At 44.1% G+C, this 57,671-nt stretch carries 38 protein-coding genes (2 of these 38 only partly in view); 17 read left to right on the top strand and 21 right to left on the bottom strand.

The genetic code is table 11. From position 1 onward, the window contains the following. Positions 1–601 carry the 3' end of a hypothetical protein gene (locus FO440_RS02110; protein ID WP_144246573.1) on the top strand. 1,727 nt of this gene lie to the left of the window's left edge, so 601 of the gene's 2,328 nt are visible here — the last part of the coding sequence; its start codon lies beyond the left edge, outside the window; it ends in the stop codon at positions 599–601. Positions 602–620: 19 nt separating this feature from the next. Here FO440_RS02110 and FO440_RS02115 read toward each other — a convergent pair whose 3' ends face one another. From FO440_RS02115 to FO440_RS02200, 19 genes are read right to left on the bottom strand one after another with little or no spacing between them, the layout of a single operon-like run. Continuing rightward, positions 621–1,952: an ATP-binding protein gene (locus tag FO440_RS02115; protein ID WP_186292547.1), complete on the bottom strand. Its 1,332-nt coding sequence runs from the start codon at positions 1,950–1,952 to the stop codon at positions 621–623. Then, positions 1,952–2,872 (bottom strand): eCIS core domain-containing protein, encoded by a 921-nt coding sequence (locus tag FO440_RS02120; protein WP_144246574.1) that lies wholly within the window; start codon positions 2,870–2,872, stop codon positions 1,952–1,954. The genes FO440_RS02115 and FO440_RS02120 overlap by 1 nt, the downstream gene beginning before the upstream one ends. Positions 2,873–2,878: 6 nt before the next feature. Beyond that, positions 2,879–3,868: a tetratricopeptide repeat protein gene (locus FO440_RS02125; protein WP_144246575.1), complete on the bottom strand. Its 990-nt coding sequence runs from the start codon at positions 3,866–3,868 to the stop codon at positions 2,879–2,881. Next, the gene (locus FO440_RS02130) at positions 3,865–7,395 is read right to left on the bottom strand and encodes an eCIS core domain-containing protein (RefSeq protein WP_186292548.1); all 3,531 of its coding nucleotides are present in this window, start codon (positions 7,393–7,395) and stop codon (positions 3,865–3,867) included. The genes FO440_RS02125 and FO440_RS02130 overlap by 4 nt, the downstream gene beginning before the upstream one ends. Beyond that, on the bottom strand, positions 7,392–8,765 hold the full coding sequence (locus FO440_RS02135) for a contractile injection system tape measure protein (protein ID WP_144246577.1): 1,374 nt from the start codon (positions 8,763–8,765) through the stop codon (positions 7,392–7,394). The genes FO440_RS02130 and FO440_RS02135 overlap by 4 nt, the downstream gene beginning before the upstream one ends. A 20-nt stretch (positions 8,766–8,785) precedes the next feature. Continuing rightward, positions 8,786–12,820 (bottom strand): hypothetical protein, encoded by a 4,035-nt coding sequence (locus tag FO440_RS02140; RefSeq protein ID WP_144246578.1) that lies wholly within the window; start codon positions 12,818–12,820, stop codon positions 8,786–8,788. 16 nt (positions 12,821–12,836) lie between these two features. Next, on the bottom strand, positions 12,837–15,563 hold the full coding sequence (locus FO440_RS02145; protein ID WP_144246579.1) for a hypothetical protein: 2,727 nt from the start codon (positions 15,561–15,563) through the stop codon (positions 12,837–12,839). After that, a complete protein-coding gene (locus FO440_RS02150) occupies positions 15,563–18,913 on the bottom strand; it encodes a baseplate J/gp47 family protein (protein WP_144246580.1) in 3,351 nt (1,116 codons plus the stop codon). Before FO440_RS02150 ends, FO440_RS02145 begins: the two co-directional genes overlap by 1 nt. Next, on the bottom strand, positions 18,913–19,335 hold the full coding sequence (locus FO440_RS02155; RefSeq protein WP_144246581.1) for a GPW/gp25 family protein: 423 nt from the start codon (positions 19,333–19,335) through the stop codon (positions 18,913–18,915). Before FO440_RS02155 ends, FO440_RS02150 begins: the two co-directional genes overlap by 1 nt. A 6-nt stretch (positions 19,336–19,341) precedes the next feature. After that, positions 19,342–19,632: a PAAR domain-containing protein gene (locus FO440_RS02160; RefSeq protein WP_144246582.1), complete on the bottom strand. Its 291-nt coding sequence runs from the start codon at positions 19,630–19,632 to the stop codon at positions 19,342–19,344. Further along, complete coding sequence (vgrG, locus tag FO440_RS02165) at positions 19,633–21,384, bottom strand: type VI secretion system tip protein VgrG (RefSeq protein WP_144246583.1); 1,752 nt, start codon at positions 21,382–21,384, stop codon at positions 19,633–19,635. 7 nt (positions 21,385–21,391) lie between these two features. Next, entirely contained in the window at positions 21,392–22,063 is a 672-nt protein-coding gene (locus FO440_RS02170) for a CIS tube protein (protein WP_144246584.1), read from the bottom strand. Next, entirely contained in the window at positions 22,063–22,239 is a 177-nt protein-coding gene (locus tag FO440_RS24285) for a DUF5908 family protein (RefSeq protein WP_186292549.1), read from the bottom strand. The genes FO440_RS02170 and FO440_RS24285 overlap by 1 nt, the downstream gene beginning before the upstream one ends. A gap of 4 nt (positions 22,240–22,243) precedes the next feature. Beyond that, positions 22,244–22,702, bottom strand: coding sequence for a phage tail protein (locus FO440_RS02175; RefSeq protein WP_144246585.1), 459 nt, complete (start codon positions 22,700–22,702; stop codon positions 22,244–22,246). Between the two features lie 5 nt (positions 22,703–22,707). Continuing rightward, entirely contained in the window at positions 22,708–23,139 is a 432-nt protein-coding gene (locus FO440_RS02180; RefSeq protein ID WP_144246586.1) for a phage tail protein, read from the bottom strand. 33 nt (positions 23,140–23,172) lie between these two features. Beyond that, positions 23,173–25,164 carry a phage tail sheath C-terminal domain-containing protein gene (locus FO440_RS24790; RefSeq protein WP_246104155.1) on the bottom strand — a complete coding sequence of 664 codons (1,992 nt, stop codon included), beginning with the start codon at positions 25,162–25,164 and terminating at the stop codon, positions 23,173–23,175. Between the two features lie 11 nt (positions 25,165–25,175). Further along, the gene (locus FO440_RS02190; protein ID WP_144246587.1) at positions 25,176–26,624 is read right to left on the bottom strand and encodes a phage tail sheath family protein; all 1,449 of its coding nucleotides are present in this window, start codon (positions 26,622–26,624) and stop codon (positions 25,176–25,178) included. A gap of 16 nt (positions 26,625–26,640) precedes the next feature. After that, positions 26,641–27,825, bottom strand: coding sequence for a hypothetical protein (locus tag FO440_RS02195; protein ID WP_144246588.1), 1,185 nt, complete (start codon positions 27,823–27,825; stop codon positions 26,641–26,643). A 41-nt stretch (positions 27,826–27,866) separates the two neighbouring features. Further along, positions 27,867–28,451, bottom strand: coding sequence for a DUF4255 domain-containing protein (locus FO440_RS02200; protein WP_144246589.1), 585 nt, complete (start codon positions 28,449–28,451; stop codon positions 27,867–27,869). A gap of 655 nt (positions 28,452–29,106) precedes the next feature. Between FO440_RS02200 and FO440_RS02205 the strand changes: the two genes are divergently transcribed. The 8 genes from FO440_RS02205 (at position 29,107) to FO440_RS02240 (ending at position 38,557) form a co-directional block, all read left to right on the top strand. Continuing rightward, positions 29,107–30,456, top strand: coding sequence for a sigma-54-dependent transcriptional regulator (locus FO440_RS02205; RefSeq protein ID WP_144246590.1), 1,350 nt, complete (start codon positions 29,107–29,109; stop codon positions 30,454–30,456). A gap of 265 nt (positions 30,457–30,721) precedes the next feature. After that, complete coding sequence (locus tag FO440_RS25070; RefSeq protein WP_144248180.1) at positions 30,722–30,799, top strand: potassium-transporting ATPase subunit F; 78 nt, start codon at positions 30,722–30,724, stop codon at positions 30,797–30,799. An 11-nt stretch (positions 30,800–30,810) separates the two neighbouring features. Next, complete coding sequence (gene kdpA, locus FO440_RS02215; protein ID WP_144246591.1) at positions 30,811–32,529, top strand: potassium-transporting ATPase subunit KdpA; 1,719 nt, start codon at positions 30,811–30,813, stop codon at positions 32,527–32,529. 11 nt (positions 32,530–32,540) lie between these two features. Then, positions 32,541–34,571, top strand: coding sequence for a potassium-transporting ATPase subunit KdpB (gene kdpB, locus FO440_RS02220; protein WP_144246592.1), 2,031 nt, complete (start codon positions 32,541–32,543; stop codon positions 34,569–34,571). 73 nt (positions 34,572–34,644) lie between these two features. After that, positions 34,645–35,214 (top strand): K(+)-transporting ATPase subunit C, encoded by a 570-nt coding sequence (locus tag FO440_RS02225; protein ID WP_144246593.1) that lies wholly within the window; start codon positions 34,645–34,647, stop codon positions 35,212–35,214. A gap of 229 nt (positions 35,215–35,443) precedes the next feature. Then, on the top strand, positions 35,444–36,574 hold the full coding sequence (locus FO440_RS02230) for a sensor protein KdpD (RefSeq protein ID WP_144246594.1): 1,131 nt from the start codon (positions 35,444–35,446) through the stop codon (positions 36,572–36,574). Beyond that, complete coding sequence (locus FO440_RS02235) at positions 36,571–38,334, top strand: ATP-binding protein (RefSeq protein WP_144246595.1); 1,764 nt, start codon at positions 36,571–36,573, stop codon at positions 38,332–38,334. Before FO440_RS02230 ends, FO440_RS02235 begins: the two co-directional genes overlap by 4 nt. A 34-nt stretch (positions 38,335–38,368) precedes the next feature. Further along, a complete protein-coding gene (locus tag FO440_RS02240; protein WP_144246596.1) occupies positions 38,369–38,557 on the top strand; it encodes a hypothetical protein in 189 nt (62 codons plus the stop codon). On the opposite strand, the gene FO440_RS02245 is transcribed toward FO440_RS02240, so the two are convergent. Together FO440_RS02245 and FO440_RS02250 are read right to left on the bottom strand one after the other, a co-directional pair. After that, positions 38,554–39,894, bottom strand: coding sequence for a sensor histidine kinase (locus FO440_RS02245; RefSeq protein ID WP_144246597.1), 1,341 nt, complete (start codon positions 39,892–39,894; stop codon positions 38,554–38,556). The genes FO440_RS02240 and FO440_RS02245 overlap by 4 nt on opposite strands. Beyond that, the gene (locus tag FO440_RS02250; RefSeq protein WP_144246598.1) at positions 39,884–41,242 is read right to left on the bottom strand and encodes a sigma-54-dependent transcriptional regulator; all 1,359 of its coding nucleotides are present in this window, start codon (positions 41,240–41,242) and stop codon (positions 39,884–39,886) included. Before FO440_RS02250 ends, FO440_RS02245 begins: the two co-directional genes overlap by 11 nt. A 261-nt stretch (positions 41,243–41,503) precedes the next feature. Here FO440_RS02250 and FO440_RS02255 point away from each other — a divergent pair, with 261 nt between their 5' ends. The 8 genes from FO440_RS02255 to FO440_RS02290 form a co-directional block, all read left to right on the top strand. Continuing rightward, positions 41,504–42,757 carry an efflux RND transporter periplasmic adaptor subunit gene (locus FO440_RS02255; protein WP_144246599.1) on the top strand — a complete coding sequence of 418 codons (1,254 nt, stop codon included), beginning with the start codon at positions 41,504–41,506 and terminating at the stop codon, positions 42,755–42,757. A 40-nt stretch (positions 42,758–42,797) separates the two neighbouring features. Further along, on the top strand, positions 42,798–43,475 hold the full coding sequence (locus tag FO440_RS02260; protein ID WP_144246600.1) for an ABC transporter ATP-binding protein: 678 nt from the start codon (positions 42,798–42,800) through the stop codon (positions 43,473–43,475). Positions 43,476–43,570: 95 nt separating this feature from the next. Beyond that, positions 43,571–45,985, top strand: a complete 2,415-nt coding sequence (locus FO440_RS02265) for an ABC transporter permease (RefSeq protein ID WP_144246601.1) — start codon at positions 43,571–43,573, stop codon at positions 45,983–45,985. Positions 45,986–45,999: 14 nt separating this feature from the next. Next, on the top strand, positions 46,000–48,360 hold the full coding sequence (locus tag FO440_RS02270) for an ABC transporter permease (protein ID WP_144246602.1): 2,361 nt from the start codon (positions 46,000–46,002) through the stop codon (positions 48,358–48,360). A gap of 64 nt (positions 48,361–48,424) precedes the next feature. Beyond that, the gene (locus FO440_RS02275) at positions 48,425–50,818 is read left to right on the top strand and encodes an ABC transporter permease (RefSeq protein WP_144246603.1); all 2,394 of its coding nucleotides are present in this window, start codon (positions 48,425–48,427) and stop codon (positions 50,816–50,818) included. Positions 50,819–50,828: 10 nt separating this feature from the next. Continuing rightward, positions 50,829–53,252, top strand: a complete 2,424-nt coding sequence (locus tag FO440_RS02280; RefSeq protein ID WP_144246604.1) for an ABC transporter permease — start codon at positions 50,829–50,831, stop codon at positions 53,250–53,252. 57 nt (positions 53,253–53,309) lie between these two features. After that, positions 53,310–55,679 (top strand): ABC transporter permease, encoded by a 2,370-nt coding sequence (locus FO440_RS02285; RefSeq protein ID WP_144246605.1) that lies wholly within the window; start codon positions 53,310–53,312, stop codon positions 55,677–55,679. A 12-nt stretch (positions 55,680–55,691) separates the two neighbouring features. After that, positions 55,692–57,671 carry the 5' portion of an ABC transporter permease gene (locus FO440_RS02290; protein WP_144246606.1) on the top strand. The gene runs 450 nt beyond the window's last position, so 1,980 of the gene's 2,430 nt are visible here — the first part of the coding sequence; the start codon lies at positions 55,692–55,694; its stop codon lies off the right edge, out of view.

Raw genomic sequence — 57,671 nt, forward strand, 5'->3', positions numbered from 1 at the left:
TAAAACTTATTTACTTGACTACTATACACGCTTTGCAACAATTGATGAGGTGCTACGCGAGTATATCAGTGAGGTAAATATCAGGCACACAAAAAACGACGCGCATATCATGATCCATATGGGGACGGAATATTTAAGCCCTTATAACCCGATGGTAATGCTGGATGGTGTACCATTTTTTAATATGAAGAAAGTATTTTCTTTTGACCCTTTTAAGATATATAAATTGGAAACCGTGCCCTATACTTACTATTACGGCGCGACAGACGAGGACGGGATATTAAGTTTCAGCACATTTAAAGGCGACTTAGGTGGCACAGAAATAGACCCACATGCTGTTATAGTGGATTATGACGGGCTGGAATTACAGCGCCAGTTTTACTCGCCTCAATATGATACAGAAAAAGCATATAATAGCTTAATGCCCGATTTCAGGAACTTACTTTATTGGTCGCCTGACGTAAAAACAGATGCACAGGGAAAGAATAATATCAGCTTTTACACTTCTGACTTACCAGGCAGATATATTGGCATTATTCAAGGCTTTACTGCAAACGGAGAAACCGGAAGCCAATATTTTATGTTTGATGTCACTAAATAGCTTACTCATCATTAGCTGATTACCATACCCGGTTTTCTTTGTGATACTCGCGCTCGATACCTTCCAATACGATATCATGCGTAACATGTGACGCTTTTCGCGCCAGCATTTGCAGGCAGGCAAATTGCACTACGTTGAGTATCCCCGAACCACTAAGCTCATATTTACGGGCAATCTGTTCAAGGTTAAGGTCGCCGTTTATTTGGGCCTTGGGCGGGAAAGATTTTTTCCAGATGATGTGCCGCTCTTCGGCATTTGGTAATGGGAAATGCACCACCGACTGAAAGCGACGCATAAAAGCATCGTCAATATTGTTTTTAAAGTTTGTAGCCAGTATTACCAGCCCGTCATGCTGTTCAACCCGTTGTAGCAGGTATGATGCTTCCTGGTTGGCGTACTTGTCGTGTGCATCTTTTACATTGGTACGTTTACCAAAAAGCGCGTCGGCTTCATCAAAGAACAAGATCCAGTTTTTGTTCTCGGCTTTCTCAAATAAATGCGAAAGATTCTTCTCCGTATCCCCAATAAACTTAGACACGATCATAGAAAGATCTATCCTGAAAACCGGCTTGTTGGTGTACTTACCCAGCAACGACGCGGTGAGCGTTTTACCCGTACCAGGCGGGCCGTAAAACAGTGCGCGATAGCCGGGTTTAAGCTGGCGCTGCATCCCCCACTCGCCCATTAACTGGTGATGATGGTTCACCCAGCTTTCCAGCTCGGCTATCTGTTTTTTAGTCGAGCTGTTCAACACCAGGTCATCCCAATTAAAAGCAGTTTCTAAATATTGCGCCGGGAAATTCATGCTCAGCTTTGGTGTCGATTGTTTGCCGGTTGTTAACAGCTCAATGTATTCGGCCTCTAAAATAATACGGCCGCATAATGCCGGTTCGCCCTCGGGCACATCTTCAAGATGCAGGATATGGTTAGTGCCAAATATATGGTGATGATGAAAGAGCGCGGTAACTTCAAGGCTCTTTTGCAGATCATTGCCTGTAATAATAAAAGCGGCGGTTTGCCCGGTTGGTAAAAAACTGCGCCCGTTACGGCTGCGCACCCCGCCAACCTGCTGGTAATCGCCAGACTCCTGCATATAAGGCTGAATAACCTGGTCAAAAACATCGAGCTGTAAATGCGGTGCCAAAGCCAGCATCAATACGATGATCTCGCCACTGTTTAAGTTATGTTTTTCAATGAGCTGATCTATGGCGCTGCCGTTAACATCCAACCGCGGTAGTAGGGGCGGCAAATACGTACCCTGCTGGCCAAATACGGTTTGCAGGCGCGCCTCAAGGCACCCCGCCACATATTGTAAGTAGTTTTTTAGCTGTTTGATATTTGTAGCCATCATTATTTACGCGGACCATTTTGTTGTACCACATGTGTTAATTCGTGTGCCAGCAAGGTCATACCCGCTGTACTTTCAGGGTCAAACTTGGCGGCATTGAAGTAAATATCATTACCATGTGTAAACGCCTGCGCTTTCGACAGGTTACACATTTCAATTGCTTCCTGCCCGGTATGGATCCGCACCATTTCAAAATTGGCGTTCATCTGGTGTTCTAACTGCGTACGCACCTTGGCGGGCAGCGGGCTGCCACCGTCTTTGCTTTTGTTAAGCAACCTATCAAATTTATCCTCGTTGCTTTCATGCTTTCCCTCGGTCTTCTCGCCGGCCCCCTCGGGCTTATTTTCCTTTTTTTGAACAGCAGCAGCTTTATCATCCTTTTCATCAGCCTTCTCTTTTTTCTGCGGCTTACCTTCATCTTTTTCGTCCTTCGCTTCTTTCTTTTGTAGCTTGGCATCCTTCTTTTCTTCGTCGTCCCCTTTTTTCTGCGCTTTAGCGTCGTCCTTTTCGTCTTTCTGTTCCTTCTTCTGTGTGCTCTTGGCGTCTTTTTCTTCTTCGGCACCTTTGGGCGCTTCTTTTTTATCTTCTTCCTTTTTTTGTACCGGCTCGTCCTTTTCGTCCTTCTTCTCTTTCTTTTGCGCCTTGGCATCCTTTTCATCGTCGGCACCTTTTTTCTGCACACTCATCTGTCCCATACGCTGTGCCGATTTAACCGGCGCCTGTTGCGCCATAGTTACCTTTTGGGCAACTGAGTCGGCCTCGTTCTCCAAAGCAGTATCCTGGTTACCATCAATTTTTTTCGCCTGGAAAAAAGCATTGTCGCTCTGTTTGTTTTTTTCGCGGTTGCCGCCGAAAAAAGGTTTGTCAGATTTATCACCGGTGCGCTGTGTATGCAGCGGCTGGCGGGTATGGCTTGATTTCATTATCGGTTAATTTAAATTGTTCAGTAAACTCAATTGTTTTTTGGCCGGCGCGGCCCAATCGCCGGTTTTATCCTGCATCAGGTCTTCAAAAACTTGTCGGGCTTCGTCTTTTTTATTGAGCGATACCAGGGCGATCCCTCGATATAGCTTCGCTTTATTTTGACCGGGATCATTTTGCAGCACATGATCAAAATGAGCCAGTGCATCATCCCAACGGTTAAAGCTTAGGCAAAGCACGCCGGTATTAATGCGCACTTCGATGTTTTCAGGGTCAAACTTCAATATCGTTTCATATTCTGCCGCTCCGGCCTGCAGATCGCCACTTTGCAGCAATGCTACAGCAAGATGGTTCCTAACAGCGGTATCACCGGCGATCAACCCTAAATACTGCCTGAAATATTGAATAGCCAGCCCGTAATTTTTCAGCATAAAGTGAGCCAGCCCGGCAGTTTGCAACGCCTTTGTGTTTTGGTGATTTTGCGTTAATACGTACTGCGCCAATTCAAGCGCATCGACAAACTTATTACCCGACAAATAAACCTGTGCCAAACCCAATAATAATTCAGGTTTACCAGGGCCCATGTCTATGGCGCGTTGCCAGCAGCTTTCGGCACTCGTCATATCATTGGCCAGCATGTACAGTTTTGCCAGGCCCTCCCAGGCTTCAAACTGCTGCGGCCTTAGTTTCAGGCTTTGTTTGTACGCGTTGAGTGCTTCTTCGCCGTTGTTAAGTAGTACCAGCGTATTGGCCAGGTTAAGCCAGCCGGTCGCATTATTATCGTCCAACTCAATAACTTTATTAAAAATAGCCTGCGCTTCTTCGAAATTTTGCTGCTGATAAAAAAGCATCCCACGGTTGTTTAACAGCGTTACATTTTGCTCATTGATTGCCGATGCTTTGGTATAATACATTTCTGCAACATCAAAATTACCCTGCATTTGCTGTATAGCCCCCAGGTTGATCAGTTCTGTAAGTTGATTATCGCTACTCATCATATTATCGCATTACTTATTTGATTTGCTAAACCGCTCGCCATTTGCGGTATATCTATATGCGGATAAGTCACCTGGATATCGTCTGTCGAAATATCGAATGGTTCGCCGTCTTTATAATGTACCGGTAACGAAACACCAAGCTGAATATCCGGGCCGTAACTAAATGCCGCCAGGTTATGCCGCCATTCTTTTGAAAGGCTGGTAACACCCAGATCAAGTGATGCGCGTAACAAGGCATTAACATCAAAAGTAAATTGAGGATGCACCTCTATCTGGCCAAGAGCGTTAAACTCAAAGCCCGATGTTGGGGACCATGACAGATCAGCGCTGGCGCTTGCTTCGCCCTCTAAACCTAAACCACCACGTATCTCGATACCGCCTGTAACACTTGCAGCGGCTACGCTTAAACCTATCCCCAAATCGGCATGGAGGGTAATGCCTGCATGTGCCGGGATTACAAACTGCGCACCGCCCGAGATCCGGGTATCTTCAGGATGTGACGGGTTAAATTCTATCTGCCCGAAAACATTACGCAATTGGCCGGGGCCAACACTTGCTTCAAAATCTAAGCCGCCATTGATGGTAGCCACCAAACCAATACTGCGCGGTCCAAGCGGAATGGCAAATAACGGGATCTGGATAGTCGGCGCGGTAAATAGGTTTTTGTTAATCGCCTTCTGCGGAAATACATCAACCGATGACGGTAATTCAAGGCGGCCAACCACCTCAATTTCTCCGGCCGGGGTTACCCGCACAGTGGCCGTAGCCTGCAGCCAGTCGGTCACCCTTAAGGTTAACGAACCTGAACCGTAAGCAGTAAAATGATCACCTGCCGGGCCCGACGGAGTACCGTCTGCACCGATGGCTCGGTTAGTAGCACCTACCGTTACATTACCCGAAACTCTGTCGGCAGTATAAGCGGCGGTACCTTCAAGCGTAAGCGCACCGTCATCATAATTAATAGATAGCGAAGTATTGATGTGCGGGATCCTGGGCACTGCTGTACCGCTTGCAGTTACATGGTATATGCCATCGGCCCCTCGCGTTAACTGCGCTGTGCCATTACCGCTTTGGATGCCGGGTATATTTTCATCAAGTACAAAACTACCGCCTATCACCAGTTGGTTATTACCAAATGATACGTTAAGTTCAGCACTTCTTATACCTTTAATATCTGGTTCGGCTGTACCGGTTGCTGTAAGCACATCGTTTTCATAACTAAAGTGAAGGCTGGCGCTTTTTATTCCCCTTATCTTTCCGGCTCCTATGCGGGCATTTCCCTCAACTGTAAACTGATTATTGGCGTAGGCAACAGTTATGTTTGAATCAAAATAGCGCGGATCTAACTCAAAAGTTCCCCTAACGGCAAAACCTTGCCCTGTTGAGGCCGAAGCAGTTACGCTACCCCTGCCAACATTGCTTATTTCAAACTGCAGGTTACCTTCAGCACCCAAACCGGCTGCCGAATCAACAAATACCTGCAAACTGGTGTTTGTCACAGAAAACGGTGGTGGCAGCCTAATTTCGCTGCCATTAAATATTTTCCGCAAACGGACACTTGAGCCGTTGATAACAATATCTACATCAGCGCCTTCAAACAGTCTGATAGTGGGCAGCACTTTACCAACACCGCTGATGCCATTTTCATCAAACGAGGCTTGCTGCAACGTTATAGGGCTCATGCCCCTTAATCTAAGAATGCTTGCCACCTGCTGTTGAACGCTGGCCTCAGATACATATCCACCATAATTAACATTTCTGCTTTTAATTACCTGAAATGTTAATGATGCGGGATCAACCAGCGCGGGTCCTTCAGGATCACGAAAAGCTATACCAGTAATAGAGCCGCCGCCCTCACCACTAATATCATAGTTTACATTGGTTACATGAAAGTTTTGCCCGAACCGGAAGCTTACCTCCTTCGAAGTATCCCCATCATTCCATGGAATGCGCTGAAGGCTGCCCCCTGTACTTTTAGACATGATGGTAAGCTGCGTAACGGTGCCGCCCGTGCTTCGTCCACGCAAACCGGCAGCCTCTATCTGTGCGGCTGTTAAAAGGTTTAAACCATCAAGCGGTAAACCACTGGTTACCTCTGACGCCTGCCAAACGTTTTCGGGGTTACCGGTAAAAGGCAGGTTGTAAGTAAACTGGTTTATTTTTATTTCAAACCCCTGCTTTGCAGCTGGCAGATCGGACGGTAAATTGCTTTCATTAATATTGGCCCGTGCGGCGGTCTTGAGTGCCCCGAAAGCACGTACAAACTCACCATTAATGTTTCTGCCCGAGCTTTGATTCGCATCTGAATCAAAGAGCCAAAAATTTTCAAAAGCATTAAGGCCGCCTAATTGCAGTTCTCTTTTGTGATCGACATCATAACTTACCTCGCTGCCGCTTATATTCCACGAAGGCACCATGGCGGCATTCCTGATATCTGCGCGCGAGCCTATAGCATAATTATTGGCACGTTTTAGCTTCATATAATACAACGGCGTACCGCTTGTGCTTCTGATGGCAGGCGGGTTTTCCCGTTGAATTTTTGCATCAAGCCTGGAATTAAATTCGGCTTCGCTTCTAATTCCGGCTCTCCAAACCGACACCTGGTTATTGGGTCTGTCCTCGCCTGTTGCGTTGCGGGGTATAATTAGGCCGGGCTGATGGTACATACGTTTAAAGGCGGGCACTTTTAACGTTGCCAGTTCAATTTTTCTGGCATCGATATCAATAGATCCAATCGCGGGGTCTGAAAAAACTCTATCAGACGCGGCCGGTGCAGTGGCGGGCGCAGCGCCTGTTGTGGCAGCTTCGTCACGTTGTATGGAAGGCATTTCCTTACGTTTTATAGCACCAGCCTGCTGCACTGTATGGGTCAGTTCATGCGCCAGCAAATGCCGGCCCGACTGGCTTTGGGTATCATATTTACCCTCCCCAAAATAAATATCGTTGCCATGCGTGAAAGCCTGCGCCTGTAGTTGATTGCTCAGATCGGCAGCTTCATTGCCATGATGTACCCGTACCGCGCTAAGGTCAGTGCCCATGGCGCCTTCCATCTCTTCGCGGGTATTGGCAGGTAGCGGTTCTCCACCGCCTTTACTGCTTTCTATGCGGTGTTGGGTTTGCGGCGAAACATCAGGCGCGGCAGATTGACTGCTGCGCTTTAAATTATCGCCTTCGTTAGGGTCGGCATCGCTTTCAAAAATGGGTTTGCGTTGTACTTCTTTTTCGCCTTTATTTAGCTCTTTCTCTTTTTTATCTTCTTTCTCGTCGCTTTTTTTCTGAACTGCGACAGGCTGCACAGGTTTTGGCTGGCTTATTTGCTGCACTACCTTGTCGGCAACGTGGTCAGCCTGTTTTTCAAAATGGTCTCCGGGCTCATTCACGGTCATTTTAGCGCGAACCTGTGCCGCTTCAAAAAAGGGTTGCTGCACCTCATTGGCAGAAAAAAAGCCATTCTTAGCAACGTCCTTCTGCGATGCAGATTGCGCGTGTTGGGTATTTGCCGGTGCCGCCTTTTTTCCTGTCGTCATTGCCATTCCACATAAAAAGGTTCACGCATCCAAGGCAGTTTTACCACACCTATGCCCCAGGGCAAGGTGGCAAGCAGCACATCCATATCTTTCTTTTCAATGATCAACCTTACGGGGTTTTCACTTTCTATCAGTTTACCATTGCGGCATAAAAAGCCCTCGCGCAAGCCGCCCGGCGAAGTATTTTTCAGCGCCCTCCAATGCCTGATAACCGCAAGCAGCATATTATCAGCTTCATCGCGCATTAGTTGCGGAATGTCAACCTCCCGTTCGATCACCGCGTTTGCCGGCCAGCAGCAAAAAAACTTCTCGAAATACAGGTCGTATTCAAAAGCGTTTATCTGTCCTGTAGCAAGGTAATGCAGTAAATGCACACCGAGCTGCCTTGCATGGATATCAACAAAATCATCGTTCTGGATCAGCCCAAAATCTTTAAAGAAATATTCAAGGAAAGGGTGCAAAATCACCAGCCCGGCCTGGCTCACAAATATGCCGTCGGCCTCGGCCTGCTGTTCATCTGGTGTTTTATCATCGCTGATATTGGTTTTGCTGGTTTCTGTTGATAATAACGCGTCAACTATCTTCAGGTCGTCAATTATCGTGTTTTGTGGTTGATAAGGGATATAGGTTAACTGCTTTTGTAAATGAGGCAATGCCAGTATTTGCCGGTCTGCAGAGCGCAGGAATATCAGTAGGACAATCTTTTCAAAAAATGCGAACGTTTCGGCAGTTGTAATAGCCTCATCGGCAACATATAATTTCACCTGCTGATCAATAACCCGGTCGATATCCGCGATAGCTAAATCCAGTAAGAGGATAACAAGTTGTTTCACAACAGACCTGCGAAATTGCGCAAACAACCTGCCCAAAACCACAGGCTTGCTGATCAGTTTTAGCAATTCGTTTTTTGCGGCCAGATCTGCTTTTAGTATCCCGTAAATTTCATCAAGCCATGCATCTTCATTTTGCAGTACAGATAAAGCATACCAGGGCAAGCGCCCGTTTTCAAGGAAATAAACAAATGTCTTAAAAGCTTTGTGCGGTTCGGTTAGCCGGGTAAAAGCAGCCTCATCCGCATTATCTCCAGGCTTCTCCAAATCAATTGCAACCGACTGAAAAGCTTCAATCAATTTCTCTTCCAGTCCGATAGGCACATCATCTTTTAAAATAATTCTACCAAGATCAAGGTCCATCTTATCGATTAACAGGTGACTATCTGTGTCGATACTATCCAGGATCTCTTCAATCCGTTTTAATAATACTTGTTCAAAATAACTTTTTACTGCATTTTCGGCACTTTTTGCCATACCACGTCCTGATACCTCAATGTTCAGTACCACACGATGGATGATATGGGTGCCTTTTGCCATAAGCTATCTGTCTGTTATGATCATTCTTTATTAAGGTTAAGATCTGTTGAGCCCGTAGTTGGGATATGCGTAATTATTGGCCTGGTTGGCAAACCCGGCAACGCAACTGTAGTCCTCACCATCGCTTTACAGGCGGTGTCTTTTTTGTTTGTGGCGGTTAATATCACTTCGATATTACGCCCATGCGGATAATCAGTCATATTAAAACCAATTGTCGGGCTTGCGTCGGTCGATTTATTTTCAGTACCAAATGCCCAGGTATAGCTAAAGCTGTCAACATCAGGTGTAGTATTGTTAAAATGCATGGCTACAACCCGGCCTGCCGCCGCGCCTATGATAACTTCTTTATTTCCCGCTTTTGGAAGTTTGCTAACATCAACCTGTTCAGGCTTAAACGATGGTTTTGGATGTTCATGTATCACGATAGAACAATTGGCTACCGCGTCGCCATTCACCGTAAAGTCGCTTATAGTTGTTTCATAAGGACCTTTAGATGGGTCAAACACCCATTGTGTGCCTACCAGCTTAACAGCAGCACCCGCTGTTTTGGATGCAACTATGCCGCCATCAGGTTTAACTGTGGTGAAATTGATCGTACCCGCGTCCGAACAAACTTCGGTCTGCGCCAGCACCAATATCGGCTGTTGTTTCGGCAGATCTATTTTTACCGAACAGGTTTGTGTGTTACTACAATTTTGATTAGTCGCGGTTAAAGTAAATTGCAAGTTTCCTTCGACATTCATCTTCCGTATATCATCGTAAGAATACAGGTGTTCCAGTTTTGGTGTGGTCTGGCTTGGAGCCACGGTTCCGTCGGCCAACTTCCAGCTGTAAGTAAATACATCGCCGGTAATTTGATTGGTGGTTGCATCCAGGGCTATTACTATAGCTATATCCGTATTTTTACCCGCTTTTGCTGTCGGTGTAATAACAGGGTGCTTAATAATGCTGATGATACAATCTGTCGTCTGGTCGTTTAAGGCAAACTGGATAGCTTTACCAAATGAGCCGTCAGTAACCTGCGACGGATCAAAGTAGCTGCTGCCATCTTTTACCACAACAGTTTTTTCAAACCCTGACGGTGCTTTTACCACCCCGTCTGACGGACTTGCTTTGAACAACATTAGCGGCTCGTCTGAGCATGCTACTGCTTTAGGCAGGCTTAATGCAACCTTAGGTTGCGGCATTATAAACGCTACCGGCGGACAGTCTGAACAGCACAGATATGGCAAACAAAAATCGGCAAATACAACGCTGGTTGGCACAGCGGTAGCTGCAGCCTGGGCAGCGCTTGCCGCACGCTGTTTAGCCACGGCTTCAATTTCCTGCAATATGGTGTTCTGTTTTGTAGGTGTGTATTTGCGTCCGGAGACCTGCTGATAACGTGCTATAGCATCTTTGGCATCGTCTACCGTTATGTTATCGCCAATGTATTTAACCGCGTCCTCATCTTTTTCAAAGCCGGCAACAAAGTCCTGGCTGTTCTCTAATGCTTTAAGCCGCGCTTCTTTGGCTTTGGCAATTTCATCCTTTGTCTGATTTGTAGTAGTTGGGTTAGCAACTACATTTGTAGTGGCATATACCATTACAAATGTACCGCCTGCGGGTACGCCTGCCTTATGTTCTAACCCCGGGTGATTAGCCGCATAGGCAGAGAAGGTTAACTGTTTCAACAGATCCTGCTTACGTTGTAATATTTGCTTTAGTATCACTTCAAGCGCTTCGCCGGCACAGCAATTTTCTGACATTTGCCATAGGGTCAATTCATAATCCTGCTCGTATCCTTTTTTCACGTAACCGCTTTTATTAAATACAGCTCGGCTATTTTTCAACGCGGTTTTTACTTGTGCGCATAGGTCGGCAAGCTTGGCTGTGAAATTATCTAAGGTGTCCTGGTCAATATCAACCAGCCTGTCAGGCAGCCATTGGCTGATATTGCGCGTACCGGCGATAATCCTAACCGGGATATCAATAGCAATGGTTTTCTCGGCGTTGCCCAATTTTGACGTATCGATAACCCGCGCCGCGGCATCGGCATAATCGGCTATAGTTAAGGCACCGGTATCCTTGCTGATGTTGCTGAAGTAATAGCCAATTGTGTCTTTTTCGGTGATAATGTTGCCATCAATAACATCAGTACCCGACAATATTTTATAATTACTATCTGATGCTTTGTAGATTCCCGCATCTGTAGCGCCAAGCTGTGTATAAGCAGGTGTCGGCGCAGCTTTTGCCCTCGTTACTTCGGTTTCTGCCGATTGGGTACCCGCCGCCTTTTCAGCAGCTGATGCGCCGGCAGTTGAACCTGTTTCGGTCATCGTTATTGCTTTTGCTACTCTAAGATCCATCTTGCGGTAAGCTACATCGCTTAGCGCCAGATATTGATAACCGGTAGTGGTATTAAAGTTTGAAAAGAACTGGCTAACCTCTGCATACAGACAGTTTTGTTCAGCTTTAAAAGCGTTCAGTATCGCTTCAAGATCGTTAAACTGGCAGGCATAATCATCAAGATCTATATCATCAAGGGTAAGCGCGCCCTGGCGAATGGCTACCACATCAAACGGTAAATTAAAGTTTTGTTTAATAGTGATCACTTCCTGTAAGGCGTCGGTATATTTTTTACCGATATGCCCCTCTATCCTGAAAAAATCATTGGCATCAATTGAATAATTAAGCGGATTGATCACCATGTCATTACTGGCAGCATATACCGACGAATTATACCCTAATACCTGTTTTTGTGTACCCTGCAACCAACGGCCATAACTCCATTTTTCAGCCAAAGAGGCAGGGTCGTTATAATAAAATGGCATTGCCCTTGCGCCAAGCGGTTGGTTGTTATTTACAGATGGGGTGATCTTTACCGTAGTGCTATTAGCCGATATGCCAAAGTTTTTTATCAGCAGCAAGAACCGCTCGGCCAGGCTTTCGGCATTATGCAGTTTTTCTTTATTCTGTGTAACGGCAGGCGACTGGTAAAAGCGATGGCGATAAGGCGCAGGCCTGGCCGAGTTACCATTTACATAACCCAGCATAAGATGCTTAGGGAAAGAGTAAATATCAGGGCAGCAGATGTAAACAATGTCCGCCAGTAAAGCGCGCAGCTCGTTATACGTTGTTACCAGGTCTTTATAAAAATCATAAAAATACTGCGCCTGGTAGGTTGACGGTGTTTTTGTTAGCGCCGCGTTCAAACTGCTTAATATACCGGCTATGTTATATTTTGAAGTGGGGTCTATCACAAACTTAAACGTATCATAAAGTTTGTTTATGGCGTTTACAAGGCTACTTGCACCGGCATTAACCGCGCTTACATAAGCGCTGGCCAACCCTGTTGGTGATGCGGTAGCCGCCGAATTTAAAAACACACGGCGCGCGCCAAGGGTTACCAGGTTATAGTAATTCTGATAAGCGGTGTAATAATTTTTAAAAATATCATCAGCTATAACTTCGGTATTGGTGCGGTTGATGATCTGCTCCATATTGGCTTGGCTTACCAGTAATACCTTTGGCACGGCCACCTGCTTCTTTCCCTGGTTGTCGCAATCAATCGCGGTACAGGCATCGGGTTCTTTTTGATAATATTCCAGGTAAAGTAAACCGATCATACTTGTAATATCGCTGCTTGCTTTGTCTTTAAAACCGGTAAGTGCTATGCTGTCAACCGGTAATTGATTGGTCGTCGCATCCGGCAGTACCAACTCCCATAATGCCATCTGGGCCTGGTCTGTCCCTAAGGGATAGAACGGCGGATATTTTATGAGCGAGTTATCATACGGCCTGAAATTGGCATAAGTAGTTTGAGGCATATACAGCAGGTCGCCATCGGTTGTTACGCCGCAACCTTTGCTTACCGTAATGCCCGTTGTATCACTGGTAATATTTAAACCGCATACCAAACCAACCCCTATCAGCGTGGTACGGGTTAATCGCTGCTGATCTTCAAAAAACTCAACAATATCGTTCAATTGCTTAGCGGTAAGCACCTGGCTGTCAACAAACGAATTATATTCTAACGTAATGTCGTTAAGCTTTATGTTGTTTACTGTTGGCATGGCTGTATGATTAAGGTTAAATATTGTTAATGGTTCCGCCCTGTAATGTGCCAAGGCTGCTTTGGTTCAGTATGATCGGGTTTACATCCGGTGTATCGTCGTCACAATCGGCTAACTGGCCTGCCTGGTAAACGGTGTACAGGCTTTCAAGCAGGTTTATAAAATTTGTATTAATGGTTACATCCATTGGTGTATTGTTGTACAGCGACGTTTGTTTCGCCGTGCGCCATTGGGCGTACAATTTTTCAAAATCAACCATCTGATCATGGCCAATAAAACAAATACGTGGCAAAATATGGGCGGGCGTTTCCATCCTGATCAGCCGCTCGGCATAGGCGCGGAAAGCAATATCACGCAACCTTACGCTATAGCCCGGCAGTACCACACAAATGCGGAAAGAATACGGATCAAGCGGTTTACAATACGTGCCGTTAGGGTCAATACATACCGGCATAAACTGGTGATGGGTGGCATCATCGCCGGTATAGTCAAATGGGGGCCGCAGCAATATGTTTTCAACCACATATATTCCCTCCATTTTAAAATCATTGCGCATAAAATCAATGATGCCGCTTAGTGTAGCCTCGGCCGTATCGGCATCAATTTCCATATCATTAAATGTATGGTGGTTGCCTTTCGAGTCGACAATATCATAGATCACCTTGCCCGCTGTAGGCCCGGGTTTCAGCACATAATTTTCCCTATCCCCTGCCAGGATCGACACCAAACCCAGGTCTTCATAAGCATCAATCTCTTTCAGGTAGTTGGCTAATCCTTTAAATATCACTACCGCGCTTTGCGATATATTCCAGTTATAATAAGTGGCATCCGCTTTAAACAGCAGATAATCTTCGGTGCTTAAACTTTGCAGCTTATAGTTTGTAAAACCCAGCAGGCTTGAAATGCGCTTTTCCATGCCGGATACATTTACCGCTTCCTGACCGACGGTTTTAACATTATATATGTCGCGACCGCTACCACGGCAAGTGCTCATCTGGTCGTAATTCTTCAGGAAATTAACCTTGTTACGGATAATGTTGCGCTGGTAATCATCACCATAAATGCGGTACATTAAAAAAACGTACTCGTTAAACTGCTCGGCAAAACGGGCCAGCAGGTGGTCAAGGAATTTATTTTTCCTTACGGGATAATTATCCAGGCTGGTAGCCTTTATTACATCATCAACGGTTTGCAGCCATTGGTCTGAATCGTCAAGCAATTTATCAGCATCGCGAATGCTATTAACAACATTGCTGAAATAGGTTTTACGAACATTATCATCGGCAGTTAATAAAATGCGTGCGTTTGATAGCTGCGCAAAATAATTGGCCAGCACCTGGTCGAAAAACAGCAGGTAAGCTTTAAGCTGTAAGGCCAGCGATCTTTGTTCGGTAGTAGCGGTGTCAGGCAAGCCAACCGGCGAGATCCCATAGTTTTCAGGGAACTGGTTTTGTAGCGTTTCGTAATGTGCTATATCGCGGTAATCGCCTTCGGGGATGGTCAGATCCACAATGATTTTTGATTCTACGTTATCCTGCCAGGCTTGGCGCAATTGGTTAAGATCTGCCTGGGCCTCTAATTTTTTAAGTTCGACCGGGATCACGTCCTTATAAAAAGAAAACGACGAATTATTCTCGCACAATACCGGTTTGCTGCCCGGCTGCACGCAAAGCAGCCATTTATTGTCGTTATATATTTTGTTGGCGACAACGGACGATGGTTCATTACAGCCGCAAAAACCAAAAGCAATGCGTTTAACCAACTTTACCCCGTCAATTTCCATAATGATGCGGTAAATGTCTGACAGGCGAACCTCAGTGCGCAGTTGTGAGGCGGCAAGTTCAGAAGATATAATAAAGCCCTGTTTGGTAAAAGTTGCTTCAAGGCCTTTTTCGGTAGCGGCATTAATGGTCGCGAAATCGAATACCGGCCCTTCAAAGATCTCGTCGGGCTGCATGCCTTTATCCAACAATTCTTTCAGCGAGTAAAAATTAATATCGGGCGTAAGATATTGCTCTATATTAAACATGATCTGTGCCCAAACCTGTTCGGGGTCAGCAGTTGCCTGCAATTCAATATCGGCGCAGATCACTATTTCCTGTTGATCAACAGCCTTGATCTGGTCAAGGTCCTCACACAGGCTCCGGTAATAATAATAAACTGATTTGATCTCTTTGATGATCGCATCCTGTTTGGCCTTGATCTTTGTGGCATCTCCGCCAAGCTCGGGGAACTCTTCAAAATCTATCAGGATATTATTGATGCCTTTCAGGTCAAACTCTATTTCCTCATTAGCTACCGGGGTTTCGCCGGAAGTGGCATAATGTAATAGCGGTTTGCCATCAGGCTGTTTATAATTGGCAATGATGCTATGTGCCGATTTGCTGATCCACGCATTCCTGACACCATCAATCCGTACAAACAGCTGGCGGTAATCGTCGGGTGTTACCGGGTAACCGGGCAATATTTTAATGGCCGACAAAAACTGTTCGTGCATATTGTCGGTATTATTCTTCTCTACAGCCAGTATGTTTTCTACAGGGAGTGCTACACGATAGTTAAGATCTGTAAGCGCATAACACAACATCTCCAGCGTGGTTATCCCCGGGTCATGAACGTTATAATCGGTCCATATAGCGCTGGCCAGCTCAAGAATATGCTGCATACCTTCTTCCCTTAGTTTGCTAAACTCGGGCTGAAGCGCATCTTCAATTTCTTTCGATATGGTTAAAGTATCACTCATCAGCAAACGGGTATATTTTTTGTATCAATAAGATGTTGCTTTGCCGATACCAGGATTGCTTTCGAGTTTTCGGGCGCTAAGATATCCGGATCAGCTACACCGGTTTCGGTGAAATACATTTTAAAATCAGCTATATAATCCACATAGGATAGCTCTTCGATAAAGCGGATCACTACACTTTTATATAAGGTACCGCCAAAGTCAATATCCGCGTTTCGGTTAAATGCCCACGGCGACAGGTAATTGATCAGGTCGGTATTAAGTTGTATGGCATAAAGATTTTCATCATACCCGGCATAAAACTTCACCTTAAAGTCAAGCTTGATCTCTTCATAATCGGGATTGATCGTGTTCAGATCGACGTGCATGCTATTAAGACCGGCCAGGTAATTTGTTATCTCACTTAATAGATTCTTGCTTACCCGGGGCTGAAAGGGATCAAAACTATTCTGGTTGCGAATATCCGGAATCACCACAACCCTAACACTGCCGGGCGCTACTTCACAATCATCATTGGTATGGTTAAGGCACTTAACCCGGTACACTTGCGGGAACTGCCCCATTACCAAATGCTCATAGTCCCAAATGTCAATAGCCCGGTGTTTATGCCTCAGGCGCTCGCTTACACGAAGCGTAAATGCCTGATCATTTTCGGGCAGGCTGCCGCCGAACGAAGCATAAGGCTGGGTAACAGATTTTATTTGCGGCAAGCGGTTCACCAGTTTACTGATAGTGGCCGGCGGTAACCCGTTTTGCAGGTGCGATAGTTCATTACCATTATCGGCAAACTGCGCCTGGGCGGCCTGGATATGTACATTTATAAATTTACAAACCGAATCGACACTAAAACCGGCGGGCAGTTCAACCGCCAGCCAGGTAAGTCCCTGGTTTAAAAATGTGTTGCTTGTTGTAGCCGCATCAGGGATCAGGAACTTAATGATACCCGACCTTAACAGGTTGTTGGTATCATTACTGATGATGTTGTTTTTACTAAAGGGCAGCCATTCGTTCCCCGAAAGGAAATACCATACCGGGAATAAAGTATCGGTAAAGGATGGTGCCATAGCATCTTCACTTCCCTCGGCCACCTGGAAAAGAATACTCGCGATAGAACCTGTAGGGATATTGGCGATACCGATGTAGAACCCGGCAATATCCGGCGCCTTTGGCAATAACGTAATTGTGGTATCGATCAATCCTGAATATTGATTCTTCAAAAAAACGTGCTGTTCAGACTGCCCAAAAGGTGTTTCATGGAAAAACTGCACATCGCGGCTGATATAATCGTTCAGTAGATTTGAACTGGTAGCGCCGGTAAGCGTACTTACATCATTTGTTTCTGATGCTTTGTAGTCTACGGTCAGGGCTGCAATTTCGGGGGTGTAGGGCGCTTTAGGTATCAGGAAACTTTTTCCTTTACTCATTGCTACGGCAAAGATCTGCGGGAAAAGGTCATGCAAAAAATCCTGCTTTAAACTAACCCTGATATAGTTGTCCTTAACCCCGGCAGAAAAATTTGCTGTTTGGGTTTGGACGTTTGAAGTTATGCCCGAAAAGCCGGAGAAACCCAAAAACGGCGTGGACACCTGCATCGGCGTTACGTACTGCTGCACCACCGCCTTTTGCGCCTGTGTACTGTAACTGTATTTAGCCGAAGAAAAATAAACGTATTGGTTAACAAAATACGAATACCCTGATACAGCCTGGCTTACACCATCCGGCTTTAGCGTAAATGGTGTGGTGAATATTTTTATCTCGCTATCGGCAGCACTGGTTGGGTACCACGCGCCGTCACGCAAATAAGTAGCGGCGGCGGTAAAACTATCTGAACCGGTAATGATCAATCCGCCATCAGTACTATCATTAAGATCAGGTGGATTGTCCGTTTCAGTTATATCCGCTTTCACCGTCGCAAGGTGATAGGCTACCTGGCTAAAGGTTGGCAATAAATAATCTTTACGGTAGCAGCTATAGTGTTTTTTAAGATCATCTGGTAAGCTTTTCCATTGGATATTGGGGATGATCTCGCTCCAGTTTTTTTGGAAGATCTCAGCGCTGCCAATGTATAAGTTCGACCCTACCTTAGGCTGCGGACCAAACGCCAGGAATGGTTTTGAAGGATCGAGCTTGCCGTTATCATTTTCGACAGCAAGGTTTTTCATCCCCTTAACATCCACATCGATCTGCACTTTGGTAACCACCACTTTTGACAGCGCCTGGTAAATAGCAAATGATTTATCATCCTGCACGTTCATCAGCAAGCGCACAACCGGGCTGTCTGTCTGGTAATTTTCTTTATGGATAGTTTGGTTATAGGGCACTACCGCACCGGCCTTGACGGGTAAACTTACTGTAACAATAAGCTGGTATATCCCGCCCGACGAGGTAATTTGAATTGGCGTTGTCGCGGCAAAATCTGCCTGCAGCCAATCCTTATCTGATGTTAAAAAGACCTTAAACGCGGTGGCAAGATCATCAGGCACCAAAGCACCCGGCGAAGCATTGAAACTTAAGGTAAGCGTTATGGTGCGGGTCCCCTCGCTTAACAGTAACACTTTTGATGCAAACGCGAAACCGATAGCCGCCGTCGGCCAAACTACTTTGCCGTTGGTATCTTTATTACCAAACGGATTCCATTTAGGTATTGGATCTTTGAAGGCTGTACCTAATCCATCCGCAGAGAAAGTAACATCGGCATAATAAATTTTCTTATCAGCCGCCGACTGGTAAAAGCTCTTCATAGCCGCTATGGTGGCACTGTTAACCGCAAGTTCGCTGTTGGTTTGGTAAACAAGCGGCAATGGCTTGGTACTATTGTCTTTTCCTGCATCCAGTGTTGTGCCGCCGGATAAGCCAAAAAGCTGCAGGTTACGGGCAAGCTCAAATATTACGTGAACTTTATCGGGCACTTCGGGCCGGTTGCGCAATTTCAACACTTGCTTGTAATAAAAATCAAGGTGTCGCCCTGTAAACAGGTTCAACGCGTCTTTTGAGTGTTGCAACAACAGGATAAAACACATGAATAAAGCCAGGTGCGGCTCTATATCCGATTGGATGGATGAGTCCGGGAAATCAATTTGCGCATTTTTTATTTTTAATTGCGCCTGGGCCAGGAATGTTGTTATGGCATCTTTGTCCTCAATAAAAAACTGGGCCCAGTCGCCTTGCGGATGCTCGCTGTCCGTCAGTCCGAAATAATTAATGTCTTTAGCATAAGCCGCGGCAAACGTTAGCCACTCCTCCATCCCCAATTCATCAATCGGGGCATTGGCAGGATCAAGCGCGTTTAAAAAACGCTGCGACTGGCTTGAGCCATCACGTTGAAGCGGATTTTTTTCGTTGCAGGCCATTATTTAGCGGTCAATATGCTTGAAGCTTCGTTTTTATAAAAAGGGAACACATAATTATAGCGCGAATTAGTCGTCCGCACCGTATAATCCAGTTTGATCAGCAGTAAGCCTTCACTGTCCCTGCTGCTGTCAATATCCGTATTGTTTAATGTTATCCTTGGTTCAAAATAAAGTATAGCTGTTTCAATCAGGTCTTTCAGGTACGTTTTAAGGGTAAGGTTAACCGCCTCAAAAACTATGTTCTGCATATCGCAGCCATAAGTTGGCTGCATGATACGTTCGCCCAGTTTTGTGGTAAACAGTATGGTAAGGCTGCTTTCAATATCGGCTTCATCAACCAGCATTTCAACCTTGCCTGCTGCCTTATCAAAATGTGGCGGAAAACTCCAGCCACGTCCAATAAAAGGTATTTTCTGATCCATCTTTAATTAGCCTCCTATAATTACTGTAGGGCAACCTAATATAATTACGCCGCCATGCGCGGTACTGTCGCCCATACGGGCCGCAGGTTTGCCGCCTATCAACACTGTAGACGATCCCATAATGATCGAATCTGGCGGGCCGGTACAGGTACACATATCGCCGACACATACCGCCGGCATACCGCCTATAAGTACTGTTGGCACACCCGGGCCTATCACCGGTCCGCCCACGTGTGGCACTACCCCGGTTACCATCGGGCATGTATGCATATCGCCTATTCTTGCTGCTGCCGCCATTTAATTTAATTGTACTACTGACCCTTTTACAGATGTTGACCCTGTTGATTTGACCTCTGCACTTGCCGACCCTTCGGCCGAAAATGCCGTATTTGCTTTTAAACTCAGGTTCATCCCCTCCGCGCTAAAATCTTGTTGTGATTTCAGAGTTAGTTTACCCTGGGTTTCAATGGTTATACCATCGCTATCCATTTTAATGGAATTGTTATTTTCGTCCTGCATTTGTATCACACCGGCGTCCTCATCCATCGTTATTTTTTTACCTGCCGGAGTTTCTATAGTCAATGATTTTTTATCATCGTCAAAGATCATTTTCATGTTGCTGCGGGTCACAAAACCCTTTTGATTGTTGGCGTCGGCAGCAGTTAACGGAGCTACTTTGGCACTGCTGTTCAGCATACCCAATACCACGGGCTTGCGCGGGTCGCTGTTTAAAAAGCCTACTATTACCTCATCCCCAACTTCGGGCAGAAAAAAACTGCCGCGGTTATCGCCTGCATCAAGTGTGGCTACCCTCGCCCAAACGCCCTGGTCATCGGCACTGATAATTGGTTGCCGTACCAGTATCCGGCACTCGCCATCAGGGTCATTTTCCAACTGCGTTACTACGCCTATTTGTAAGCCCGGCACTGCCTGTATCAAGGCTGATGCGGGTTTTATACTCGTTTCAAATTTTTCGGTGAACCAGTTCGGATCGAGGCCAAACTGTACATCCAATTGCCAGTCGCCTGCGGCTATATAATGATGGATGCTGCTTACAAAGGCATTGCCGTTAAAGCGGTCGCTTAAATTATTCAGCTTAATGATCATCCCCGGTTTTACCGTATGGATTCCCTTAAACTTTACCCTGCCTCTTACTTTCGACAATACCTGTTTTAGTTTAAGCGCTGTAGCCCATGATTCCAACTCGGGCTGTGGCAATTTACCGCCATGGTTAAGGTGCAGATCATTAACAGAAAACACACCTGCCAGGTCATCAGAACTCAGGTTGCCGTTTAGCTCGCCCGAAGGAGAATTGGCATCGGCTGTCTCAATTTCTTGTGATGACGGGTTCCAGGTTCGGCCGGTAATTGCCGGGAATTGTAAGCGGGTATCAATTTCGGCATCCAGCTCTAAAATGGTAGCACCGAACGAAAGCTCTACAATGGCTTGCTGACCGATATCAGGCGCTTTAATTGAAAGCGTACCATCATCAGTATATACCAGCATGCCGTTAACCTCTGCCCTGCCGGTTATAAAATCCCAGTCGGTAGCTTCATATTGCACCAGGTCGTCGGTTGTTACGGGCATATCAGCGATATCGGTTTGCAAACCGCTGTAGGCAGATGCTATGGTCGATATCGCGTCACTGTCTTTAATGCCTGCACCAAAGTATTTACTGTGGCGCGCCAATGTCATGGCTATTGCGTTGTCGCGGCACTCCAAAACCAGTTGCGAACCGCTGCCACGCAATTTTATACTGTGTTTTATAATTACCCCTTTAAACAAAGTGTAATTGTCAGATTCATACCCACACAATACCTCTACATTTTTCCCGGGGATGAATAGGGCGCCATTACTGGCATTGAAACTTTGCTCGGCAGCGCTGCCGTCTATGATAACCAATTTGGCCGTTGCTATCCTGTTTACTCCTTTATCAATAATAATAGCCTCTACCTGCAAAGTACGCGGTATTTCTGTGCCCTCTATTTTAACAATAGGGGTTACAACGGTACTGGGCCTGGTGGTGGATATGGTACGGCTATCGGGCATTTTTATATTAACTTGCTAATGGCGGAAATTTAATTTTTGTACCTGTTTGCAGGTACCTGAAATCATTCAGGTTGTTGGCCTGGGCTACTTCTATATAATATTTCGAGTCGCCGTAAATTTTATAACAGAGCAACGGTAAGGTATCTCCTTCCATAACAACCCTCACTTTGGTCAGGTCCGGCGATTGCGCGTTTTCCTGGGCTACCCGTTTTTTGTCTTCAATTGAACCGATGAACGTTGCTTTAACAACCGCCCTTAACGGTGCGCCCTGGGCGTTAAACAGCTTATAGCTGATGTCCATTGTTTCCAGCGCGCCGTCAAATTTGAGGGTGCCCCAGTAGAGGCTCACAAACCTTGGGCGGTGCTTGTCCCCCTGGTACTCAATGATCAGTTTTTGCAGGTTGTCAATGTCTTCGTCCACGCCCATCTCGCCGGCGGTCGCTCCGTTAACAACCCCTGTGCGGTCAAACATCAGCTCAAAATCCATTTTCTGCGGCTCTATTTTTGAGAACTTGGGCAACTTGCCCGATGTTCCCTGTGCCTGGTTATCAGAATATTTGATCTCGATCTTCTGGCTGTACGTTTCCGGGTTGATCTGAACGAACATAGAGCCCTCTTCCGTCCGGCTTTCCGGATCGGACCAGGCTACGATCTTCATTTTTGATACATTGTCGGCCATCAGCGTTCGCTTTTATTCTTTAATATCTCCATGATCTGGTCTACGCATTCAGCGATGATCTGGTCTTTATCAGCACCGCCCCCCTGCGCACCACCACCGCCGGCAGGCGAATCTTGTTCGGCCGGGCTTTGGTTTACGCTTACGCGGATATTCAATTCCCTGATCTCAATTGGCATGGCCTTAAGTTTTTAAAGTGTAATACTGGTACTGCAATTCAAAACTTTCAATAGCAATGCTGTTCTGCTCGGCGTTCAGATCGCTGAGACTCCATTTTTTTGGCCACGCTTGTACAACATTCCAGGTTAACAGCGGTTCATGGTCTTCGTTCAGCAGGTTAACGGTGAGGTCTTTGGGCTCGATAATAAAATTATTGAACACATCATTACACCATTTCATCAGCAGGTCAGACTGTGTGATCAAACCCCGTTTTAAAACCAGCGCCGGAAACTTGGCCCTCACCGGTAAAGCATGCTCAAAGCGATTCTCGCCGCCCTCTTTCTTTGCCTCGGTTTCCATCTCCATGGACAAGCCCGAAACATTTTGAAAGCGGCTGTCAATATCCTCGCTGCCTATGCCGGTAAAAACTACCTTGAAATGAAACCCCAGCGGCGGATAACCCGATTTTGCATCAAAAGGCATAACTGTTAACCGTTTTTAATGGTCAAGCCTTCATGTGCAACTTCAAGCGTTTCAATAGCAGCCTCGTTAGCATCTGATTTCAGATCAGCTGACTGAATCTTAACCGGGAACGCGTTTTTAACGGACCAGGTTACTACCGGCTGGTGCTCTTCGTTAAGCAAGTTGATAGTCAAATCGCGACGCTCTATGGTGCTTAGCTTAACCGTATTCATCCAGTCGTAAAACTCGTTGTCGTTTGCAAATGTTCCGCGCTTAAGCGTGATGTTACCATATTTGCGCATACCGGGCATTTTAACTTTATTATACTCTTTGCTACTGCCTTCGCGGTACTCGATCACTTCGGTTTCGATCTGTAATCCGGTTACTTCCGTAAAACCGATACGTGTGCCACCCCAGTCAACCTGGAAATGGAATTTGGGTAGAGGATAATTTGCCATTGTTTTATTTTAAATTATAAAAGGTTCAATTAATTAACTTTCCTGCATTTTGTGACTAAAGCGCAGTATGATAAACTCGGCAGGCCTTACTACAGCCATACCAATTTCTACTATCATGCGGCCTTCCAGAATATCTGTGCTGGTCATGGTTTCATTAAGGCCTACGTTTACAAAAAACGCGTCTTCGGGTTTAGCGCCCTGTAATGCCCCGGCACGCCACTGCAGGATCAAAAAGTTCTGCACCATCATTTTAAGCTTGGTCCACGTATTGGCATCATTGTTTTCAAACACAAACGGGAAGGTTGCCTTCTTTACCGATTCTTCAACCATAATAAAAAAACGCCTTACCGGAATATAGCGCCATTCGTTATCATTACCGGCCAACGTACGTGCGCCCCAAACCAGTGTGCCTTTACCTGTAAATGCCCTGATAGCATTAACAGATTTGCCCGTTGGGGTAACATTCATATCATCCTGGTCGCTGTTATCAATTTTTACGGCCGGGCCTATCACATTATTCAGGCTTACATTGGCAGGGGCTTTCCAAACGCCGCGAGCGTTATCAACCGCGGCATATACACCTGCTATCGCGCCTGACGGCGGGATAGTGCGCATTTTAAGTATTGCGGCCGAGTCAACATTGCCAAAAAAGGTATTGCCGGCAAATAATGCCTGCTCTGCCTGACTTTCGTAAAACAGCACGCTGTTCAATATCGAGCCAAAGTATGACAGTAGCGTTGTAAGCGTTGCCTGTACGGCAAAAATGGCTTCAAGTGCCCCGGTATGATCATTTGAAAATACACCCGCATTTACCACTACATCTGCATAGGCTTCTTTGTTAAGCCAATCGGTACCGTCTAAGGCCGCATATATGGCGCTTGGGTCGCGGGCGCCCATCAGCGTTATCAGGTCGGCATTTTTTTCAAGGCCCACCAGGTCAACAATAGCGTTGGTAAGCTTGGTATCTGCCTTTGCCCGTTTTATATCAACATTTAAGGGCGATGTAGCTACAAGCGAGGTTTCCAGTTTCTGAAAAGAATTGGCCATTGCCGCCAATAAATTCATGTAATTAGTTAGCTGTGCTTCTACATTAACATCTTTGGCTACATCTGTGGCGTAGGTGGTCAGGTAATTACTGATCTCTGCCGTGCCGTTCAATCGCAATAAATTCTGATCTGCTGTCGCGCTAAAAATTTCTGATAGAACCAGGTTGGTGTCTGTAATATTGCCTTGCAGGGTGGTAACCAACGCGGCTTCTGTGCTGTTTTTAGAAAACGTTGTATAGTCATTAATGGCCACTGCGGGGCTGCTGTTATCCTGGAATGCCAGTTGCCTGAAATCAACATTGATGGTATAACTGGTTACTATCCATGGATAATAAGCAGCGCCATAATTCAGGCTGTTTATGCCTGTGGCATTGCGGAAATTATCTATCGGGTTTAAGCTTGGACTTGAACCCAGATCACCCTGCAACACATCAAATATGGAAAACCTGTCCTGCATTTTAGCGCACAGCGCCAGCGCCTGGTTTTGCAACTGGCTAAAGTTAACCAGGTCAGGCGCGTTGGTTGCGTCAACAAGCTCAACGGCATCCGGAAACAAGATAAGTGTTGGCTCATCGTAAGCGCTCAATGATGCGATGCCGTCCGATATCGGCTGGAATGTTATAGCATCTGTATATGATCCTACAGAAACGATATAGCATGGACCACCGCCATTATCAAAGTACTGCATTAATGATGTATGCAGCAGAAACCGTTTATCCGGCTTTATATCCAGGATATGGTTTGAAACCGGGTTTATGGTTACAGTAAAACTTTTCTGAACATATTCTACCCCGAAAAGGCTCTCAAACTCTAATAATGAGGTTATGCGGGTTGGTATGTCGGATAATGATTTACCATCGGTCGTTAAGGCAAATTGCGTATACCCTATAAACGCCGGTATAGCAGTTTCTACTTCGGCTACAGATGGCGGGAAAAGTGCTATTTCCTGCACATATACTCCGGGTGTTTTATAAGCCATGATCAGTATTTTTAAGATTGAACCATTTTATGACTAAACCGCAGGATGATAAACTCGGCCGGCCTTACTACGGCCATACCTACTTCTACTATCATCCGTCCTTCCAGGATATCCAGTGACGTCATCGTAGTACCTAAACCGACATTTACGAAAAACGCATCTTCGGGTTTAGCACCTTGTAAGGCGCCCGCGCGCCATTGCAGCGTCAGGAAGTTGGAGATCATACCGCCAACCTTCGACCAGGTAGTGCCATCATTCGGTTCAAATACGAAAGGCTGGGTTGAGTTTTTAACTGATTCTTCAACCATATTAAAGAAGCGCCTAACCGATATGTATTTCCATTCGTTATCATTACCTGCCAATGTACGCGCGCCCCAAACCAGCACGCCTTTACCCGAAAATGCCCTGATGGCATTTACTGATTTACCGGTGCTGGTAACGTTCATATCTTCCTGGTCGCTGTCATCTATTTTAACCATTGGTGCCGATACCATATCAAGGCTCACATTTGCAGGCGCTTTCCAAACGCCGCGTGTGCTATCAACCCAGGCATATACCCCTGCTATAGCCGATGCCGGCGGCAAAATAACAGCAAACTGATTGATCTGCTGTTTAATGGTATTATACAGGTCGCTGTTAAGATGATACAATGATTTGCCGGTGTTATTATCATCACGCAATACTGTTGCGGCGGGAAAATCAGTATTTGTTACCCCGGTACCCTGAGCCACGCCTTGCTTACTTTCGTCCAGGTAATAAGTAAGCGTGGTTTGCAGCCATGGATAATAAGCGGCACCATAACTCAGGTTATTTACACCAATGGCCGTTCTGAAAGCATCTGCTAAAGTTGCAAAATCACTTTTGCCTTTATTGGCCGGTGCTATGTATGGGTCAATCAGTACTACCCTGTCCTGTAAAAAAGCGGCCTGGCTAAGCGCATCGGTGTATAAACCATAGTATTGGCTGGCATCGGTCAGATTTACCGCGTCGGTATATAACAAAATGGTAGGCTCATCCTCCTTTTGCACAGCTACTAAAGCATCGTGCAATTTGTCATTGGCCGGAGTAACTGCCGATCCGGTTTGCCCTGCCGACGAAACGTAGCACGGGCCGCCGCCGTTGGCAAAATATAGCTGCAGGCAATAATACATCCTGAATTTCAGGCTGGCATACGGGTCGGTAAGAGCGGTATCCAATGAAAACGTAGATCCGCTTTTGTTGATCTTGATTCCGGTACTGCCGGTGGTAATAAAGGTGGTATTCTCGGCAAAACCAAAGATCTGTTCATACTCTTTTAACGACTTGATCCTGGTGGGATTGTTTAACAATGACACACCGTTATAGGATATGTTTTGCGTATAACCAATAAATGCGGGTATAGCCGTTTCAACTTCGGCCACCGATGGAGGTAGGAGTGAAATCTCTTCCACATAAACACCTGGAGTTTTGTATGTTGCCATTTTGTTTTACTTATTGTTACATATATATTTCTGAAAAAATCTGGTTTGTTTCGGGTTTTATCATTGCCGCCGATGGGTTTGGCAGGTCATCCGTAGTATTATTGCCGCTTCCATCCTGTACCTGCACTGATATAAACCCCTGCCGCGTAAGCGGCAAAGAATTAGCACTGACAGATGCCGCGCCAAACGATCTGCCGATGTATCGCCAAAAAGTGGCCCGGTTTTTAAACCGCAGGCTAAACACCGGCGACACCAGTGAACCATCGGGGCTTATTAAATTATAAGCTGTATTGCCGGTTGTGGTAACGATATCAATAATCGCCCATGCTGACGAGTTTTGCGAATAATAAAAGGCGAAATCGTCTTTATAACTATTATCGGCTGTGGCTACGTGAGCGTAATACAAACCTTCGGGCAAAGCGCCAAGGTCGGCTTTTAGCTGGTTGAACTCACCTGTTTCTATTACCGTAACTAGATTGCTTATGGTATTACCAAACCGGTCTTTTATAGTTAGCACAGGTAATTTATCTGCAACCGTTACCTGGTAATTAAAGATCCGCCCCATACGGCGTATCATGTCCGGAGCACCTGCGTATAGTAATGGCTTTTTATTTACCAATGGGTCTGTTATCCAGTTACCGGTATTGTCAAGAGCAGGGTCAACGCTGTTCTTTTTCTGCGCGATATATAATTTTGTTGGGGTCGGCTGTTTATCAACCAGCATATCGCCGGGATAATAATCTGTGCTGCCTGCATAAACAGCCGGCGTAGCGGTTATAAACGGAAAGATCCGTTTAGAAAATGCCGTATCATTGGTAAAATAATATACCATGCCGATGGGCAGTTGCAAAGGCAAAGCGCTGTAGTTGGCAAAAAGGCCGTCAAGCACAGTAATGTAAAAGCTGAAAACAGTGGTATCGTCCGGTTTTATTTCAGGCAGGTTAAGCGGGCCGCTTTGTGTGTAACGCATCCCGGCTATTAACCCGGTTGATGTTGCTTTGCAAACCGCATGGTAATTGGCGAATATGTTACTTGTTAAAGCAGATGGAGTTATGCTAAAAAAATCAGAAACGTCATATTTGTTTTGCAACGCAAACTGCGCGTCAGCGCCAAGCGTATCAAACAATTGCGCACCGTCATCAAGATGGTAATGATGACGGATACTGATCTCGAATAAGGTTTCGTAACTTAGTTTTAGCATTATCGGGTTTATTATTTTATAATTATCACCCGCACTTATCTCTAACTTAACTTTTCACTCAATTCTATCTGTTTAATAACTCCACGGCTCTCTGTCACATTATCTCTTAAAATTTCAACCAGCCTTACGCGGTACAATACGTAAGGAAATTGCTTGCCGCCCAATGTGCTCCACAGGTAATTTGCCTGCTCAAACGTAGGCGAATAAATATCCAAGATCAGCCTGAAATCCTTCAGGCTGGTTTTTGTCTGCGGGCTATTTTGCTTTGTAAAAGTGTTCTTCCCCTGAAAAAATTCAACTATCCATGACAGGTATATCAGCGACTTATCGTAGTTGCTTTGGTTACACGCTGAAAAAAGCACATATAGGTTTAAATTTAAGGGCGCGTTGCGGTAATTGATGTTATCGCCCTCGCGCACATAATTGGGATTATTCTTTAAGGTAAACTCTTCGGATATGTTTACCAGGGTAACCAAAATATTATCAAGGTTCTTTATTTCTTCGTCTGTAAGGTGCGCTATATTTCTAAGCTGCGTAAAAGTTGACGCTAACGAACCATTACCTTCTATAGTTTTAAGATAGTTATTAAGCTGCTCGGCTAAAAAGCTGATCGACTGGTATATCATGATAAAACTTTTAGGTGTAAAGGTTTAACTATGCGTTAAGAATACAACTAAATTACAATCAGAACAGTAAAATGCAAGCAATTAAATCAAAATATTTTTATTGAATAATACTATCATAAAGGCGGTTTTTATACCGATTTTGAGAAAAGTATAATTTTGGCATTGCAATAAGATCCTATTATTCTGCCTAAAAAACGCCAACTATTTAATTAGGTTAAAAGAAAGCGAGTTATCAATCAGTAAAACATATTAAAAAGCTAATAATGTATAAGTTACAACATATATCAAAATTCATTTTATGCGTAATCTAAGCTTATAAAAAGTCGTATTACACTTAAAAACGAGCCGTAAAAATACCCATCAAATTAAATGGCTAAACAGCTAATATTATCATATATGATTTTAGGATTAACAAATAATAAATGCATCATTAATATATAATATATTTTTAACTGTAAGTTTACCTGCATCTCACCAAGAAACATGATCACAGCAAGCAAATCAATTACATTGTTTAATTTCAGATTGATAAAAAAGCCTATCATTTTGAAACTGTTGCAATATCACTTTGCCATGCGTATAAAATAAAACACCTCTATTACAGCAGTTTACACAAATCTTTTTATTAAGGCATTCTTTTGGATAATGGCCTTGCATGGAAACTAAAATACAACCATCTGCAAACGTGCTCATTATTGATGATGAGCAGGGGCTTGCAGGTTTAATAGCAAGAATATTAGAACTGGAAGGCTTTCATCTTTTTAAAAATTATACTGCGAGGGAAGGCTTAAAAACGTTAATGCTTGAAGATATACACGTTGTGATCAGCGACGTTAAGCTGCCTGACATAAACGGCGTAGAATTGGTTAAGCTGATCAAAGAAAAAAAGCCTTATATCGAGATCATTAACCTTACCGCGCACGGCACCATTGCCGATGGGGTGCAATCTATCAAAAACGGCGGCTTCGACTATATAACCAAAGGGGATGATAATGATAAAATCATCCCTTTAGTATTTAAAGCTGCAGAGAAAGCGCAATTGCAATTAAGGGTATTTAACCTTGAAACCCGTATAACGGGCAAATACAGTTTTGATCATATCCTTGGCCGGTCAAGGGCGATAACAGAGGCCATTGATATCGCCAAAAAAGTAGCGCCTACTGATACCACGGTATTGCTGCTTGGTGAAACAGGGACCGGTAAAGAAGTATTTGCCGAATCGATCCATTATGAAAGCACCCGGAAATTACAGCCATTTGTAGCGGTTAATTGCAGCAGTTTTCCCTCTGAATTATTAGAGAGCGAGTTATTTGGCTACAAGGCCGGCTCATTTACCGGGGCATTGAAAGATAAAAAAGGCCTGTTTGAAGAAGCCAATAACGGCACTATATTTTTAGATGAGGTTGGCGAAATGAGCCTGGAACTACAGGCCAAGCTATTGCGGGTGTTAGAGAGCCGTACCTTTATTAAAATAGGCGACACACAAACTACCAAAGTAAATATCCGCATACTGGCAGCCACCAACCGCGATCCGCAAAAAGAAGCCGAGGCCGGAAATTTCAGGCTGGATCTGTTTTATCGCCTATCCGTATTTACTGTTACCCTGCCCTCATTAAATGAGCGTAAGGCAGATATTGAGTTGATAGCCAAACATTACCTTAAACAATTTGCCGATAAAGTAAATAAGCGAATTGAGCGGATGAGTGATGAGTTTATCCATGTACTTACCCAGCACCAATGGAAAGGCAATGTGCGTGAGCTTAAAAATGTGATAGAGCGTGTAGTGATCCTCGCAGAAAAAGGGGTAATTGGTGTCGACCTATTACCTATTGAATTTAGAACAGTTCATGTTGACGCTGATGCGCTTGATCTGGAATCGATAGAAAAGCAACACATCTATAAAGTACTGAACCATACCCACGGCAACAAAACAGAAGCCGCGCGCTTGCTAAACATTGGCTTGACCACCCTGTACCGCAAGCTTGAACATTATACCATTGCATAACAACCATCCATTATGATAAAAAGACCCTTCCATTTTGGTAGGTTTTTTTTGTTAGCGTTTTTTTTGGCACACGCAAATCAATCACAAATAACTATAAATCAATTAATTATATACATGACAAAAGTAATGGCATCAACTTGGTTAACCCCTTAGAAAATTAAATTACTATGGATCTTATACAAGTCGCACTTTATGTTTTAGCCTTTATTGTCACATTCTGGCTGTTCTTCAAATCTGTTAACTACTTCGAAAAAATTTAATCATCATGGTAGCACTATTCATTGTTGCAGTGGCCGTGTTTATCTACATGGTATACGTACTGCTTAAACCCGAAAACTTTTAATTACACAAACTATGAACACCGAATTAGCAGGCATAATTTTTACCTACGCGCTTACGCTGGCAATTGCCATTCCGCTGGGCAGGTATATTGCACGCGTTTTTAAAGGAGAAAAAACGTGGCTTGATTTTATGGCCCCTTTTGAACGTTTTATTCTCCGCATCAGCGGGATTGATACCCGTAAAGAAATGAACTGGAAGCAACATTTATTTGCACTGCTTACCATTAACAGCGTTTGGCTGGTTTACGCTTTCTTCTGCCTGTTGTTCCAGGCGCATTTGCCTTTAAACCCTGATGGTAACCCCAATCAAACGCCCGACCTGGCATTTAACACCGCCATCAGCTTTTTAGTGAACTGTAACCTGCAGGATTACTCGGGTGAAAGCGGTGCCACTTATTTTACACAGCACTTTGTATTCATGTTCCTGCACTTTGTTTCGGCAGCGACCGGGATTGCCGCGCTGGTGGTATTATTCAGGGCGATGAAAGATAAAGTAACCGATAAACTGGGCAATTTCTGGGATTATTTCCTGAAAACCATCACCCGTATTTTATTGCCGATATCTATTGTTATCGCTATCATCCTTTCATTTAATGGCATGCCCACCAGTTATAAAGGTAAAGACACCTTAATAAGCATGCAGGGCGATACCGTACATGTATCCCGCGGACCGGTTGCTGCGTTAGTTGCCATTAAGCACCTCGGCACTAACGGTGGTGGCTGGTTTGGCGCAAACTCTGCACACCCGTTAGAGAACCCTAACTACCTTACAAACATTGTTGAAATGGTAGCGCAATGTATCATCCCCATCGGGTTGGTGTTTGCTTTAGGGTTTTACCTCAACAAGAAAAAATTTGCCTATGTGATATTCGGCGTGATGACGCTGGGGATGCTCTTATTACTCATTCCCACCATGCAGGCCGAGGTTGGCGGCAACCCGGCCATCGCACGAATGGGTATCAGCCAGCCTACCGGCGCTATGGAAGGTAAAGAAGTTAGGTTTGGGCCTGCTGCATCAGGTTATTGGAGTATACTAACCACCATTATTTCAACAGGTTCTGTAAACTCTATGCACGACAGCGCCATGCCGGTATCAGGCTTTATGATGATGATGGGCATGATGATCAACTGCTTTTATGGTGGTTGCGGGGTAGGGTTTTTAAACTATTACATCTTTATCATCATAGCTGTATTTATCTCGGGATTAATGGTAGGCCGTACACCCGAATTTATGGGCCGGAAGATAGAGGCCCGCGAAATGAAGATAGCTTCGCTGATAGCGTTACTCCACCCTTTTATCATCCTGGTAGGCACAGCCATATCGTCGTACGTACTGGTGCACATGCCAAATGCTGATTGGGCTGTTAAACCATCCGCATGGCTGGCCAGCCCGGGCTATCACGGCTTTTCAGAAATGCTGTATCAATATACCTCAAGCGCAGCCAATAACGGTTCAGGTTTTGAAGGCTTGGGCGATAACAATATCTTCTGGAACGTATCTGCCGGGTTTGTAATGATACTGGGCAGGTTCCTACCTATTATTGGCCCGATAGCTATTGCCGGCATATTGGCCAACAAGAAATTCATTCCAGAATCGGCCGGTACGTTAAAGAGCGATACCTCAACCTTCGGATTAATGACGTTTGCTGTTATCGCAATCATTGCCGCGTTATCATTCTTCCCCGCACTGGCCCTTGGCCCTATTGCCGAACACTTTTCACTAATAAAATAACGAGTAAGAAAATGAACTCAAATCAAAATACGCTATTCCAGGGAGACCAGGTGAGGGCTGCCTTTAAGCAATCATTCATTAAGCTTGATCCCCGCATGCTGGTGCGCAACCCGGTAATGTTTACCGTGGAGATAGGCACCGTAGTTATGCTCTTCGTTACCATCTTCTCTTTTGCCAACACAGGCCAGGGAAGCTTCATCTACAACTTCATCATATTTTTTGTACTGTTACTAACTGTGTTGTTTGCCAACTTTGCCGAAGCTATTGCCGAAGCCCGTGGTAAGGCACAGGCCGAGAGCTTACGCAAAACCCGTGAAGAAACCCCTGCCCGTTTAATGGTAAACGGTAAAGAACAAACCATCATGTCATCGCTGTTAAAAAAGGGCGATATATTTATCTGCGAAACCGGCGACACCATCCCTACCGACGGCGAAATTATTGAAGGTATCGCTACCATTGATGAATCGGCCATTACCGGCGAATCTGCACCCGTGATCCGCGAATCAGGTGGCGACAAATCTTCGGTAACCGGTGGTACAAAAGTATTGTCAGACCGTATTAAGGTACAGGTTAGCACCCAGCCCGGCGAAAGCTTTCTGGATAAAATGATCGCTTTGGTTGAAGGGGCGTCCCGCCAAAAAACACCTAACGAAATAGCGTTAACCATCCTGCTGGCTGGCTTTACGCTGATCTTCGTGATCGTATGTGTTACGCTTAAGCCTTTCGGCGATTATGCCAATACGCCCATTACTATAGCCGCGTTCATATCGTTATTTGTGTGTTTGATCCCTACCACTATAGGCGGTTTGTTATCTGCCATTGGTATTGCGGGTATGGACAGGGCTTTACGTGCCAATGTGATCACCAAATCAGGTAAAGCAGTTGAAACTGCGGGCGACCTTGACGTGCTGCTGTTAGACAAAACCGGCACCATCACCATTGGTAACCGTAAGGCCACCAACTTTTACCCTACCGCCGGGGTAAATGAAACAGACTTCATTACGGCCTGCATCTTAAGCTCATTGGCCGACGAAACCCCCGAAGGTAAATCAATCATCGAACTGGCCGAGCAGGGTAAAACCCAGCTATCGGTTAAAGCGCCTGCAGATTCGGTATTTATCAAGTTCACCGCCGAAACCCGTTCAAGTGGTTTGGATACGCCTGCCGGTTTACGGATCCGCAAAGGTGCTTTTGATGCTATCCGTAACATGGCGCTTAAAGCAGGTCATGTGTTTCCGGACGATGTGGAGGTTAATGTTAAAACCATTGCGTCAAATGGTGGTACACCATTGGTTGTGTCACAAAATGAAAAGGTATTGGGTGTTATCGAATTGCAGGATATTATCAAGCCCGGCATTGCCGAACGCTTTGAGCGCCTGCGCAAAATGGGCGTAAAAACCGTAATGGTTACCGGCGATAACCCGCTTACCGCCAAATTCATAGCTAACAAAGCCGGGGTTGATGACTTTATTGCCGAAGCCAAGCCCGAGGATAAAATGAACTATATTAAAGCCGAACAACAGCAAGGTAAACTGGTAGCCATGATGGGCGACGGTACCAACGACGCCCCTGCCCTTGCCCAGGCCGATGTTGGTGTAGCCATGAATAGCGGTACGCAGGCAGCCAAAGAAGCCGGTAACATGGTCGACCTGGATAATGACCCTACCAAACTCATTGAGATTGTGGAAATTGGCAAACAATTGCTAATGACCCGCGGTACGCTCACCACCTTCTCGATAGCTAACGACGTAGCAAAATACTTCGCTATTGTACCGGCCTTGTTTATGGTATCAATACCGGCTTTGGGTGCATTGAATATTATGGGTCTGCATAGCCCGCAATCTGCAATATTATCGGCTGTAATATTCAATGCCATTATCATTCCGTTGCTTATTCCGCTGGCATTGCGCGGGGTTGAATATAAGCCCATCGGCGCAAGCGCCCTGCTCCGAAGAAACCTGTTGATCTACGGCTTGGGTGGCGTAATTATACCGTTCATCGGCATAAAGGCAATTGACCTGATCGTAGGGATTTTAATATAAATAGTAGATGTGAGACGTGAGATATCGTCGTTTCGGTCTCACATCTCAATACTCAAATCTAAAAATTAAGAAAATGAAAACATATCTGTTCCCCGCCATAAAGCTTACTGTTATTTTAATAGTTATCCTGGCCGGGTTGTATCCCCTGGCTATAGCTGCTGTAGGAAAATTTACACCGGGCCACGGTGATGGTGAAACCCTAAGTTATAAAGGCCGCGTGGTTGGCTATGCCAACATCGGTCAAAAATTTACTAAAGACCAGTACTTCTGGTCACGTCCGTCGGCGGTTGATTATCACGCTGACGGCTCGGGCGGTTCAAACAAAGGCCCGTCAAACCCTGATTATTTAAATAAAGATGTTAAGGGCCGCATCGATACCTTTTTAAAACATAACCCGGACATTAAAAAAGAACAGATCCCTGCCGAACTGGTTACTGCGTCAGGCAGCGGACTTGACCCTGATCTTTCGCCTGCGGGTGCACAGGTACAAGTTGCGCGTATTGCGCATGTGCGTGGCATTACTACAGAACAGGTAAATAATATTATCAGCGCCAATACTGTACAGCCTTTATGGGGATTGTTCGGCCCGGCAAAGGTAAATGTGCTTAAATTGAATATCGCTTTAGATGAATTGAAAAAATAAAAAACTGTTGTCATTTCGATACGAGGAACGAGTAAGAAATCTTATACGCTTTGCTAAGCCGCTTCTATAAGATTTCTCCCGTTGGTCGAAATGACATAGGATTAAAGCAACAAAAGAAAATGCATGTCCTATTATTTGAGTCGAATTTGTTGATTTGATCGATTGCTACAACGGTTCATGCTGAGGGGGTGCTGTGATTTGCATCCCCTTTTAGAGGTTTAAAAAGATTATGGCTACAGACAATAAAGAACAACCGGTTGAACATTTCCTTGACCTGATAAAAAAATCGCGCCGGGGAAAGTTTAAGATCTATATCGGTATGAGCGCCGGCGTAGGTAAAACCTACCGGATGCTGCAGGAAGCCCATGCCCTTCTAAAAAACGGTGTAGATATACAAATAGGTTATATTGAAACGCATAACCGGGCAGAAACTCACGCTTTGCTGGCAGGCATACCCGTTATAGCGCGTCGTAAAATATTTTATAAAGGTAAAGAGCTGGAAGAAATGGACCTTAAGGCTGTTTTAAACCGCCACCCCGAAGTTGTAATTGTTGACGAACTGGCGCATAGCAATATCGAGGGCAGCAAAAACGCCAAACGCTGGCAAGACGTGCTGGATATACTGGAAGCCGGAATAAACGTAATATCTGCAGTTAACATACAGCACCTTGAAAGCCTTAACCAGGAAATTGAAGAGATAACCGGCATTGCTATTACAGAGCGCATCCCCGACAAGGTGCTTGAAATGGCAGATGAAATAGTGAACATCGATTTGACTGCCGATGAACTGATCACCCGGCTGAACGAGGGCAAGATCTATGATAAAGAGAAGGTGGCAAGGGCGTTAAAAAACTTTTTTCAAAGCGAAAAGATCCTGCAATTGCGCGAAATCGCTTTAAAAGAAGTAGCGCATCATCTGGAGCGCAAGATAGATATCGAGATACCCAAACAGATCAAGTTACGGCCCGAAAAGTTCCTGGCTTGCATCTCATCAAATGCCGAAACATCAAAGATAGTGATCAGGAAAACGGCCCGGCTGGCATCATACTACCGTTCGCCCTGGATTGTTTTGTATGTACAAAGCAGTAACGAAAGCCTTGACCGGATTAAACTGGACAAGCAGCGATACCTCATAAATAACTTTAAATTAGCTACCGAACTTGGTGCCGAAGTATTAAAGGTAAAAAGCGATGAAATTACCCAAACCATTATGAAAGTGGCCGAAGAAAGAGAGATAACAACCATTTGTATTGGCAAGCCGCATTTAAACCTGTTCCAGGTAATTTTAAGGACCACCATATTTAACAGCCTGCTTAAAAAAATAGCAGCTACAGAAACTGATTTAGTAATACTATCATGAAAGTAAAAAATAAACTCCGCTTGGGCTTCGGCTTTTTGTTTGTCGTCGTCTTGTTTTTTGGGTTGATATCTTTGTTCTATATCAACGAAATATCCAACAGCGCCAAAGTGATCTTAAAGGATAACTATGAATCTTTAAGCTTTACCAGGGATATGCGCACCGTGCTTGACGACCATGACCTGCCGTTGAGCGCGCAGCCCGCCGCCGACTTTGACAGCCAGTTAACCAAAGAAGAACATAACATAACAGAAGCCGGCGAATTGGATGCTGTGCAAAATCTGCGCAGGGTTTTTAACCAACTCAGGGGTAAAACCACCTCTGCCGGACAATTAAAACTTGCCGAGCGCGATGCCCGTAAATACCTGCGCACCATAGATATGGTGAACATGAAGGCCATTGTTATTAAAAACGACAAGGCACATGAGTCCGTAAAAAACGCCAGCATATTTTTGGGGTTTGCAGGTACGTTTACTTTTTTAATCCTGTTTAGTTTCAGCATCAATTTCCCGGGGATAATTTCGGGGCCGTTAAATTCTTTACTGGCAGGTATCCGTGAGATAGCGCAAAAAAACTACACCCAGCGTATCCATTTTGATAAGAATGATGAGTTTGCCGAAGTGGCCAATGCTTTTAACGACATGGCGTTTAGATTGGATGAGTGGGAGAACAGCAACTTGTCGAAGATCCTGTCAGAGAAGATCCGCATCGAAACCATCATTGAACAAATGCACGATGCTATTATCGGTATCAATGAAAACCAGGAGATCCTGTTTATCAACTCGGCTGCTAAAAATATCCTTGGCCTAAAAGAAAACAGGCCCGAGGGTAAATCCGTAAAGACCATTATTAGTGAGAATGATCTGTTCAAATCAATTATTGAAGGCGAAAAAACAGGCGTACCATTTAAAATATTTGCGGATGGCAAGGATTCGCATTTTCAGTTAGAGACCCGTGAAATTTCAGTGCCTAACCTCTCGCCTGACCATGCCTCGCCGGTTGTAAAGGCGCAAAAATCAGCAGGAAAAGTTTACATACTGCGCAACATCACCGAGTTTAAGGAGCGCGATGAGGCAAAAAGCAATTTCATAGCGACCATATCGCACGAATTGAAAACACCTATATCAGCCATTAAAATGAGCGCTAAGCTGTTAGCTGATGACCGCGTAGGTAATTTGAACGAAGAACAAGGCCAACTGGTTGAACACATTACCGGCGATGCCGAACGCTTGCTTAAGATAACCTATGAACTGCTTGACCTTTCGCAGGTGGAAACCGGCAATATACAGCTAAACTTTGTACCTACCCGGCCGGACCAAATTATTGAATATGCTGTTAAAGCTGTCAAGTTTGAAGCGGACCAAAAGGGACTGATCATTGAGCAAAAAATTGCCGCTGATGTACCTGAGATAAGCGCCGATGTTGAGAAGACGGCCTGGGTAATGATCAATTTCCTGTCGAACGCGGTACGTTACAGTCATGCAAAATCAAAGATCGTGGTTGAGGTAAGCGGCCACGATAATATGGTAGCTTTTTCTGTTAAAGATTTTGGCAAAGGTATCGAGTCGCAATACCAGGAACGGCTTTTTGACCGTTATTTCCAGGTTCCTACGGATGGGCAAAACAAATCGGGTTCGGGTTTGGGCTTGGCGATATCAAAAGAGTTTATTACCGCGCAGGGCGGTGATATAGGTGTAGAAAGCGAAGTTGGCATAGGCAGCAGGTTTTATTTTCATTTACCCGCACTGCCTGTTACTATTTAAAATAAAAATGGAATGAATTTTAAACCATCAAAAAATGTTGTTACTTATTTTAAAGATAGCCGTACTATTAGCCGTTATCATTATACCACTAAGACCCGATAAAAAGAAAGCGAAGAAAAGCGTTCCCTTAGTTATTGATTCTGACACCAGCGATGCCAGCTACGCCATTAATGAAAACGGCGCGCTCGAAAAGATCCGGAAACATAGCCTTACGGATAGCTAAAAAAGCAAGATAAACACCGAGCCTTCATTCTCGACAGACTGTACCTGTATGTTGCCTTTATGCAGCATCATGATCTGCTTGCATAGGCTAAGCCCTATACCACTGCCCGATTTGCGGGTACTGAAAAAAGGGATAAAGATCTTGTCAACCAGTTCGGGCGGCATGCCTGTACCATTGTCGGCAATTTTAACCAGCGGCTTATTATTGGGCGATAGCTCCGCGCTTAAGGTTATGGCCGGTTCAGGCCTATCCTTAACCGCCTCGATAGCGTTAACAAGCAGGTTGATCAATACTTGTTCAACCAGGTTAAGGTCTATCTCTATGGCCATTTGCGTATCGCGCAGCACAATATTAAGTTCGATGTTTTTTTGAGCCAGGGTAGGCTGCATTAAACTGTTCAGGTTCTCAAACAGATCGCGCACCAATACCGTTTTAAGATCAAGCCGGGTAATTTTATTCAGATTACGATAGCTTTCTGTAAACTTAAGCAGGCCTTCGCTGCGACGTTTTATGGTATCTATCCCCAGCTCCAGATCATCCAGATCCGTATTTTCGCTATTTTCACGACTGTAACTTTGCAGGCGGTTTTTCAACGTATCTGCCAATGAAGATATCGGCGCCACCGAGTTCATGATCTCATGCGTCATTACGTTCAACAGCTTTTGCCAGGCCTTTGATTCCGTTTCGTCTAATGCCTCGCTGATATTCTGAAACGCGAGCAGTCTGTAGATCTTATCATCGCTGCGCATAACGCTAACGGTAAGCAAAATTTTGATGAGCTGCTTGTTGCGCGATATGGAAACAACCTTGCTATCACCGGGTTTTAGCTTCATCGCTTCGTTATACAATGCCTCGTCCCGTTTTTCAAGCGAGTATATGGTTTTAAGGTATGGTATCCCGAAGATCTTCTTGAAAGATTCATTCAACCAGCCTATATCGCCGGTTTCCTGCTCGTAGGATATGATGCCGGTATCAACCAGTTCAAGGATCTTTTGCAGATAATGGTATTGAGTTTCGCGTTCGCGGCTGATGGCTTTAAATGTGGTGTTTATCTCGTTAAATCCCTTGCGCAAGGGCTTAAGCTCTGTAGGTGCACGACCCACGTCAAAGTGCCGCGAAAAATCACGATAGTGCACCGATTCGGCAAACTGTTCAACCTCTCGCTGTGCCTTTTTTTGAAAACGCAAAAAATCAGCCATCACCGCAATAACCAGCGGTACACCAATAACCAGGTACATATACCGTTGGATAACTATAATTACGCACAGGCCTAAAAGCGTTAAAAATAACAAGGCCACACGTAGCAGAATGCGTAATTCGTAATTTTTAAATATCATATTTACTTAACCTGCGGTAAAGGGCAGTACGGGTTAAACCAAGTTCTTTGGCTGCACGGGTAATATTGCCGTTATGTTTTTCTATAACCCGTAAAATGGTAGTTTTTTCTAACATGCTTAATGGCATATCGTCCAAAGGCTCCTGCTCTGCAGGGCTTGATTCTATAGATGAAAATATCAGGTCGCCGGCACTCAGCATATTATTGTCGGCCATAATGATGGCCCGCTCCATGGTGTACTGCAGCTCGCGCACATTGCCCGGGAAATGATAACTGTTCAACTTATATAACGCGCTTTCATCAAACGTGATAGCGGGTTTTAAATATTTGGCGGCGTATACGCCGGCAAAATGTTTAGCCAGTAAGATCACATCGCCGTCGCGCTTGCGTAAAGGCGGCATGGTAACCTCTACGGTATTGATCCGGTAGATCAGATCCTTTCTGAAACGGTCGTCGTTTGCAAGCTCATAAAGTGGCAGGTTAGTAGCACATATTAAGCGGATATCGATATCCGTAGGCTTATTACTGCCTAACCGGGTTACCTGCCGGTTTTGTAATACGGTAAGTAATTTAGCCTGCTGCCGCAGGGATATATTCCCTATCTCATCCAAAAAAAGCGTGCCACCGTTGGCATCTTCAAACCTGCCCGACCTGTCTTCGCGCGCGTCAGTAAACGCGCCTTTTTTATGCCCAAATAACTCGCTCTCAAATAGCGTCTCCGTAAGCGAGCCAACGTCTACCTTAATAAATGGTTTGTTTGCCCTCAATGAGCGCTCATGTATGGATTTTGCTATCAGGTCTTTCCCTGTTCCGTTTTCGCCCAGTATCAGGATATTGGCATCCGTAGGGGCAATTTTATTTACTTTCAGAAAAATATCCTGCATCAACTGCGACTCGCCATGCAACGTGGTTGTCGTGCTGTTATTTTTTGCCGATGATGTTTTTGCAGATTTATCGCTGTCTTTTTTATCAAGCAGGTCCTTAATGACTTCTATCAATTTATCGTTATGCCATGGCTTTACCATAAAATCGGCGGCGCCTTCTTTTAAAGAACGTACCGCCAGGTCAATATCGCCGTAGGCGGTGATCATGATCACAATGGCGTCGGGTTTCCATTCGCGCACCTTGCGCAGCCAGTATAAACCCTCATTGCCGGTGTTAATGGCGCTGTTAAAGTTCATGTCAAGCAAAATAATATCAACATTATTTCGCAATAACTGGCTGTTAAGGTTCTCCGGGTTCTTTTCGGTAATTACCTCCTGTACTTCTGTTTTAAGCAAAAGTTTAACCGCGGTAAGTACATCCGGGTCATCATCAACAATTAAAACGGTGGCTTTTTTTAATAACATACGATATGTGAAAATACAATTAAATATAATAAGTACCTTAAGTGGTTTTTGGCAATAATATAACCATAAGTGTAAATAACTGTAAAACAATTTTTTGTAGCAACATACTTCAAAATAACTGTATCGAAACCGAACACTTGTTGTTTCATAAGCGAACGGAATATTTTAAAATATCAAAGCATTTATTTGATTTACAGCCATTTATATTATGGCACGTTGTTGTATAACCTTGTACAGATAATAAATCTGAATTTTAATACTGTGGATAGAAAAATTGAAAAGAAAAAGTGGAGTACCAAGCGCCTGTTAACTATAGGCGGCATTACTGCTATAATTTTATTAATTGCCGGGAGTATCTATTTTACCTCGGGCAAAAGCAAGCTCTCTGTTGATACAGAACGGCTAACCATAAGCGAAGTTACAAAAGGGCCTTTCCAGGTTACCATACCTGTAAATGGTATTGTTACACCTATAACTACCATTTACCTTGACGCGGTTGAGGGCGGCCTTGTAGAAGCACGTTATGTTGATGACGGTACTAACCTTAAAAAAGGCGACAAGATTTTAAAACTGTCTAACACCGATCTTGAGCTTAGCCTGGCAAACCAGGAAACGGCCGTTTACGCCGCCCAGACACAGATCCAGATCTCGCAGAACAATGCTTTATCAAACACCATCAATAAATTAAACCAGATGGCAGATGTAGATAACGCCTTTAAAGAGGCCGAACGCGTGTACAAATTGAACAAACATCTGTACGAACAAAAGGCGTTGAGCCAGCAGGATTACCAGGTAGCAGTTAATACGTACGAATACCAGTTAAACCGTAAAAAACTAACCACCCAAATTTTAAAGCAAGATACCGCGCTCATTAAACAGCAAAACATGCAAACCCAGGAGCAATATGTGCAAATGAAAAACACATTAAACCTGATGCGTAAAAAAGTAGCCGACCTTACCGTAGTAGCACCACGCGACGGCCAGTTAACCTCAATGGACGCGGAAGTAGGGCAAAACAAAAATAAAGGCGAGCGCCTGGGTCAGATAGATGTACTGTCAGGCTTCAAGGTGCGTGTTGATGTAGACGAGCATTACCTGTCGCAAGTGTATAACGGCTTGACTGGTACATTCTCATTCGCGGATAAAAACTACACTTTAAAAATTACAAAGGTATTTACGCAGGTAACCAACAACAGGTTCCAGGTTGATATGCAGTTTGTTGGGGCCATACCTACCGGGATAAGAAGAGGCCAAACATTGCAGATACTATTAGCGCTAAGCGATGAAAGTAAACAGGTACTGTTGCCTAAAGGCGGCTTTTACCAGCAAACCGGCGGCAACTGGATCTTTAAAGTTAGCGAAGACGGAAAATCAGCCTATAAAGTTGATATCCAGCTGGGCCGTGTAAGTACAGATTATTATGAAGTATTACAAGGTATTAAACCCGGCGATAAGGTAATAACATCAAGTTATGAAACTTATGGCGACATACAACAACTGATATTAAACAAGTAGAAACCAAAAACTAACGCGCCCTTAAGGGGAGGAGGCTCAAATGATAAAAATTACCGAACTACAAAAGTACTACCGCACCGAAGAGGTAGAAACCATTGCTTTAAACAAATTATCCATCGAGGTTAAAGAGGGCGAGTTTGTTGCCATCATGGGCCCTTCGGGATGTGGTAAATCAACTCTGCTTAACATATTGGGATTGCTTGACGACCCTGATGGCGGCAGCTATTTATTTAACAACATTGAAGTGGCAGATTTTAACGAACGCAAACGCGCCGACCTGCGCAAGCATAATATCGGTTTCGTTTTCCAGAGCTTTAATTTGATAGATGAGCTTACCGTTTTCGAGAACGTTGAGTTGCCGCTGATCTACACAGGTGTGCCATCGTCAGAGCGTGTGGGGCGTGTTGAAAAGGTTTTGGACAAAATGCAGATCATGCACCGTCGTAACCACTACCCGCAACAATTATCGGGCGGTCAGCAGCAGCGTGTGGCCGTGGCCCGCGCAGTGGTAAACAATCCGAAATTGATATTGGCGGATGAGCCCACCGGTAACCTGGACTCAAGCAATGGTAATGAGGTAATGGAACTTTTAACCGACCTGAACGAACAAGGCACTACCATTATCATGGTAACGCACTCTGAGCATGACGCACGTTACAGCCACCGCATTATCCGTTTGCTGGATGGACAAACCGTTATGGAAAATATTATGATCTAAAACACACCTTATCATTTAGTTTATAATTAGTTAGTTGCTTCATGGCTCTTTCCGCTTGCGGAAAGGGCCAATGGAAGTTTAAAACCATTCAAATCATGATCAAGAATTATTTTAAAATAGCCTGGCGCAGCCTTTCAAGAAATAAAGGATTTACTACGCTTAATATTTTAGGATTGGCCCTTGGTCTGGCAGCTTGCTTGTTGATTGTTTTATATGTGGTTGATGAGCTAAGCTATGATCGTTACAACGAAAAAGCCAGCCGCATGTACCGCGTAAATGAAGACCTTAAACTTGGCGACAATAAAATGCAATTTGCCGTTGCCATGCCGCCCCTGGCCAAAACCTTAAAGCATGATTTCCCCGAGGTTGAGAATACGGTTAGGTTAAGGCCAACCGGCTTTCATGTAAAAAAAGGAACCGAGTCTATTCCCGAACCAGATGTTGTATTTGCAGATGCATCGGTATTTGACGTATTTACTTTGCCTATGATATATGGCGATAGATCATCTGCCTTAGCCGAGCCTAATACTGTTGTATTATCAGCGTCGGCAGCATTAAAATATTTTAACAAATTAAATGTAGTTGGCCAGACCTTAACTATTGAAAACAACCAAATCCTTAAAATTACAGGGGTGATCAATGACATGCCCAAGCAGTCGCATTTTCATGCTGACTTTTTGGAGTCGCTGGCTACCCAGGACGGCAGCCGATCAAATAACTGGATAAGCAGCAATTACAATACCTATATTTTATTTCGCGAGGGTGCCGATCCTAAAAAACTGGAAGCACAGTTTCCGCAACTGCTGCGCAATTACGCTGCTGCCGACATACAACACGCCACCGGAGGTGATATTGATGCCTTTGAAAAAAGCGGCAGTCATTTTAGGCTCAGTTTAACGGCGCTAACAGCTATACATCTGCACTCAAACCTGGTTGGCGAAATGGAAGCCAACAGCTCGGCCCAATATGTTTACATATTTTCGGCGATAGCGTTGTTTATTTTAATTATTGCCTGCGTAAATTTCATGAACCTATCTACCGCCCGCTCCGCCAACCGGGCGCGAGAAGTTGGCGTACGTAAAGTATTAGGGTCAGCGCGCAGCTATCTTATCGGTCAGTTTTTAACCGAATCGATATTGATCACGTTGATAAGCGCAATTATCGCTTTGGTAATAGTGATTATAGCTTTACCTGCATTTAATAACCTGTCGGGCAAAAATATCACCTTAAACATCGGCGTGTTAACCTGGCTTATACCTGCAATATTTGTTGGTGTGTTAGCAATTGGTAGTTTGGCAGGATTATACCCGGCGATATTTTTATCGGCATTTAACCCTATCAACGTATTAAAAGGTACTTTGGCAAATGGCTTTAAAGGCAGCAACCTGCGCAGCTCTTTAGTGATATTTCAGTTCGCTATATCTATTTTCCTGATCACCGCTACCCTGGTTATTTATGGTCAGCTTAAATATATCCAAAACCGCGACATCGGTTATAACCGTAACCAGGTACTTGTAGTTAAAAACAGTTATGAGTTGGGTAATAAGGCCCGTGCTTTCAAACAAGAAATTAAACAAATACCTGAAGTTGCGAACGCAACGCTTAGCGGTTTTTTACCCACCTCTGGCGCACGTGCTGCCGATGCAATATTTAAAGATCAATCAAAAGATCCTAAAAAAACTATTATGCCGCAGCTATGGCAGGTTGACAATGATTATATAACAACCCTGGGCATGAAAGTGGTTGCAGGTCGTAATTTTTCTGACAAGATGCCAACCGATTCGGACGCGGTTGTAATTAATGAAACGGCTGCTAAATTTTTAGGGTATGCTAACCCTGTAAACAAAATATTGTACAGACCAGCAGACAATAATTCATTAAAAGCATTTACCATTATAGGCGTTGTTAAAGATTTTAACTTCAGTTCGCTACGCGAAAATGTTACCCCTGTAGTCATGTTCCTGAACAGGAATAACGGGAATTTAGGTATCAAAGTAAATACAGCCGATATTTCCGGCCTGCTTTCAAAGATCGAAAACAAATGGAAGTCATTTGCTCCAGCCATTAAGATCGATTACTCTTTTATGGATACCGACTTTGATGCTATTTACCGCACCGAACAGCGTATGGGTAAGATCTTTATCATCTTCACAGTGCTTGCCATTGTGATTGCATGCCTTGGGTTGTTCGGGTTATCTGCCTACGCTGCCGAGCAAAGGATCAAAGAAATAGGTATCAGAAAAGTGTTAGGTGCCAGCGTGTACAATATTGCGCAGATGTTGTCCCTTAATTTTATAAAGCTGGTTTGTATTGCTGTGTTGATATCATCGCCGGTTACTTATTATATCATGCAAAAATGGCTGCAAGATTTTGCTTATCGCATAACTATCCAATGGTGGTTATTAGCCATATCCGGTTTATCGGCTCTGCTAATAGCACTTATTACTGTAAGCCTGCAAACCATTAAAGCAGCGGTTGCCAATCCCATAAAAAGTTTACGTACAGAATAATAAACCATAAAGCCATGATCAAAAATTATTTTAAAATAGCCTTCAGGAATATCAGCCGTAACCTGGGTTACACGTTTCTAAATGTTTTTGGTTTAACGCTTGGCGTAGCAGCATGCCTGGCTATTTTCCTGATCGTGCTTAATGAGTTGGGGTATGACAGCCACAATAGCAAAGCCGACCGCACCTATCGTGTTACGCTGCATGCGCTTGATTACAATGCTAATGTGTCCATGGGTATCATCCCTACCATGCGTACGTATTTTCCTCAACTGGAGCATGCCACGCAAGTTTTTTATCAGAAGGATGTCAATATTAAGATAGGCGAAAATCGCTTTGCCGAAAAAAACCTGTTAATGAGTGATAGTGAATTGGATAAGTTATTTGACTATCAATGGCTGGCCGGCAATCATAACACCGCATTGTCTGATCCGAACAGTGTAGTGCTAACTGAAAGCCTCGCTAAAAAATATTTTCCTCACAATAATGCAATGGGCCAACTGATCAACTTTGGCGACAAAAACGCCAAGGTCACCGGCGTTATTAAAGATGTGCCGGCTAACACCAGCCTGCCCGTGGGAATGATCCTGTCATTAAATACCTACCAGGATCAATTTAAACGTATGGCAGCCCATTTCTGGAATATTGCAGGTGGCAGTTATGCGTATATCGTCATCCCTCAAAACTACTCCATCCACACGCTTGAAAAGCAGATGCCTGATTATATTAAAAAAACCTGGGGTAAAGATGTAGGTGCCGATGTCGTGATGCCGTTGCAGCCTTTAAAAGACGTCCATTTTGACCAGCGATATATTAACAACATCATCACCCCTACTTCAAAGGATACTTATTATGCCTTGATCGGTGTAGCGTTATTGATCATCATCACGGCTTGTATCAACTTTATTAACCTGGCCACAGCACGCGCTATTAAACGTGCTAAAGAAGTAGGTGTACGCAAAGTACTGGGCGCAAGCCGCCCGCAACTGATCAACCAGTTTATGGGCGAAATAACCGTGATGGTGCTGATATCCGTTTTGCTGGGCGTAGGTATCTGTGCCTTATTCCTATCGCAGGCAAACGCCTGGATGTCTATAGATATTTCTCCGGATCAGATCTTACAGCCTGAAGTATTGAGCTGGATTGCCGCGATAACTATAATCGTGATCTTGTGCGCGGGCCTTTACCCTGCCTTTGTACAATCGGCTTTTCAACCGGTAGACTCATTCAAGAATAATTCGGGCGTTACATCAGGCGGCTTAACCTTACGCAAGGGTTTGGTAGTAATGCAGTTTACCATATCGCAGATGTTGATAGTAGGTACGCTGATAGTAGCCAGCCAGATGGACTTTTTTCGGAACCAGGACCTTGGCTTTAATAAAGATGCCGTGATATCGGTTAACATGCCCATGCCTGAAAAACGTGAGGTATTTCAACAAGAGTTAACCAGTTTGCCGGGGGTAAAAGAATGCAGCATGTCGTCAGGCGCGCCGTCATACAACGATTCATGGTCGCCTTTCTCTGCCGCGGCCCTGGGCTTTCCGAAAAACAATGTTACCGAGATCAAATTCATAGACGAAAAGTATACTGATATGTTCGGGCTTACTATGCTGGCCGGTCAAAAAATCACCCGTAAAGCAGAAAGTGACACCCTGCATAAAGTAGTAGTGAACGAAACCCTGATGCATGACCTGGCCATTCAGGATCCGCAAAAATTGATCAACCAACGCATTAATGTAAGCGGTGATATGGCTACGGTAATTGGTGTGGTTAAGGATTTTCAAAGCGAGTCAAAACATAAAAAAAGAAGAGCCTGCGTTTTAGAATATGTACCCCGCGGATTTTTTAACGCCAGCATTCGCCTGCAAGCCAAAAATATGCCTGCTACCATAGCGGCAATAGGTAAACAATGGCACCAGCTTTTTCCGGATAATATATTCAAATACGAGTTCATATATGAGCACATAGCGGCCATGTATACGCAGGAACAGAAGGTTTATACAGCATTCCAGCTATTCGCGGGCATTGCCATACTGATAGGTTGTTTGGGATTATACGGTCTGATAGCCTTTGCCGCATCGCAACGTACAAAAGAGGTGGGCATACGCAAAGTGCTAGGCGCGCCGCTGCACAGTATAGTCGGGTTATTTACCCGCGAATTTGCCTTGCTTATTGTCATCGCTTTTTTAATTGCCGCGCCATTGGGTTATTTTATTATGCATAAATGGCTGCAAAACTTTGCTTATCACATCAGCATAGGCCCATCTATATTCTTTGTGGCTATTGCGTCGTCATTGGTTATTGCCGCGTTTACCACTGCTCATCAAACCCTAAAAGCAGCATTGGCAAATCCCGTTAAAAGTTTAAGAAGTGAATAATATGGTGAGTGCTGACTGGTGTATAGTTAATGTTGAGTAGTGAGTCATTTAATAGATCTATAGTATGATAAAGAACTATATCAAAATAGCGTGGCGCAACCTGGTAAGTCAGCGGTTGTTCAGTTTCATTAACATATCAGGCTTGGCAGTAGGCCTTGCCGTTTGCATGATGATCATGATGTATGTGGCCCATGAAATGAGCTATGACCGTTTTCACGAAAATGCCGACCGGATCTTTATCCCGCAGCAATCTTTTACCATGAATGGCAATACCATGAACATGGAATACATGAGTTATGCTGCCGGAGAAATCATTAAACAACGCCAGCCTGTTGTAAAAGACTACACACGCACCATGGCTTATTTTAAACCGGTTATTGCCAGTAACCCCGAAAAACCGGACGCAAAGTTTTCTGAGAAGAACCTGCTATTTGCCGATGGGAATTTCTTTAGTTTTTTCTCATTCAAGCTACTATCAGGCAGTGCACAGCATGTGCTTGACAGGCCGTTTACAGTGGTATTATCTGAAGATATGGCTAAAAAATATTTTGGCGATGAAAATCCCATAGGTAAAACTATCGTCCTGAAAACAGACAGCGCATTTACTTACCAGGTTGCCGGCGTAGCAGAAAACAACCCGTCAAATTCATCTATCAAATATAGCTTTGTTACCTCAAATCAAAGCCTGCTTCAAATGAAAGAGGCTAAACTGTATACCGGTACAAAAGACATCAGCTTTGGTAATTTTTTACCTTATCTTTTACTTAACCATGCTTCGGATACGGCGACATTGAGACGCAGCCTCGACCTGATGGCAAAACAGGACAAAACATTTGATAAAGTTCATTACTCGCTTTCTGCCCTATCCACCACTCACCTTAAAAGCAATTTCGGCGATTCATCAAATTTAAAATACCTTAAAATATTCCCGCTGGTTGCCGTATTGATATTATTACTGGCATTGGCAAACTATATGAATCTTTCGACAGCAAGGGCAACTTTGCGCGCAAAAGAGGTTGGGGTACGTAAAGTATCAGGCGCAAGCCGTAAAACCATCGCAGCACAGTTTTATGTGGAATCGGCTTTATTTACTACGCTGTCATTTGTGTTAGGCTATGTGCTTTGTTACGCGTTTAAGCCCTGGTTTTTAAATGTGCTTCAACTAAAAATTGATAGCTCTTTTTTATATAGCCCAATGGTATTAATACTGTTGGCTGTTCTTTTCATCATCACCATTTTAATTGCGGGAAGTTACCCTGCAGTGATACTGTCTGCCTTTAAACCAGTAGCCACCCTGAAAGGAAAAATGAGCAAAGCTACCGGCGGCGTAGCTGTGCGTAAAGTATTTACTACGCTGCAATTTGCGCTGTCTGTAGGGCTTATCATTTGCGGGATAGTAATTGACCGGCAGTTATATTTTTTCAGGCATAAAGACATTGGCATAAACCGCGACAACGTGGTAATGATCCCTGTGCACAACACCTTTGGCAACAATTATAATGCATTTAAGCAAGATGTAGCGCAATTAAGCGGCATTGAAAATGTGGCAACCTCGCACCATAGCATGTTTCACGGCTATGATATGGTTTCCATCAACGGCAAAACAAAAGACGATATAACTATGGTCGCTTCCTGGATGGGAGACGATCAATTGATAAAAACTCTTGGCTTAAAATGGAAATACGCCCCAGCGACCGGCGAAAGACTTGCCGGCATGGATCGCTTAGTGATCAACGAAGCAGCTATTGCAAAACTTCATTTACCGGTTGATCCTGTTGGCAGCTATCTGCAATCGGGCGATCAAAAATTTAAGATCATTGGTGTATTAAAGGATTTCAACTACAGTTCATTACAGTCAGAAATATCGCCGTTGATACTATTTACACCACCTGCCAAATTTCCTTTTTTTAAGAGAGATGGCTGCAACCTGTTCGCCAAAATAAAAGCCCATACCAACTTACCTACTTTACTGGGTAAGATACAGTCGCTTTATAAAAAGTATGATGCTGATACCCCATTTGATTACACTTTTATGGACGATGCTTTTAACGCGCAGTACCAGGCCGAAGACAGGCTTTCATCCATATTCAGCGTGTTTACCTACATCACCATAGCGCTGGCGAGCTTAGGCCTGTTCGGACTTGCCGCGTTTACCATAGAACAACGCACAAAAGAAATTGGGATCCGTAAAGTGTTGGGGGCAAGTATAGGGTCTATCAACAGCTTGCTGTCTGCCGATTTTTTAAAGCTGGTGATATTATCCATCGTCATCGCGTCGCCAGTAGCGTGGTGGGCCATGCATAACTGGCTGCAAGGCTTTGCATATCGCATAAATATATCGTGGTGGATGTTTGCATTTGCCGGTATGACCGCCATTTTAACAGCAGTGGCTACAGTAAGTTATCATGCACTAAAAGCCGCGTTGGCAAACCCCGTTAAAAGTTTACGCAGCGAATAATTTAATTATTATGATCAGGAATTACATAAAAACCGCCATCCGCTCTTTGTCAAAGAACAAAGGATTTACAGCTATTAATGTTTTAGGCTTATCGTTAGGCCTGGCTGCGTGCCTGCTTATTGTATTTTATGTATCTGACGAATTAGGCTATGACACTTACAATAAAAACATCGATAATATTTACCGCGTCAATACCGACGTAAGGTTTGGCGGTAATGAAGCATCGTACGCTGTGGCACCGGCGCCCACTGCCGCTGCGCTGAAAACCGATTTCCCAGAAATTGAACAAGCGGCAAGGTTTAGGGTAAAGGGCGGCTTTAAAGTAAAAAAGGGTAACCAAAACATCCAGGAGGATATGATGGTTTATGCCGACCCTAACATATTTGACGTATTTACTTTACCCATGATATACGGCAATAAGGCCAATGCTTTAAAGGAGCCGCATACCGTTGTTATCACCGAAAGAACAGCCGAAAAATATTTTAACAGCACCAATGTTGTTGGCCGAACACTAACGTTTGACGATAACACACCTTACAAAGTAACCGGAGTAATTAAAAACATACCACACCAGTCGCATTTTAATTTTGACTTTTTTGTAGCCATGCCGGGCCTTGACGAAAGCAAAGAAGACATGTGGTTCAGCAATAACTTTCAAACTTACATATTACTAAAAAAAGGTGCGGATGCTGATAAGCTAAACGCCAAGTTATCAAGCTTTATGCGCCACCGGGCCGGGCCGCAATTGCAAAGCATTTTACATTTAACCTTTGACGATTTTGAAAAAGGCGGTAATTACTACAGGCTAAACCTTACACCGCTTAAAAAGATACACCTGTATTCAAACAAGCTTTCAGAGATAGATGCTAACGGCAATATCAGGTACGTCTACATATTTTCGGCTATAGCCATATTTATATTGCTGATTGCCTGCGTTAATTTCATGAATTTGTCTACCGCCCGTTCTACCAACCGGGCCCGCGAGGTTGGCGTGCGTAAAGTTTTAGGTTCGCCGCGTAAATATCTTATTGCACAATTCTTAACTGAATCTGTCATTGTAACCCTTGCAGCGGCTGTTATCGGCTTGGTAATGGCCTGGTTATTTCTAGCCCATTTTAATCAAATTGCAGGTAAAGAACTTACTGTTACGCCGCAAATATTAGGCTGGCTTGTTCCGGTTTTGTTTGCCATGGTTATCATTATTGGCGCGCTTGCGGGGTCTTACCCGGCGTTGTTTCTTTCAGGTTTTAACCCTATAGAAGTCTTAAAAGGCAAACTTGCAGCCGGATTTAAAGGCGGCAGGCTGCGAAGCTTTTTGGTAGTGTTCCAGTTCGCCATATCTATATTTCTGATCATAGGTACATTGGTTATTTATAATCAGCTAAAATATATTCAGAACAGGGACCTCGGTTATAACCGCGACCATATTTTATTGGTAAAAAACGTGTCCACGCTTGGCAGTAGTTCACAGGTATTTAAACAAGAGATCAAACAATTAACCGGTGTACAAAATGCTACCCTGACCAGCGCGTTGCCAACCGGGGGATTTCAGAGCAGCACCAGCTTTTTTAAAAGCCCGGTTCCCGATCAAAAGAATGGTATACTTCCGCAACGATGGCCTATAGATGCAGACTACATCCCTACCATGGGAATGAAAATTATATCCGGCCGGAATTTTTCTGATCAGATGCCTACCGATTCAAACAGCGTGATCATCAATGAAACTGCTGCCAGGATGCTTGCATTTTCAAACCCTGTTGGTGCAAAAATGTATGAACCCGAAGACAACAAAATGACACGCCTAAAAGAATACCATATTATTGGCGTAGTTAAAGATTTCAATTTTAAATCGTTACGCGAAAATATAACGCCCATGTTTTTAATGCTTGAACCTAATGATGGCACTTTAAGTATCCGTTTCCGTTCAGCCAATATTCCCGCCTTATTAGCGCAGGTAAAAAACAAATGGGCCCAACTATCGCCCAACCAAGAAATCAATTATTCATTTATGGATAAGGATTTTGACTCGATATACCGTGCAGAGCAACGTGTAGGCTCTATCTTTATGATTTTCACCACATTGGCAATAATAATTGCCTGCCTGGGCCTTTTCGGCCTTGCAGCCTACGCAACAGAACAGCGTACTAAAGAAATAGGCATCCGCAAGGTATTAGGCGCAAGTCTGTCAACCATTATAGGCATGTTATCTGCCGACTTTGTAAAGCTGGTTATCATCGCCATTTGTATCGCCTCGCCGGTTGCCTGGTGGGCCATGAATAAGTGGCTGCAAGACTTTGCCTACCGCGCAAATATCCAATGGTGGATAGTGGCACTTGCCGGGGCAGGCGCGATATTGATCGCCTTTATTACTATAAGTTTCCAATCAATAAAAGCCGCGCTGGCAAACCCTGTTAAAAGTTTAAGAAGCGAATAAAACAGTGAATGGTGAGTAGTGAATAGAAAATAGCGAATTACTTAATGAGCATATATTATGTTAAAGAATTATATCAAGATCGCCTGGCGAAACATTATTAATAAGAAATTATACAGCGCTATAAATATTATAGGGCTTACGGTTGGTTTAGCTGTTGGCTTACTGATACTGCTTTGGGTGCAGGATGAAACCAGCTATGACAAATTCAACACTAAAATAGATCGTATTTATAAAGTAAACGCATCTATTGGTGCCGGCGCAAGCAAACAGGTTTGGGGTGGCGTGCAACCACCTGTAGCTTTTTATGCCTTAAAAGAAGTACCTAATATAGAAAGCGCAGTAAGAATTATCGACGTTTGGAAATACAGTAAATTCACTTATCAAAACAAAACAATAAGGGTAAATACCCCGATGAAATTTGTTGACAATTCTTTTTTCACCATGTTCGATTACCAACTATTGAAAGGTGATGCAAAAAAGCCTTTTCCTAATGATCAGTCTGTAATCTTGTCCGAGAGCGAAGCAAGGAAATATTTTGGCGACACAGACCCTATTGGTAAAGTTTTAACAGCCAATAATAAAGATCTATATACAGTATCGGGCGTTATTGAAGATATGCGTGCCAACTCATCAATCCAGGCGGGTATGCTTTTCTCCATGAAAGCTAAAGCGAAAGAATACGATGGCAAAGGCATGTGGAAAGCAATGGACGAAGATTGGGGTAATTACTACACCCAAACTTATCTGCTGATCAAACCTAATGCGTCAACCACATCAATTGCAGATAAACTAACCCGCATACACATGAAGCTTCAACAAGGCATCAAACCTACTGACGGGGTTTATCAATTACAATCTTTGGCCGATGTGCATTTGTATAATCCTGACGGAACATCCTCTGGGGCGCAGATCGTTAAAATATTTACCATTGTAGCCATATTGATCTTATTGATCGCCTGTATCAACTATGTCAACTTATCAACCGCCAGGTCAGTATTACGCAGTAAAGAGGTTAGCGTACGCAAGATCATCGGTGCAGAACGCAAGCACCTGTTTTTTCAGTTCGTTTTTGAAACAGTTTTATGTTTTCTGATCGCCCTAGCTCTGTCTTTCGCACTCATTTATGCTATCATGCCGGTATACAATCGCATCGCCGGTAAAGAAATGCAGTTTAATTTATTTAGTGCCGGCGTCTGGAAGGTAATAGGAACTACCATTGTGGCTACATTGGCTGCGTCAAGTATTTATCCTGCAGTTCTGTTATCGTCATTTCAACCCATTGATGCTTTAAGAAGCAGAAGTACTGCTGTTGGCAGCGGAGCATTTAGAAAAGTGCTGGTAGTATGCCAGTTTGCTTTTTCAATCGGGTTGATCATTGGTACACTTGTTATTAACCGTCAGCTTAATTTTATCCAAACCACGCAAGTAGGTTTTGACCGTGACCATGTTTTTTCAGTAAATATGGGCGATAACATGTTCCCGCATCAGGAAGCCGTTAAAGCAGAATTGCTACGCCATCAAGAAATATCGGGTGTGGCAGTTGGCGACAACATCGTTAGCGGCGGTTCATCAACCGGGGATACCGATTGGGATGGCAAACCTACAGATGCCAGCATGATCATTCATCCCTTTTTTATCGATAAAAATTTCATCAATGTATTTAAAGTTCAATTTGTAGCGGGTGGTAATTTTACCGGCGAAAAAGCAGACAGCGCTCACTTTATCTTAAATGAAACCGCCGTACGCCAGGCCGGCATAAAAAACCCTATCGGCAAACGTTTTAAACTATGGCAAACCGATGGTACCATCATTGGCGTGGTTAAAGATTTTCACTTTGCATCATTAAAACAAGCCATTGAGCCGGCCATATTTACATATACCGCAAAATCGGGCCAACTCTTTGTACGGACCACCGGTAAAGATGCAGCGGTTGCCATTAAATTAGTACAAGGCTACCATGAGCAATATAACCACGGCGACCCTCCTTTTGAGTACAAATTCTTAGACGAAGATTTTAATAACATATATAAAACCGAGCAAAGCACCAGCGCGCTGTTCAACATCTTCGCGGGCATTGCCATATTTATTTCATGCCTTGGCTTGTTTGGCCTGGCAACCTACACTGCGCAGGTAAAGGTTAAAGAAATTGGCATCCGTAAGGTATTGGGCGCAAGTGTTGTAAGCATAACCACCATGTTGTCAAAAGATTTTTTATTGCTGGTGATCATATCATTGGTGATAGCAGGGCCAATAGCCTGGTATGCTATGAATACATGGCTGCAGGATTACGCGTACCGTGTTTCGTTAAGCTGGACCATAATTCCGTTTGCAGGCATATCAGCTCTGTTGATCGCGTTGGCAACCATCAGTTTCCAGGCAGTTAAAGCAGCTTTAACAAACCCGGTAAAAAGTTTAAGAAGTGAATAAGACTATCTCATCATGATCAAAAATTATTTCAAAATAGCCTGGCGAAACATCGTACGTCACAAAGCTTACTCGGCAATTAATGTGGCAGGTTTAGCTATTGGTGTTGCTGCCTGCCTTTTAATATTTGTAGTGATACAATTTGAGTTAAGCTATGATAAGTTTCAGCCCAACTACAATAAAATATACCGGGTTGTGATGCAGCAAAAATCAGGCGATGTTACAGAGTTTTATCCGGGTATTCCTTACCCAATGTCTGAGGCCTTGCGTGTTGATTTCCCGGGTTCAAAATTTGCAACCGTACAGACAAGCTACGGTAGCCAGATAACCGTTCCGGCAAATACAAACAATACCACAATTAGCAGTGCTGATAAAAAATTCACCGAAGACATGGGTGTATTGTTTATACAACCACAATTCTTTGACATTTTTAAATACAAATGGCTATCCGGCGGTGCCGATGTGTTGGAAGCTCCAAACACGGTTGTTATTAACCGCAGCACAGCTAACAAGTATTTTGGCGACTGGAAAAATGCCGGCGGTAAAGTTATCCGTATGGATAACCGGCTTACTTTAAAGGTTGGGGGTATTATTGAAGACGTGCCGTCAAATACCGATCTGCCCTTACGTGTATTGGTGTCTTACTCCACATTAAAATCGCACTTAGCAGAATATGATCTTGAAGATAGCTGGGGAAATAACAGCAGTAACCATGAGATCTTCATGATGCCGCCAGACAACCAATCTGTAAGTACCATAAATACGCAGCTAAAAATATTTACTCAAAAACATTACGGGAAAAATGAGGCCAAAACAAGGTTTCACCTGTTACAACCTTTGTCTGATATGCATTTTGATACCCGCTTTGGCAACACCCTTGGCGATCATATCACAAATAAAGCTACTATCCGTACGCTATCATTTATAGCCGTACTTATCATTTTAATGGCCTCAATTAACTTTATCAATTTGTCTACCGCGCAATCGGTTGGCCGGTCTAAAGAGGTGGGTATCCGTAAGGTATTAGGCAGCAGCCGTGTGCAATTGATCAAGCAATCAATAGGCGAAACGGGATTAATTGTGATTTTCGCACTAATAATAGCGATAGGTATAGCCAAACTGGCCCTGCCCTATTTAAAGAATATCGCAAGCGTGCCTGATGATATTAACCTGATATCAGAAGGATCCGTTATATTTTTATCATTAATGACACTTGCCATTGTACTGATATCAGGCATATACCCGGCGTTGGTTGTATCAGGCTTCAGGCCGGTGCTGGCGCTTAAAAACAAGATAACTGCCGCATCTGTAGGCGGTGTACCATTGCGCCGCGTGTTGGTGGTAACGCAATTCTCTATCTCACAATTGCTAATTATCGGCACCATAGTGGCAGTTAAGCAAATGAACTTTGTAAACACCGCCGACTTGGGCTTTAATAAAGAAGCTGTGTTAATTATTCCGGGCAGTACAGATAGTATCAGCTTGCAAAAGTCGGCCAGTTTTAAACAAATGTTTTTGCAAAATCCAGGTGTAAAATCGGTGAGTTTTATATCAGACCAACCCTCATCCCAAAATAACTGGTCGGCAAACTTTTACTTTGATAATTCAGGCACAGACAAAAACTATCACTTGTACATGAAATTTGGCGATGCCGATTATTTTAAAACCTTTGGCCTGCGCTTTAAAGCGGGGCAGCCTTATTCGCAAAAAGACACCACATCGGGGATTGTCATCAATGAAACTTTTGCAAAAAAACTGGGCATACAAAATGCCAATGCCATTATAGGTAAAACAATAAAAATAGGCGGCGGTAAATGGCACCCTATTGTTGGCGTTGTTGAAGATTTTAAGACCAACACCTTACGCGAAGCCGTTAAACCAACAATAATTATACAGGACAAGAAGGAACAAGGCGAAATAGCGGTTAAATTAAATACCCGCAATTTATCGCGCACGGTAGCCTCTGTACAAAAAGCTTGGGAAACAACTTATCCT

Origin of the sequence: Mucilaginibacter corticis (genome assembly GCF_007558865.1) — a bacterium.
Classification (GTDB): domain Bacteria; phylum Bacteroidota; class Bacteroidia; order Sphingobacteriales; family Sphingobacteriaceae; genus Mucilaginibacter; species Mucilaginibacter corticis.

What these genes read in the sequence shown, in the direction of transcription:
- FO440_RS02245 (WP_144246597.1), bottom strand. Translation starts at nt 39,894, where the DNA reads ATGATATTTAAAAATTACGAATTACGCATTCTGCTACGTGTGGCCTTG.
- FO440_RS02150 (WP_144246580.1), bottom strand. Translation starts at nt 18,913, where the DNA reads ATGGCCTGCAACGAAAAAAATCCGCTTCAACGTGATGGCTCAAGCCAG.
- vgrG (WP_144246583.1), bottom strand. Translation starts at nt 21,384, where the DNA reads ATGCCCGATAGCCGTACCATATCCACCACCAGGCCCAGTACCGTTGTA.
- FO440_RS02115 (WP_186292547.1), bottom strand. Translation starts at nt 1,952, where the DNA reads ATGATGGCTACAAATATCAAACAGCTAAAAAACTACTTACAATATGTG.
- FO440_RS02140 (WP_144246578.1), bottom strand. Translation starts at nt 12,820, where the DNA reads ATGCCAACAGTAAACAACATAAAGCTTAACGACATTACGTTAGAATAT.
- kdpA (WP_144246591.1), top strand. Translation starts at nt 30,811, where the DNA reads ATGAACACCGAATTAGCAGGCATAATTTTTACCTACGCGCTTACGCTG.
- FO440_RS25070 (WP_144248180.1), top strand. Translation starts at nt 30,722, where the DNA reads ATGGTAGCACTATTCATTGTTGCAGTGGCCGTGTTTATCTACATGGTA.
- FO440_RS02160 (WP_144246582.1), bottom strand. Translation starts at nt 19,632, where the DNA reads ATGGCGGCAGCAGCAAGAATAGGCGATATGCATACATGCCCGATGGTA.
- FO440_RS02225 (WP_144246593.1), top strand. Translation starts at nt 34,645, where the DNA reads ATGAAAACATATCTGTTCCCCGCCATAAAGCTTACTGTTATTTTAATA.
- FO440_RS02130 (WP_186292548.1), bottom strand. Translation starts at nt 7,395, where the DNA reads ATGACGACAGGAAAAAAGGCGGCACCGGCAAATACCCAACACGCGCAA.
- FO440_RS02120 (WP_144246574.1), bottom strand. Translation starts at nt 2,872, where the DNA reads ATGAAATCAAGCCATACCCGCCAGCCGCTGCATACACAGCGCACCGGT.
- FO440_RS02285 (WP_144246605.1), top strand. Translation starts at nt 53,310, where the DNA reads ATGTTAAAGAATTATATCAAGATCGCCTGGCGAAACATTATTAATAAG.
- FO440_RS02190 (WP_144246587.1), bottom strand. Translation starts at nt 26,624, where the DNA reads ATGGCAACATACAAAACTCCAGGTGTTTATGTGGAAGAGATTTCACTC.
- FO440_RS02180 (WP_144246586.1), bottom strand. Translation starts at nt 23,139, where the DNA reads ATGGCAAATTATCCTCTACCCAAATTCCATTTCCAGGTTGACTGGGGT.
- FO440_RS02200 (WP_144246589.1), bottom strand. Translation starts at nt 28,451, where the DNA reads ATGATATACCAGTCGATCAGCTTTTTAGCCGAGCAGCTTAATAACTAT.
- FO440_RS02170 (WP_144246584.1), bottom strand. Translation starts at nt 22,063, where the DNA reads ATGGCCGACAATGTATCAAAAATGAAGATCGTAGCCTGGTCCGATCCG.
- FO440_RS02135 (WP_144246577.1), bottom strand. Translation starts at nt 8,765, where the DNA reads ATGGCAAAAGGCACCCATATCATCCATCGTGTGGTACTGAACATTGAG.
- FO440_RS02265 (WP_144246601.1), top strand. Translation starts at nt 43,571, where the DNA reads ATGATCAAGAATTATTTTAAAATAGCCTGGCGCAGCCTTTCAAGAAAT.
- FO440_RS24285 (WP_186292549.1), bottom strand. Translation starts at nt 22,239, where the DNA reads ATGCCAATTGAGATCAGGGAATTGAATATCCGCGTAAGCGTAAACCAA.
- FO440_RS02230 (WP_144246594.1), top strand. Translation starts at nt 35,444, where the DNA reads ATGGCTACAGACAATAAAGAACAACCGGTTGAACATTTCCTTGACCTG.
- FO440_RS02275 (WP_144246603.1), top strand. Translation starts at nt 48,425, where the DNA reads ATGATAAAGAACTATATCAAAATAGCGTGGCGCAACCTGGTAAGTCAG.
- FO440_RS02195 (WP_144246588.1), bottom strand. Translation starts at nt 27,825, where the DNA reads ATGCTAAAACTAAGTTACGAAACCTTATTCGAGATCAGTATCCGTCAT.
- FO440_RS02240 (WP_144246596.1), top strand. Translation starts at nt 38,369, where the DNA reads ATGTTGTTACTTATTTTAAAGATAGCCGTACTATTAGCCGTTATCATT.
- FO440_RS02145 (WP_144246579.1), bottom strand. Translation starts at nt 15,563, where the DNA reads ATGAGTGATACTTTAACCATATCGAAAGAAATTGAAGATGCGCTTCAG.
- FO440_RS02280 (WP_144246604.1), top strand. Translation starts at nt 50,829, where the DNA reads ATGATCAGGAATTACATAAAAACCGCCATCCGCTCTTTGTCAAAGAAC.
- FO440_RS02155 (WP_144246581.1), bottom strand. Translation starts at nt 19,335, where the DNA reads ATGGATCAGAAAATACCTTTTATTGGACGTGGCTGGAGTTTTCCGCCA.
- FO440_RS02125 (WP_144246575.1), bottom strand. Translation starts at nt 3,868, where the DNA reads ATGATGAGTAGCGATAATCAACTTACAGAACTGATCAACCTGGGGGCT.
- FO440_RS02235 (WP_144246595.1), top strand. Translation starts at nt 36,571, where the DNA reads ATGAAAGTAAAAAATAAACTCCGCTTGGGCTTCGGCTTTTTGTTTGTC.
- FO440_RS02205 (WP_144246590.1), top strand. Translation starts at nt 29,107, where the DNA reads ATGGAAACTAAAATACAACCATCTGCAAACGTGCTCATTATTGATGAT.
- kdpB (WP_144246592.1), top strand. Translation starts at nt 32,541, where the DNA reads ATGAACTCAAATCAAAATACGCTATTCCAGGGAGACCAGGTGAGGGCT.
- FO440_RS02175 (WP_144246585.1), bottom strand. Translation starts at nt 22,702, where the DNA reads ATGCCTTTTGATGCAAAATCGGGTTATCCGCCGCTGGGGTTTCATTTC.
- FO440_RS24790 (WP_246104155.1), bottom strand. Translation starts at nt 25,164, where the DNA reads ATGGCTTATAAAACACCCGGAGTATATGTGCAGGAAATAGCACTTTTC.
- FO440_RS02250 (WP_144246598.1), bottom strand. Translation starts at nt 41,242, where the DNA reads ATGTTATTAAAAAAAGCCACCGTTTTAATTGTTGATGATGACCCGGAT.
- FO440_RS02270 (WP_144246602.1), top strand. Translation starts at nt 46,000, where the DNA reads ATGATCAAAAATTATTTTAAAATAGCCTTCAGGAATATCAGCCGTAAC.
- FO440_RS02260 (WP_144246600.1), top strand. Translation starts at nt 42,798, where the DNA reads ATGATAAAAATTACCGAACTACAAAAGTACTACCGCACCGAAGAGGTA.